The following is a 40,837-nucleotide window of genomic DNA, read 5'->3' as shown; positions in this document are numbered from 1 at the left end:
ACGCCCGGTTACATTCCGAACCCGGAAGCTAAGCCTTTCAGCGCCGATGGTACTGCAGGGGGGACCCTGTGGGAGAGTAGGACGCCGCCGAACAATTATTCCGGGAAAGCCCCGTGCCCTTGTGGCACGGGGCTTTTCTGCGTTCACAGCCACCCCTCGCACCCCTGTGCACCGGCCCTCGGAGACTGAGGGTAGGGTCAGGGGGCATCATTGGCACGTTCCTCACAGGAGGCCCCCGGGTGGAGGTCCAGGAGACTCGAGTTCAGACGGACCGAGTACTCACCATCCCCAACATCCTCAGCATGGCTCGCCTCGTCGGCGTACCGCTCTTCCTGTGGCTGATTCTTCGCCCCGTGTTCGGCGGGCCCAACAGCGACGGCTGGGCCCTGCTGGTCCTGATGCTGAGCGGTGTCAGCGACTACCTCGACGGCAAGCTCGCCCGCCGGTGGAACCAGATCAGCAGGCTCGGCCGGCTCCTGGACCCGGCTGCCGACCGCCTCTACATTCTGTCGACCCTCGTAGGGCTCACCTGGCGGGAGATCCTGCCGCTATGGCTGACCGCCGCGCTCCTCGCCCGTGAGCTGATGCTCCTCGTGATGGTGGGAATCCTTCGCCGGCACGGCTATCCGCCGCCCCAGGTGAACTTCCTAGGCAAAGCTGCAACGTTCAACCTGATGTACGCCTTCCCCTTGTTGCTGCTCAGCGACGGAAGTGGTTGGCTTGCTTCGCTGGGCACCATTTTCGGATGGGCGTTCGCTGGATGGGGTACAACCCTCTATTGGTGGGCAGGGATCCTATACGTGGTCCAGGTCCGCCGTCTGGTCAAGGCGGATCAAGTAGCCGATTAGCTCGTTGACGTGGTGCCGTGCAGAGTCGCCGGCCCGCACCGGACAGTTGTGGTGTTGCCCCGACGGGCGAAGTCGGCCAGACCGTCGTCTCTTTCGAGGAGGACGTTTCCGACATGAAGGCCGTCGTGATGGCAGGCGGTGAAGGCACCCGCCTTCGCCCCATGACCTCAAGCATGCCCAAGCCGCTCCTGCCCGTGGCCAATCGGCCGATCATGGAGCATGTGCTGCGGCTGCTCAAAAGGCATGGGCTCAATGAGACCGTGGTCACCGTCCAGTTTCTCGCTTCCCTCGTCAAGAATTACTTCGGCGACGGCGAGGAACTCGGGATGGAGCTCAGCTATGCCAACGAGGAGAAGCCACTCGGTACCGCGGGAAGCGTGAAGAACGCCGAGGAAGCTCTGAAGGACGACACCTTCCTGGTCATTTCCGGCGACGCCCTCACGGACTTCGACCTGACGGACCTGATCGCGTTCCACAAGGAAAAGGGCGCACTGGTCACGGTGTGCCTGACTCGGGTCCCGAACCCGCTGGAATTCGGGATCACGATCGTGGACGAAGACGGGAAGGTGGAGCGCTTCCTGGAGAAGCCGACCTGGGGCCAGGTCTTCTCGGACACGGTGAACACGGGCATCTACGTCATGGAGCCCGAGGTCTTCGACTACGTCCAGGCCGACACCTCCGTGGACTGGTCGGGTGACGTCTTCCCGCAGCTCATGAAGGAAGGCAAGCTGATCTGCGGCTATATCGCAGAGGGCTACTGGGAGGACGTGGGCACCCACGAAAGCTACGTGAAGGCCCAGGCCGACGTGCTGGAGCGCAAGGTCGACGTGGAGCTGGACGGCTTCGAGATCTCGCCCGGCGTCTGGGTGGCGGAAGGCGCAGAGGTCCATCCCGACGCGGTACTGCGGGGGCCGCTGTACATCGGTGACTACGCCAAGATCGAGGCAGGCGCCGAGATCCGTGAGCACACGGTCATCGGCTCGAATGTCGTCGTGAAATCCGGCGCCTTCCTTCACCGGGCCGTCGTGCACGACAACGTGTACATCGGTCAGCACAGCAATTTGCGCGGCTGCGTCATCGGTAAGAACACCGACATCATGCGTGCCTCGCGCATCGAGGACGGCGCCGTCATCGGCGACGAGTGCCTGGTCGGCGAAGAATCGATCATCCAGGGCAATGTCCGGGTGTATCCGTTCAAGACCATCGAAGCCGGCGCCTTCGTGAACACCTCGGTCATCTGGGAGTCGCGCGGACAGGCGCACCTCTTCGGCGCCCGCGGCGTCTCGGGGATCCTGAACGTGGAGATCACCCCGGAGCTCGCCGTCCGGCTCGCAGGCGCGTACGCGACGACCCTGAAGAAGGGCGCGACGGTCACGACCGCACGCGACCACTCCCGTGGTGCGCGCGCACTGAAGAGAGCGGTCATCTCGGCCCTCCAGGCCAGCGCGATCGATGTCCGGGACCTGGAGAACGTGCCGCTGCCGGTGGCCCGTCAGCAGACCGCACGGGGCAGTGCCGGCGGCATCATGATCCGTACGTCTCCGGGTGTGCCCGACTCGGTCGACATCATGTTCTTCGACGAGCGGGGAGCCGATCTCTCCCAGGCACGTCAGAAGAAGCTGGACCGCGTCTACGCCCGGCAGGAATTCCGCCGGGCCTTCCCCGGCGAGATCGGCGACCTCCACTTCCCGTCGAGCGTCTTCGACTCCTACACCGGCTCCCTGCTGCGCAACGTCGACACGAGCGGCATCGCCGACGCGGGCCTGAAGGTGGTCGTGGACGCGTCCAACGGTAGTGCCGGGCTTGTCCTGCCCAGCCTGCTCGGACGCCTCGGTGTGGACGCGCTGACGATCAACCCCGGGCTCGACGAGTCCCGCCCCACGGAGTCCGCCGAGTCGCGCCGGGCCGGGCTGGTGCGACTCGGCGAGATCGTGTCGTCCGCGCGGGCCGCCTTCGGCGTGCGGTTCGACCCTGTCGGTGAACGGCTTTCCCTCGTGGACGAGCGGGGCCGCATCATCGAGGACGACCGGGCGCTGCTGGTCATGCTCGACCTCGTGGCCGCCGAGCGCAGGAGCGGACGGGTCGCCCTGCCGGTGACCACCACCCGCGTCGCCGAACAGGTCGCCGCCTATCACGGTACGCAGGTGGAGTGGACGACCACGTCCCCTGACGACCTGACGCGCGTGGGCCGTGAGGACACCACGATCTTCGGCGGTGACGGCCGTGGCGGCTTCATCATCCCCGAGTTCAGCAGCGTCTTCGACGGTGCGGCGGCCTTCGTCAGGCTCATCGGCCTCGTGGCCAGGACACAGCTCACCCTCAGCCAGATCGATGCCCGTATCCCGCGTGCCCATGTGCTGCGCCGTGACCTCGCCACACCGTGGGCGGTCAAGGGGCTCGTCATGCGCCGGGTCGTGGAGGCGGCGGGGGAGCGCAGTGTCGACACCACCGACGGAGTCCGCGTGGTCGAGACCGACGGCCGCTGGGTGATGGTGCTGCCCGACCGTGCGGAAGCGGTGACGCACCTGTGGGCCGAGGGCCCGGACGACGCCTCGGCCCAGGCGCTGCTCGACGAATGGGCGGCGGTCGTGGACAGCGCGGGGGACTGAGCAGGCCACCGTGGGTCCGGAAGCCGTGTGCCGCGGCTACCGGACCCACGGTGGGGCCATTCGGCGGCAGCAGGCATGACGTGCGACGATGTGCGGCATGTCGCAGCCGCCCCCCGATCGGAGTAGCGCCCCGCCGCGTCCTCGCCCCGACGCGTCGATGTCGCTGCTGACCACCGTGATGGAACACAGCCTTGACGAGGGATACGCCGAGGCCTCCGCGCGTCGTCGGTCCGAGGGCCGGGACGGGCTGCCGCGCACGCTGAAGGCGAAGCTGGGACTTGCCGCCGGCCTGGTGCTGGCGGCCCTCGTGGTGACGCTCGGTGCCGCTGAGGCCCGGGTCGCGGCTCCAGTCGTGGCCAAGGAACGCGAGGAGCTCATCGACCGGGTGAACGCCGAGACCGCCACGGCGGACACGCTCGAGGCGGATGTCGACAAGCTGCGCAAGGACGTCGGCGAGCGGCAGCGCAAGGCACTTCAGGAGCACGGTGGGGACCAGGGCGGCCTGGTGGCGCTGCTGTCCGGGGCCACCCCCGTCGAAGGCCCCGGCATCAAGCTGGTCGTGGACGACGCCGAGGACACCGACCAGGGTGGTGGCGGTCCCCGTGAGTCCACCGGTTTCGCCGACACCGGGCGGGTACGCGACCGGGACATGCAGCGCGTGGTCAACGGTCTCTGGCAGTCCGGTGCCGAGGCGATCGCCATCAACGGGCAGCGGCTGACGGCCCTCTCGGCGATCCGTGCGGCGGGCGACGCCATACTGGTCGACAACAGGCCGCTCGTGCCGCCGTACACGGTGCAGGCGGTGGGGGACGGCAAGAAGCTCGTCACGGCCTTCCAGGACAGTGCGGACGGCCAGTATCTTCAGGCGCTGCACGAGAGCTTCGACATCCGCACCAGCATCTCCGAGCAGGAGAAGGTGCGCCTTCCGGCCGCGCCCAGCCTGATCGTACGTACAGCAGAGCCTCAGGCCGCAGACACGGGCAGTGGTGCGGCAGACACAGGGAAGGGCACATCGTGATCGCCGTACTGGGCCTCGTCGTGGGAGTCGTGGTCGGACTGTTGGTCCGGCCCGAAGTGCCGGCGGTGGTCGAGCCCTACCTGCCGATCGCCGTGGTCGCCGCGCTCGACGCCGTCTTCGGCGGACTGCGGGCCATGCTCGACGGGATCTTCGTGGACAAGGTCTTCGTGGTGTCGTTCCTGTCGAACGTCGTGGTGGCCGCGCTGATCGTCTTCCTCGGCGACAAACTGGGCGTCGGGGCCCAGCTCTCCACCGGTGTGGTGGTCGTGCTCGGCATCCGGATCTTCTCCAACGCCGCGGCCATCCGCCGGCACGTCTTCCGGGCGTGAGGTCGATGAGCAACGGGATGAGCGACGAACACAGCCAGGACGACGGGCGGCAGCCGGGCCACGCATACGAGCCCGGCAGCGGGGGACGCGCCGGTGCGCTCCCGCCGGAGGCGCCCGAAGCGCCCGAGCCCGGCCCCGCACCCTCTCCGCCGGCCGGGTCGGAGGAGACGTCGGGACGCCAGCGGCTGCGGGCAGGCCTCTGGCCGCCCAGGGTGAGCAGGGCCCAACTGATCGTGGCGCTCCTGCTGTTCGTCCTCGGTCTGGGCCTGGCCATCCAGGTCAGGTCGAACAGCGACAACAGCGCCCTGCGCGGGGCCCGCCAGGAGGACCTGGTCCGCATCCTCGACGAGCTCGACAACCGGACCCAGCGCCTCGAGGACGAGAAGCAGCGCCTCGACGACCAGCGCACGGAACTGGAGAACAGCTCCGACCAGGCGGAGGAGGCCCGAAAGCAGACGCTCGAGAAGGAGCGGCAGCTCGGTATCCTGGCAGGTACCGTCGCCGCGCACGGCCCCGGGATCACGCTGACCATCAGTGACCCGGCCGGCGCGGTGGAGGCCGACATGCTCCTCGACACCATCCAGGAGCTGCGCGCGGCGGGTGCCGAGGCCATCGAGATCAACGGCGTGCGGGTGGTGGCCAACACATACTTCTCCGGTGACGGGGGAGAGTTGAGAGTCGACGGCCGGAAGGTCGAGTCTCCCTACGAGTTCAAGGTCATCGGCAAGCCGCAGGACCTGGAGCCGGCCCTGAACATCCCGGGTGGTGTGGTGCAGACGCTCGAGAAGGAGCAGGCCACAGCGGAGGTGACGCGCGCCGACGACATCGTCGTGGACGCCTTGCGCCCCCCGAAGCAGCCTGATTACGCTCGGTCGTCGCCCCAGTGAGGCGGCGGTGCGCTGTAATCGAAGGACACGGGCGCCAGGTTGCGGGGGGTCGGCGCAACGGATCGGTGACGCGTGGTGGAAACTGTCGGGTGGATACGGACGTTGTGAGGATGTCCGGGTCGGCAGGTGTGTTCATTCAGGGTTCGTCCTGCCCCACGGGCGGGTCTATTTCGGTCAAGGGGAAACGCCCGTGAAGTTGTTTGCGAAGTTGTTCGGAAAGAGCGCCCGCGAGGACAGCAACAGCGCTGCCCGCCACCGCGCTCCGCGTCAGGGTGCCGAGGAGCAGGGTTCGGAGCGCCCGCTCTTCCGCGACGAGGTCCAGGGAGGCGCCGGCGGGTCCGGCGCGTCGTCCGTTGACCCCGGAAGTGCAGGGCGCATAGGTTTCGGGGAACCATCGACCTCCAGTACGGGTGGAGGGTTCGCCCCCGCTCCGGAAAGCTCGTCCATGCCGGTTTGTACGAGGTGCGGGCATCGCAATGCCGAGGCCAGCCGTTTCTGCTCCAACTGCGGTGCGCCGCTGAGGGGCGGAGTGCCCGAGCGTGCCTCGGAGACGACCTCGACCATCTCGATCTCCGGTATCGAGGCGTACGAGGCCGAGGCGACAGGCCAGACGGCCGTCCCGTCGCTCTCCCCGGAGGCCCAGGCCGCCGTGGACGCCCTGCCGACGGGTTCCGCGCTGCTGGTGGTGCGACGCGGCCCGAACTCCGGAAGCCGCTTCCTGCTGGACGGTGACCTGACGACGGCAGGCCGTCACCCGCAGAGCGACATCTTCCTCGACGATGTGACCGTGTCGCGGCGTCATGTGGAGTTCCACAGGAACCCGGACGGTAGTTTCACCGTGGGAGACGTCGGCAGCCTCAACGGCACCTATGTCAACCGCGAGCGCATCGATTCCGTCGCGCTGACCAACGGCGACGAAGTCCAGATCGGGAAGTACCGACTGGTCTTCTACGCGAGCCAGCGGGGCGTGTGACCCTCCCCCGGACAGTGTCCGGGGGGATCCCCAGGAAGGTCCATGCTGCGAACACCGACAGGCGGTGCCGGTCACGGCACCGCCGCCGCGGGCGAGCGCGCGATGAGCATCGGCACGGTGCTTCTGCAGCTGCGCGACGAATTTCCCGAAGTCACCATCTCCAAGATCCGCTTCCTGGAGACGGAGGGGCTCATCGAGCCCCAGCGGACGCCGTCGGGCTACCGGAAGTTCGGCCCCGCCGACGTCGAGCGGTTGGCACAGGTGCTGCGCATGCAGCGGGACCACTACCTGCCGCTCAAGGTCATCCGTGAGCACCTGGAGGCCCTCGCACGCGGTGAGCAGGCGGCACTGCCGCCCGGAGGGGCTTCGGGTGATCCCGCCGACGCCCTTCGGGACCAGGACCCGGGGCAGGCCACCGCCGCCCGTATCGGACGCTCCGAACTCCTGGCGGCCACCGAGGCGACCGAGGAGCAGCTCGACGAGTGGGAGGCGTACGGGCTGATCGTGCCCGCCGCCGGCGGGAGCTACGACGCCGAGGCGGTGAATGTGGCACGGCTGGTGGCGGACCTGGGCAGATTCGGTCTCGAACCTCGGCATCTGCGGGCGGTCAAGGCGGCCGCGGAGCGTGAGGCGGGGCTGGTCGAGCAGGTGGTCGCGCCGCTGCGCCGGCACCGGAATCCGCAGACCAGGGCACATGCGGAGGCCACCGCCAAGGAGCTCGCGGACCTCTCCGTCCGGCTCCACGCCGCGCTCGTGCAGAGCGCCCTGAAGGCCGTCTTCCACTGAGGGCGGAGGAGCCCGACTATCCAAACATGGCGGGCACGTCCTAGGGTTGCTGTGTGAACGAGCTCGACGTTGTGGGTGTCCGGGTGGAAATGCCCTCCAACCAACCGATCGTGCTCCTGCGTGAAGTGGGAGGCGACCGGTACCTCCCTATTTGGATCGGCCCTGGGGAAGCGACCGCGATCGCCTTCGCCCAGCAGGGCATGGCTCCGGCCAGGCCGCTGACCCATGATCTCTTCAAGGATGTGCTCGAGGCCGTCGGCCAGGAGCTCACCGAGGTCCGCATCACGGACCTGCGTGAAGGGGTTTTCTACGCGGAGCTGGTCTTTGCCAGCGGGGTCGAGGTGAGCGCGCGGCCGTCCGACGCCATAGCGCTCGCCCTGCGCACCGGCACGCCGATCTACGGCAGTGACGGGGTGCTGGACGACGCGGGTATCGCCATCCCGGACGAGCAGGAGGACGAGGTGGAGAAGTTCCGCGAGTTCCTCGACCAGATCTCGCCGGAGGACTTCGGCACCAACAGCCAGTGACCTTCCGCGGAGGCGGCGTCAGCGCATCCGACAAGCCGTTCCCGTAAATCAGTCACGGGAAACCACCCTCAGGGTGATTATCACTCGGCGTGCCGAGTGTGGCGATCGTTGACGCACCCCTGGTGACTGCCTACCTTCGAGGTGGCAGGTCAAGGACGGAGGTCGGCGTGAGAAGCAGCGGCGACGGTACGGCTGCGGGTGGGCCGTACCGGCAGCACGGCAGTGCGGCCGACCACTCCATCAGACAGCCGGTTCAGCCGGCTGTGGTGGCAGCGGACGGTGTGGGAGTGGCAGGGGACATCGGCTATCGGGGGCCGACAGCGTGCGCGGCGGCCGGGATCACCTACCGACAGCTTGACTACTGGGCGCGTACGGGGCTCGTGGAACCGAGCGTGCGTCCGGCGTACGGGTCGGGGACGCAGCGTCTCTACAGTTTCCGGGACGTGGTTCTCCTCAAGATCGTCAAACGGTTCCTGGACACGGGGGTCGCTCTGCAGAACATCCGGACCACCGTCCAGCACCTCAGGGCGCGTGGATTCACGGATCTCGAGCGGATGACCCTGATGAGCGACGGTGCGACGGTCTACGAGTGCTCATCGCCCGACGAGGTGGTGAATCTCCTCCAGGGCGGCCAGGGCATCTTCGGTATCGCCGTCGGTGTCGTCTGGCGGGATGTCGACGCGGCGCTGTCCCAGCTCCACGGGGAACGTGTCGACACGGGGGAGACCCTGATCGGCCACAACCCCGCCGATGAACTGGCGCGACGGCGCAATCGCGCGGGCTGAGTCACCGGGGCGGGACGGCGCGACGCGTGCGCCGGGTGGGGCGGTTGTCAGTGGCGTAGGGCAGCATCGGTCCATGTGAGAGCCGCGCCCACCATCCTGCATCTGGACATGGATGCCTTCTACGCCTCGGCCGAGCAGGCGTCGAAGCCCAGCCTGCGCGGCAAGCCGGTGGTGGTGGGCGGCCTGGGGATGCGCGGCGTGGTCGCCACCGCGTCGTACGAGGCGAGGCGTCTCGGCGTGCATTCGGCGATGCCGATGGCACAGGCGAGGCGCCTCGCGCCCAACGCGGCGTATCTGGTTCCGCGCTTCGCGCTCTACCGGACGGTGAGCGACCAGGTGATGGAGCTGCTCGGGCGGCTGTCACCGCTCGTCGAGCCGCTCAGCCTGGACGAGGCCTTCGTCGACCTCGAGGCCGGCGGGGTCGCCCACGACTCGGCGTCCGCGCGGGCGATCGGCGGACAGCTGCGCACGGTCATCAGAGCCGTCACCGGGCTCAGCGGTTCCGTCGGTCTGGCCGGCTCCAAGATGCTGGCCAAGATCGCATCCGAGGAGGCGAAACCGGACGGGCTGCTGCTGATCGAGCCCGGCACCGAGCGTGAGCTCCTGGCGCCCATGTCCGTACGCATCCTCCCGGGCGTGGGCCCCGCCACCGGTGACCATCTCCGGCGCGCCGGAATGACCCTCGTCAGCCACCTGGCGGAGGCGGGAGAGGCGGAGCTCGTGCGGCTGCTGGGCAAGGCGCACGGCGTCGCGCTCCACCGCATGGCGCAGGGTTACGACGACCGGCCCGTCGTCGCCGAGAGGGACGCCAAATCCGTATCGGTCGAGGACACCTTCGACGTGGACCTTCACGACCGGGTGCGCGTGAGGGCGGAGGTCGAGCGGCTCGCGGACCGGTGCGTGCAGCGGCTGCGGGGCGCGGGCCGGTCCGGGCGCACCGTCGTCCTCAAGGTGCGCCGTTACGACTTCTCGACGCTCACCAGGTCCGAGACACTGCGCGGCCCCACCGACGATCCCACGGTGGTCAGGGAGGCCGCTGCGCGGCTTCTGGAGGCCGTCGACACGACCGGCGGCGTCCGGCTGCTCGGAGTCGGTGTCACGGGGCTGGCGGACTTCACGCAGGAGGACCTCTTCGCGCAGGCCGCCGACGCGGAGCACGCCGCAGAGGAATCCGCGGCGGCGGCGGTCGCAGCCGACGCCGCGGCGGACGAGGGGCAGCGCACGGCGGAGGAGGGACCGGGAGGGGAGACCCGGGAGAGTGAGGAGCAACTGGCCGCGCGGCGCTGGCCGGCCGGGCACGATGTACGGCACGAGGTCCACGGGCACGGCTGGGTGCAGGGCAGCGGCGTCGGCCGGGTCACCGTGCGCTTCGAGGAACCGTGGACGCCGCCCGGCCGGGTGCGGACGTTCCGGGTCGATGATCCGCAGCTGCAGCCGGCCGATCCGCTGCGCCTGGTGCGGGACCCGGTGGACTACTCCTCGTGGCCGGCGAGCCTGCCGAAGTCCCTGTCAGGACCCGGGCCGGCAGAGGGGGAGGAGTCCAGTCCGTAATGGCGGTAGAGCTGCAGTTCCTGCTCGGGCGAGAGATGGCGGCCCACACCGAAGTCCGGCGCGTCCTTGATCAGGGCCCGTTCGAAGGGGATCACGAGAGCGCCGTCGACGAATTCGCTCGGCTCCAGCGGGACGAACGCGTCCCTGGTGAAGAGACCGGTGCGTACGGCGGCCCACTCGGGGACCCCGGTGGCGTCGTCGAGATAGACCTCGTCCACCGTTCCGATCTTGGCACCTTGGCGGTCGAAGGCCTTGCGGCCGATCAGGCTGCGCGGATCGATGTCGGTCTGCACGGTGCCTCCCACTGGTCACAACTGCATCAGGTGGTCGCGGCTGCTCCACCATCACTACGAAATGCCAGATCCGGGATGTCGGCCACTCGAGACGGGCCCGCCCCGGCCCCGCTGGTAGGCTGGGCCACGGCTGCTGACCCTGTGCGGGAGAGTCCTCCGGAGCGATTCGGAGGCGCCGAAGGAGCAACTCCTCCCCGGAATCTCTCAGGCCCCCGTACCGCACGGACGAGGTCACTCTGGAAAGCAGGGCGGGATCCGTACGGCACGTGCCGCGACGGTGACCGCCCTCACCGACGGTGAAAGCCGGTATGCCCCAGGGGCGTGCCGGTGAAGCTCTCAGGTCGAGATGACAGATGGGGAGGCCGTTCGGGCAGCCACGCCGTGGCGCCCCTCGCAGGTCGTGACAGACCAGGAGGCCTCCATCATGACCCCCCTTCGCACTCCGCTCTCCCAGCTGGAACAGGGCATTCCGTTCGAGCAGCGCCACATCGGGCCCGACGCCGAGGCCCAGGCGAAGATGCTGGCCCAGGTCGGCTACGGCTCCCTCGACGAGCTCACCGCCGCGGCGGTGCCCGACGTGATCCGGAGTGCCGAGGCGCTGAACCTCCCCGAGGCCCGTACGGAGGCCGAGGTCCTGGCCGAGCTGCGCAGCCTCGCCGACCGTAACCAGGTGCTCGCACCGATGATCGGGCTCGGCTACTACGGCACCTTCACCCCGCCGGTGATCCTGCGCAACGTCATGGAGAACCCTGCCTGGTACACGGCCTACACGCCGTACCAGCCGGAGATCTCCCAGGGGCGGCTCGAGGCCCTCCTGAACTTCCAGACCATGGTCGCCGACCTCACCGGGCTGCCGACCTCCGGCGCCTCGCTCCTCGACGAGGGCACCGCCGCTGCCGAGGCCATGGCCCTGGCACGGCGGGTCGGCAAGGTGAAGGGCGGCGTCTTCCTGGTCGACTCCGACACCCTGCCGCAGACCGTCGCCGTGATCCAGACCCGTGCCGAGCCGACCGGTGTAGAGGTGGTCGTCGCCGACCTCGGTGAGGGCATCCCCGCCGAGGTCGCCGAGCGGGGCGTCTTCGGCGTGCTGCTCCAGTACCCGGGCGCTTCCGGTGCCGTGCGCGACATCAAGCCCGTCATCGAGCAGGCGCACGAGCTGGGCGCGATCGTGTCCGTCGCCGCCGACCTGCTGGCCCTGACCCTGCTCACCTCGCCCGGCGAGCTGGGCGCGGACATCGCCGTGGGCACCACCCAGCGCTTCGGCGTCCCGATGGGCTTCGGCGGACCGCACGCCGGCTTCATGGCCGTACGTGAGAAGTTCGCCCGCAGCCTGCCCGGCCGCCTCGTCGGTGTCTCCGTCGACGCGGACGGCGACAAGGCCTACCGGCTGGCGCTGCAGACCCGCGAGCAGCACATCCGCCGCGAGAAGGCCACCAGCAACATCTGCACCGCCCAGGTGCTGCTCGCCGTCATGGCCGGCATGTACGCCGTCTACCACGGGCCCGAGGGACTGCGGACGATCGCCCGGCGTACCCACCGGTTCGCCGCCATCCTGGCCGAGGGGCTTCGGGCAGCCGGAACCGACGTCGTGCACGACGCGTACTTCGACACCCTCACCGTCCGCGTGCCGGGAGGAGCGGCCGGTGTGGTCGCCGCCGCCCGTGAGCGCGGGGTGAACCTGCGGCTCGTCGACGCCGACCATGTCTCCGTCGCCTGCGACGAGACCACGACCCGCACCCGGATCGCCGCCGTCTGGGCGGCCTTCGGTGCCGGCGGCGACATCGAGGCGCTGGACGCCGCGACGGCCGACGCGCTGCCCGAGGGGCTGCTGCGCAGCGACGACGTCCTCACCCACCCGGTCTTCCACCAGTACCGCTCCGAGACGGCGATGCTGCGCTACCTGCGTAAGCTCGCCGACCGCGACTACGCGCTGGACCGGGGCATGATCCCGCTCGGCTCCTGCACGATGAAGCTCAACGCGACCGCCGAGATGGAGTCGATCACCTGGCCCGAATTCGGTGCGCTGCACCCCTTCGCGCCGGCCGAGCAGGCGCAGGGCTTCCTCACCCTCATCCGGGAGCTGGAGGAGCGCCTCGCCGAGGTCACCGGGTACGACGCGGTCTCCATCCAGCCCAATGCTGGCTCGCAGGGCGAATTCGCCGGTCTGCTGGCCGTGCGCGCGTACCACCGGGCCAACGGGGACCACGGACGCACGGTCTGCCTGATTCCGTCCTCCGCGCACGGCACCAACGCCGCGAGCGCCGTGATGGCCGGGATGAAGGTCGTCGTGGTGAAGACCGCCGACGACGGCGAGGTCGACATAGAGGATCTCCGGGCCAAGATCGCGCAGCACCACGACGAGCTCGCCGTCCTCATGATCACCTACCCCTCCACGCACGGCGTCTTCGAGGAGCACGTCGCCGACATCTGCGGGGAGGTGCACGACGCCGGCGGCCAGGTGTACGTGGACGGTGCCAACCTCAACGCGCTGGTCGGGCTCGCCAAGCCGGGCCACTTCGGCGGTGACGTCTCCCACCTGAACCTGCACAAGACCTTCTGCATCCCGCACGGCGGCGGCGGCCCGGGCGTCGGCCCGGTCGGAGTACGCGCCCACCTGGCGCCGTACCTCCCGAACCACCCCCTCCAGCCCGCGGCGGGCCCCGAGACCGGCGTCGGGCCGATCTCGGCCGCTCCGTGGGGCTCGGCCGGTATCCTGCCGATCTCATGGGCGTACGTACGTCTCATGGGGGGCGAGGGCCTGAAGCGTGCGACGCAGGTCGCCGTACTCGCGGCCAACTACATCGCCAAGCGCCTCGAACCGCACTTCCCGGTCCTCTACAACGGCCCGGCCGGTCTGGTCGCGCACGAGTGCATCGTGGACCTGCGGCCGGTCTCCAAGGCGACCGGTGTCAGCATCGACGACATCGCCAAGCGGCTGATCGACTACGGCTTCCACTCGCCGACCATGTCGTTCCCGGTGGCCGGGACGCTGATGATCGAGCCGACGGAGAGCGAAAACCTCGCCGAGCTCGACCGGTTCTGCGACACGATGATCGCCATCCGTGGCGAGATCGACAAGGTCGCCTCCGGCGAGTGGAGCGGGGACGACAACCCGCTGCGCAACGCCCCGCACACGGCGGCGGCGCTCGGTGGCGAGTGGACGCACGCCTACACCCGCGAAGAGGCGGTCTTCCCGGCCGGCGTCACACCTTCGGACAAGTACTGGCCGCCGGTGCGCCGGATCGACGGTGCGTTCGGTGACCGCAACCTCGTCTGCTCCTGCCCGCCGCTGGACGAGTACGACCAGTAGGGATGCGGACACGCGTCGGGGCCGGTGCGGAGACTTCTCCGGGCCGGCCCCCGTGTTCCGTCGGCCGCGGTCAGGCGGCCTTCATCACCTGACCGCTCTTCAGCGGGCGGTGAGGGGCGATGATCTGCCCGTCGGGGAGCAGCTCGCCGGTGTCCTCGAAGAGCAGGACGCCGTTGCACAGCAGGCTCCAGCCCTGTTCCGGGTGGTGGGCCATCAGACGTGCGGCTTCCCGGTCGTTGGAGTCAGCGGTCGGACAGGGTGGCTGGTGCTGGCACATGGGTGGGTTCTTTCGCTGCGTCGATTCGAGTGTCCTGCGGCTGGACGATGTGTTCATGGCCGCCCCCGTATCAAGTCGGTCCGGTCCCAGTGTTGCCCTACGGACGTCTCTCCGCAGGGATTTCGCGGCAGCTGCTGTTCTCCTCCCACGACGCATCACCCGGCCGGACGGTTCTATCCAACTGGGCTGTCCGTTCGGATGGTTCGGGGTGACCTGACCGGACTAGTCCGGACGGGTGCCGACGCGCCCCCGCCGAGCGGTCTCGGCGGGGGCGCGTCGGTCAGGAGAGTCAGGCCGGTGACCCGAGGAGGCCGGGGAGTTCGGGAAGGTCCGGAAGAGGTGCCGGGGTGACACGCAGTGTCATGACCGGGAGCAGCTCCGCGACGTGGTGCGGACGGTGGGCCGTGATGCCCGGGGGAGCGGGTGCCAGGGGCACCAGCACATCGGTCGGAGCGAGCATGCCGCCGCCGGCGTCGGCCTCGATGTCGTGGTGCAGCCACAGCGTGAACATGTACAGCTCGGGCACCGACAGCAGACGCGGCTGGTAATGCGTCGTCGCCGACTCCGCCTGTCGTACGGCGAGTTCGGTGGAGACGATGTAGGGGCCCTCGAAGAAGTGCGAGAAGGTCCAGCCGTCGGCGGTGAGCATGGTGTCCGCGGCGGCGACGGCGCGCTCACCGCTGCGGATCAGGAAGCGCCAGCCGGCGAGGCGGGTGCGCGGTGCTGCGTCGTTCGGCACGATCCGGTCCAGTACATGGACGGGAAGCGGGAGTTCGGGGCTCAGCGATCCCTGGACGGACCGGAGAGCGGGCGTATGGGCCTCGCGGACTGCGGTGGGAGAACCGAGTGCCGCGAGAACGCTGCGGAGTGCGGGCGCTGGGGCCGGGGAAACATGCAGCGGCATAGTGGGTCGCCTCTCACTTCGGAGACACGGTGATGCGTGGGCGGGTGCAGACGGCGCTGTCGGCGTGCGGGGCCAGAGGAAGGCCGGTGACGGGGCGGACGGGCCGGTGCGTCAACTCTCTGCCTCGTTCGCAGAGTTTATACGACAAATGTTCACACGGTGTTTCGGCTAGCCGACCCGCATATTGCGCGCAAGGCGGAATCCGGACTTTGAATTGCACGGTTTCTATGGATTCGGGCCGCTCCCGACCCGAGTCGCCAGGTACTTTCCCGGTGCGGCGGTAGGCTGAAACACGTCGGCGTTTCAGCCGGGCAACCCGATCGGGCAAACTGCATATGCCCCATGCCTTCGGAATGTGCCTCCGGCTTCAGCCACCAGACTACTGGGTGCCGATCGGTCGTGGGGGCGTTACAGATCATCTCGTCGGGGCATTATCGATCGTGATACGAGCGGCCTGTGCCGCGGGCCGCCCACTCGAGGAGGGACCCTTCGATGGGCGAGAAGGTCGTGGCGGATGCCTTTGCCCTGTCCGATCGGCAGGCGTACCGCGAGAAGCTCACGCAGTGCCTGGCGGGGCTGGAGAGGCTCCTGTCGGAGCGGAGGTTCGATCGTCCCCGGAATCTCATGGGGCTGGAGATCGAGCTGAATCTCGCGGGATCGGACGGCATGCCGAGGATGCGGAATGCGGAGGTGCTCCAGCGCATCGCCAGCCGGGATTTCCAGACGGAACTGGGGATGTTCAACCTGGAAGTAAATATTCTTCCCCACCGGCTGAGCGGCCGGGTATTCGATCAGCTGGCCGAGGAGTTGCGTACGGGGCTCGCCTATGCCCACCGGAAGGCCGCGGAGGTCGACGCGGGGATCGTGATGATCGGCATCCTGCCGACCCTCGGCCGGGACGACGTGGTTTCGGCGAACCTCTCGGACGTCGACCGTTACACGCTCCTCAACGACCAGATGGCGGCCGCGCGCGGCGAGGAATTCGTCCTCGATATCGAAGGTGTCGAGCGATTGGTCTCGAGCTCCGCCTCGATCGCCCCCGAGTCGGCCTGCACCTCGGTGCAGTTGCACCTGCAGGTGACGCCGGACCGTTTCGCCGACGTCTGGAACGCGGCGCAGGCCATCGCGTCCGTGCAGATCGCACTCGGAGCCAACTCCCCTTTTCTGTTCGGCAAGGAGCTGTGGCGCGAGTCGAGGCCGCCGCTGTTCCAGCAGGCCACGGACGTGCGGCCGCCCGAACTGCGGAATCAGGGGGTACGCCCCAGGACCTGGTTCGGGGAGCGCTGGATCAGTTCGGCGTACGAGCTCTTCGAGGAGAACCTGCGCTACTACCCGCCCCTGCTGCCGATCTGCGACGAGGAGGATCCCCTGCGGGTCCTCGACGAGGGCGGTGTACCAGCCCTGGCCGAGCTCGTCCTGCACAACGGCACGGTCTACCGGTGGAACCGTCCGGTGTACGGGCTGGCCGACGGCGTGCCCCACCTGAGGGTGGAGAACCGCGTCCTGCCCGCCGGCCCCACGGTCGACGATGTGATCGCCAATGCCGCCTTCTACTACGGGCTGGTGCGCGCGCTCGCCGACGAATCCCGGCCGGTGTGGACCAAGCTGCCCTTCGAGGCGGCAGCCGAGAACTTCGACGCCGCCTGCCGCCACGGGATCGACGCCGAGCTGCTCTGGCCGCGCCCCGGCCGCTCCGGCGGCGTGGCGAAGGTGCCGGCCGTCAAGCTCGTACGGGACGAACTGCTGCCGCTCGCGGCCGCCGGGCTGGACGCGTGGAACATCGAGCGCTCGGACCGGGACCGCTACCTCGGTGTCATCGAGGAGCGCTGCAGGCTCAGGGTGAACGGCGCCTCCTGGCAGGTCGACACCTACCACCGCGCCCTGGACGCGGGACTCGAGCGGGAGGGCGCGCTGGCAGCCACCACCCGGCGCTACGGCGAGCTGATGCAGGTGGGTGAGCCGGTGCACACCTGGCCCATCGGCTTTCCCGCGCCCTGAGGAGACCGCCGCCCGGTGTCCCACCGCCCCGGCCCCGTCGGGCAAGCTATGACGACGCATGGCTGACGACGCATAGCTGATGGCAGGTGTACAGGTGGAGGCGGGGCGCGTGGCTGAATCCATTCCTCACGAGGAGGTGTCCCGGCGGATCCTCCGGTCGGAGACCCTCCTCGTGCTGGCTCTCTCACTCGGGGCCAGCGGGGTGTCCGCCCTGATCAGCTTCATCGGATCGCTGACGAAACCCGGAGGTCTCAAGGACCAGGCGGCGACGCTGAACGGCTCGTACGCCCCCGGGCGGCCCTGGCTGGACCTGGCATGGCAGCTGTTCGGTATCGCCTCCGCCCTGGTGCCGGTCGCGCTGGTGGCCCATCTGCTGCTCCGGGAGCGGGCGGGACTTCGGACCCTCGGTCTGGACCGCACCAGGCCCTGGCCGGACCTGGGCAGGGGGACCCTCGTCGCGGCGGGCATCGGCAGCGTGGGTCTGGCGTTCTACCTGGTGGCGCGGGCCGCGGGATTCAACCTGACCGTTGTGCCGGAGTCGCTGCCCGACGTGTGGTGGAAGTTCCCCGTACTGATCCTCTCCGCGGTGCAGAACTCCCTCGTGGAGGAAGTCATCGTCGTCGGCTATCTGCTCCGCCGGCTGGGGCAGTTGGGGTGGACGCCCATGGCCGCACTGGTGGCGAGTTCCGTGCTGCGCGGCTCGTACCACCTGTACCAGGGGATCGGCGGCTTCATCGGGAACATGGCCATGGGCGTCGTCTTCGTGCTGCTGTACAGGCGCTGGGGGCGGGTCGGTCCGCTGGTGGTCGCGCACGCCCTGCTCGACATCGGGGCGTTCGTCGGATACGCGCTGCTCGCCGGGAAGGTGGGCTGGCTGCCCACCCCGTGAGCGGGGACCCGCTCCGCCATGGTCAGAGCCCGGCCAGCAGTTCCCCGTCGATCACCGTGACCGCGCTGCCCGTCAGCAGCGTGCGCTCGCCGCGCAGGGAGGTGCGGACCAGGCCCGAGCGGGCGGAGGCCTGGAGGCCGGTGAGGTCGTCACGGCCGAGCCTGGCCGACCAGAAGGGCGCCAGTGCGGTGTGGGCGCTGCCGGTCACCGGATCCTCGTCGATGCCGACCCGGGGGAAGAAACCGCGCGAGACGAAGTCGTACGGCCCGGCGGGGTCCTCGGCCGCCGCCGTGGCGATGACGCCCCGCCCGGAACAGGAGGCGAGCGCGGGGAAGTCGGGCTTCAGGGCGCGTACGGCCGCCTCGTCGGCGAGCTCCACCAGGAGGTCGCCGATGTGCTTCCCCGTGTCGTGGAGGGAGAGAGGTGACGCGCCGAGTGCTTCCGCGAGCCCGGGCGGTTCGGTCGCTGGGGTGAGTGGCGCGGTCGGGAAGTCCAGTGTCAGGGTGCCGTCGTCATGTGCGGTCGTACGCAGGACACCGGAACGGGTGGCGTGGCGCAGCGTGCCGCTCGCCACTCCGGTCGTGTGCAGGACATGGGCGGCGGCGAGTGTCGCGTGCCCGCAGAGATCGACCTCGGTGGTGGGGGTGAACCAGCGCAGCGCCCAGTCGGCCTCGCCGCCCGGCGGCAGGGGGTGGAGGAACGCCGTCTCCGGGAGATTGACCTCGGAGGCGATCTGCTGGAGGCGGTCCGACTCGGGGAAGGTGCCGGAGTCCAGGATCACGACTCCGGCGGGGTTGCCGGCGAAGGGGCGGTCGGTGAACGCGTCGACGATGCGGATCTTCATGAAGCCGACCGTAGGCGGGGCCGTTCCGCGTGGTCCAAGGCCAATTGCGGATGCGCGGCCTCAGGGCGCCAGGGGCCGGGCGCCGCGCCCGTAACACGCTCAGGGCCCCTCGGGTTTCCGGGCGAAGAAGGTGCCTCCCGCCCTCTTCGACTCCTCGCCGGGCTCCTCCAGCAGGCGCGCGGTGACGACGAGTCCGGCCTGTTCCAGCAAGGCGGCGATCCTGTCCGGAGCCACCAGATGGGACTCGTAGGAGACCGGATGGCCTCCGTACGCCTGTGTCGGACGCAGGAGCTCGCCGGCTCCCACGTGGCCGGCCATCATCAGGTGTCCGCCGGGCGCGAGCGTGCGTTGGAATTCGGCGAACACGACGGGCAGCATCTCCGGTGGCGTGTGGTGGGTCGAGTAGTAGGCCAGGATGCCGCCGAGCTCGCCGTCCCCGACCGGCAGCGCGGTCATCGAGCCGACCGCGAAGTGCAGACCCGGAAAGTCCCGCCGGGCCAGCTCGATCATCTTCGGGGACACGTCGACGCCGAAGGCGGACAGCCCGAGGCCGGCCAGGTGCGCCGTGACCTTGCCGGGCCCGCATCCCAGATCCGCGACCGGCCCGTGCCCGGCCGTCCGGACTACCTCGGCGAACGCGGCCAGCATCGCGCGTGACAGCGGATCGAGCTCCGCGGGGGCTTTGACGCGTGTCGCGTACTCGGCGGCGACCGTGTCGTAGGACTCCCGGATCGCGGTGAGGTAGGAGGGCTCAGTCATGCGCGCGACCTTAGACCGTTCGGCACCTGGAGACGTCGCGATCCTCCATACGCTTGCCAGGCGATAGCTTCCGATATATCGTTGAGGCATCGCGACCGTTCAATGAAGAGTCGCGTGACACCGATGAAGAGAGGAGCGCAGTCATGCGTTCACATGGAGACGACCACGGACACAACCACGGTTACGGTCCCGGGCGCCGAGGCGCCGGCAGGGGAGACTTCGAAGGCCGCGCCGCCTTCGGCCCGTTCGGGCCGCCCTTCGGCGGCGGACCTTTCGGCGGCGGACGCGGCCGTGGAGGCGGCCGGGGGAGGGCCAGGCGCGGTGACGTACGCGCGTCCATCCTCGCGCTGCTCAAGGACCGCTCGATGCACGGTTACGAGATGATCCAGGAGATCGGCGAGCGCAGCGGAGGGGCCTGGAAGCCCAGCCCCGGCTCGGTGTACCCGACCCTCCAACTGCTGGAGGACGAGGGGCTGATCATCAGCGCCAGCGAGGGCGGCAAGAAGCTGTTCACCCTCACGGACCTAGGTCGCAGCGAGGCCGAGTCCGGCCCCGAGGCCCCCTGGGAAGAGGCGGGGCGCGGTGTCGACTGGGAAGGCGTCAACGAGATCCGGCAGGCCGGCTTCGGTCTGATGGAGGCGTTCGGTCAGGTCTGGAAGACCGGCTCGGCCGACCAGCGGCAGAAGGCCCTCACGGTCATCAACGACGCCCGTAAGAAGCTGTACCTGATCCTCGCCGACGAGAACTGAGCCGTGCGGTACGCGCAAGCGGAGAAGGGCCCCCGCCGCGGGGCCCTTCTTCCGTCCTCCGTACGGACCGGCATGTCCGCCGTACGCACCGGCGCACCCGCCGCCCTGCTGCCCGTGTGGCGCGATCTCATCCGTAAGTATGAGGAATCCCCCGGTGGTGCCCGCCTTTCGCGGGATGCCGGATGGGCCGCGCCGGGGATGTTTTCGCTCCCCGGGACTGATGGGGTGGAGATGTGCAGAACCGGACATCAGGGATCCCCGAACAAGCCGCACCGAACCACCCGTGGGCCGGCGCCGGGCTGAGCGCCGCGATGGCCGCCGTGGTGACGGGGGCGCGTCGGCGGGCGGTGCGCGACGGCGACCGCCACGTCGATACGGCCCACCTCCTGCACTCCCTCGTCGAGTCCGATCCCGAGGTCCGGCAGACCTTCGACGGCGGGCCGCAGCTGGCCCGGGTGCTCGGATATCTCGTTCAGCGCAGCATCGGATACGGCCTTCGCTGGCAGGGGACGCAGGAGGATTCGGGCATCTTCCCGGCCGTACGGGAACCCGCGGGCGAAGGGTGGTCGCCCTCGGCGGCAGCGGCCATGGACCGGGCCGTCCGGAGCGCGCTGCTGCGCGGAGAGCTCCACGCCGACGGGCTCGACCTGCTGGCGGCGCTGGCAACTGATCCCCGATGCCGTGCGGTCGAGGTGCTGGAGCGGGCCGGGGTCACGGTCGAGCGGCTGCGCGTCCGCGCGGCGGACCGTACGGCCGCGAAGGGCCCGCAGGGGTGATCATGAACACGCGGCGGACAGGTGTGACGGGGATGACGCTGCTGACGCCTGCTGCGATGATGTGCCGATGCACGCGACTCAGGGGAGAAGTGCCGGGCTGGGCTTGGCCCTTGTCTCGGCCTTCGCATTCGGTGGTTCAGGGGTTGCGGCCAAGCCGCTGATCGAGGCGGGCCTCGACCCGCTGCACGTGGTGTGGCTGCGGGTGACCGGCGCCGCAATCGTCATGCTGCCGGTCGCCTGGCGGCACCGGAATCTGGTGCGGGAGCGGCCCGTGCTGCTGGCCGGTTTCGGGCTGTTCGCCGTGGCCGGGGTACAGGCCTTCTACTTCGCCTCGATCTCACGCATCCCGGTCGGCGTCGCGCTCCTCATCGAGTATCTGGCGCCCGCCCTCGTCCTCGGCTGGGTGCGTTTCGTGCAGCGGCGGCCCGTCACCCGCGCCGCCGCGGCCGGTGTGGTGCTCGCGGTCGGCGGGCTCGCCTGTGTCGTCGAGGTGTGGGCCGGGTTGAGCTTCGACGCGGTCGGACTGCTGCTCGCCCTCGGCGCGGCGTGCTGCCAGGTGGGCTACTTCGTCCTGTCGGACCAGGGCGCCGGCCATGGCGGCACGGCGGACGCCGAACCTCCGCACCCCGTAGGCGTGATCGCGTACGGACTGCTGGCGGGCGCGGCCGTACTCACGGTGGTGGCGGGCCCCTGGGCGATGGACTGGGCGGTCCTCGGGGGGACCGCGGACATGGACGGGCACGAGGTGCCCGCCTGGCTGCTCCTCGGATGGATCGTGCTGCTCGCGACCGTGCTGGCCTACGCCACCGGTGTGGTGTCGGTACGACTGCTGTCGCCCCAGGTCGCGGGTGTCGTCGCCTGCCTGGAGGCGGTCATCGCCACCGTGCTCGCCTGGGTGCTGCTGGGTGAGCACCTCTCCGCGCCGCAGCTCGTGGGAGGCGGTGTGGTCCTGCTCGGTGCGTTGATCGCGCAGTCGTCCGCGCCCAAGCCGCCGTCAGGACCGGTGGCATCGGGGCCGGGACCGGGGGCGGCAGGGGCCCACGAGCCGGCCGGTTCCGGAAGTGAGTTGTCCCGGCCTCCGGCCTCCCCGTAGGGTGCCGATCATGCTGCTGACCGTACTTCCGCCTCCTGCCGCCTAGCGCGAGGCGGCCACTCCGGACGAAGACCGGGCTCGGGTACGCCCCGAGCGGTTCGTCGCTGCCCGCCCGCGGAGCCGAGCGACCACCACCCCCTTCTTCTGGAGAGTCACGTGTCCCACCCTGTTTCCGGCCTGCCCGTCGGGCGGAGCCTTGTCTATCTCGTCGTCGCCGGCCTCGCCTGGGGGACGGCGGGCGCGGCCGCCTCCATCCTCTTCCGGATCAGCGATCTCGGGCCGCTCGCCCTGTCGTTCTGGCGCTGCGTCGGCGGCCTCGCCCTGCTGGGCGGGGTGCTCGCACTGCGCCCCCGCCGTCCGCGTACCCCCGCCGAGCCGCGACGTCGGCGGCTGCTCCGCATCCTGGGGACCGGGATCGGCCTGGCCGTGTTCCAGAGCGCGTACTTCGCGGCGGTCGAGGTGACCGGCCTCGCGGTCGGAACCGTCGTCACGCTGGGCGCGGGCCCCGTCCTCATCGCGGTCGGCGCGCGGCTCACCATGGGGGAGCGGCTGGGCGGGGGCGGGCTCGCCGCGGTGGCGGGTGCGCTCACCGGCCTCGCCGTGCTGGTGCTCGGCGGCGAGCCGGCCGAAGTGCGGCCCGTCGGACTGCTGCTGGCCGTGCTGTCCGCCGCGGGGTACGCGGCGATCACGCTGCTCACCCGGTGGCTCGGCAGGGACGGTGCGGCAGGCGACTCCCTCTCCACCAGCGCGTGGGCGTTCGGCATCGGCGCCGTGGGTCTGCTGCCCATGGCGGCGGCCGAAGGCCTCGTGCCGCACGCCGTCGAGACGGGGCAGGTGCTGTGGCTGCTCGTCTACGTGGCGGCGGTGCCGACCGCACTCGCCTATGCGCTCTACTTCGCGGGCGCCGCGGTGGTCCGCTCGGCGACCGTTTCCGTGATCATGCTTCTCGAACCCGTGAGCGCCGCCGTCATCGCGGTGACCGTGCTGCGGGAGCGGCTCACCGCGGCCACGGTCATCGGCACGCTGCTCCTGCTCGCCGCCGTGGCGGGACTGGCCCTCTCCGAGACGCGTGGTGCTGCCGCCGCCCGCCGGCGGGCCGCCGTGGCGGCCTGACCGACGAGGTCATCGGGCGGCAGGCCGCCGCTCCGGAGGTCGGAGAGCGGTGAGGTAGTCCGGCACCCGGACCGACGGGTCCAGGTCGCCGGACGGCACCGGCGCCGCGTATCCGTGGTTCAGCGGAACCACCCCCGCCCAGTACGGCAGCGAGAGGTCCTCGGGGTCGTCGTTCGGCCCGCCGGTACGGGACTTGGCGGAGACCTCGTCGAGGTCCAGGCGGATCACCGCGGTCGCGGCGAGCTCCTTCGCGTCGGCGGGCCGGGAGTCCTTCGACCTGCCCGGCACGACCTGGTCGACGATGGCGTCGAGTGCGATGCGCCGCTCCTCCGGGTCGGTCACCGTACGGGCGATGCCGTGGACCACCACGGAGCGGTAGTTCATCGAGTGGTGGAAGGCCGAACGGGCCAGCACCAGGCCGTCCACATGCGTCACGGTCAGGCAGACGGCGAGACCCGGATCCGCCGCGCCCGTCGCGCGCAGCGGGCGTGATCCGGTCGAGCCGTGCACGTACAGCCGGTCGCCGACCCTGGCGAAGAGGGTCGGGAGGACGACGGGCGCGCCGTCGCGGACGAAGCCCAGGTGGCAGAGGTAGGCCGTGTCGAGTATCGAGTGGACCGTTTCGTGGTCGTACGAGGCGCGTTCCCTGGACCGGCTCGGGACCGTGCGGTCCGTCCGCTCGTAGGCGGCGGTCCCCGGGAGGCCGGTGCTGTCGGGCGTGGCGGTGTCCGGCATTGCGTACTCCATTGCACTAGTGCATACTAAAGTTTGTGCTAGGAGAGTATCGGATCAGTGGGCGGCGTGCATCCGACATTGCCGCGAGTGTGGAGCGAGGCGTTGCGTCGGGTGATCTCGCGCCAGGCCATGTCCTGCCGCCCATGCGGGAGTTGGCGACCCTGCTGGGGGTGAATCCGAATACGGTGGCCGCCGCCTATCGGACCCTTCGTGAGCGTGGAGTGATCGAGACGGCGGGACGCCGGGGCAGCCGGGTGCGACCGCGGCCCGCGAGCACGGCGCGTGGATCACTCCGCGTGGAGGCTCCTCCGGGCGTCCGTGACCTTGGTGACGGCAACCCCGACCCTGCCCTGCTGCCGGGCCTCGGGGAGGCGCTGGCCGCCGCCGCGGAGGCGTACGGCCGGGAGCCCGGTCTCTACGGGGACGCGGCGGTGGTCCCCCGCCTCGGGGACCTCGCGCGGGCGGGTCTGGACGTCGACGGTGTGCCCGCCGGGCAGGTGGCCGTCACCTCGGGATCCCTCGACGCGATCGAGCGTGTGCTCGCCGCGCACCTCAGGCCCGGTGACGCGGTGGCCGTCGAGGACCCGGGGTGGGGTGCGCTGCTGGATCTCGTCCCGGCGCTCGGGATGCGCGTCGTCCCGGTCGCCCTGGATGACGACGGCCCTCTGCCGGGCGAGGTGGAGCGAGCCCTGCGGGCCGGCGCCAGGGCCCTGGTGGTCACCGACCGGGCGCAGAACCCGACCGGTGCGGCGGTGGGCAGCCGGAGGGCCGCCGAGCTGCGGTCGGTTCTCGCGAAGCACCCCGGTGTGCTTCTGATCGAGGACGACCACGGCCACGCGATCGTCGACCTGCCGGTGCACCCACTCGCCGGCGTCACGGAGCGCTGGGCCTTCGTGCGGTCGGTCTCCAAGGCGTACGGCCCCGACCTGCGGCTCGCCGTGCTCACCGGGGACGGGCTCACCGTGGACCGTGTGACGGGGCGTCAGCGGCTGGGGCCCGGCTGGGTCAGCGGACTGCTGCAGCGGACCGTGGCGCACCTGTGGGCGACAGGGGCCGTCGACCCGGCAGTGGTCGCCCGCTCCTACGGGCAGCGCAGGGACGCGCTCGTACGGGCCCTGGGGGAGCGGGGGGTCGCGGCGTACGGGCGGACGGGGATGAATGTGTGGGTGCCCGTGAGCGACGAGACCGGTGCGGTGGCCCGGATGCTGCACTCGGGCTGGGCCGTGGCCCCGGGGGCTCGGTTCCGCATGACCTCGCCGCAAGGGGTGCGCCTGACCGTCTCGTCGTTGTCCGCCGCCGACATCGAGCCGCTGGCCGACGCGGTGGCGGCAGCGGTACCGCCCGCCCGCCCGGTCAGTTACGGCTGAGCGGACCGGCGGCAGGGGGTGCGCCGGCCGGCCCACGGGCCCGGCTCTGGGTGAGGGCCGCGCCCGCGAGGACCACGAGGGCGCCCACCGGGGTGTTCCAACCCAACTGCTCGCCGAGCAGGCTCACTCCGGCGGCCGTGGCGATCACGGGGATGAAGTAGGTGACCATCTGCGCCGTCGTGGGCCCGACTTCCTGGACTAGGCCGTACTGCAGGAGGACGGCGAGTCCGGTTCCGAGCGCTCCCAGGGCGACCACCGCGAGCGTGGGCAGCGGGGGGAAGTGTTCGGGAATCGAGGTGAACAGCGGCAGGACCGCGGCGAGTTGCACGGTACCGAGAAAGAGCTGGCTACCGGTCAGCGCGAGGGTGGAGGAGCCCGTCCCCGCCAGGGTGCGCCGGACGTAGATCCAGCCGACGGGATAGCTGAGCGAGGCCAGCAGGGCCATCGCCGTACCGGTCACGTCCAGGCCCGAGAAGCCCTGCCAGGCGCCGAGCACCGTCAGTACGCCGATGAAGCCCACGCCGAGCCCCGCGACCCGGCGGCGGGTGGGCCGGTCCTCGGAGAGCGCGACGAGGGAGAGTGCCATGCCCCACAGGGGCGAGGTCGCGTTGCAGATCCCGGCGAGGGTGGACGGGATGGTCAGCTCGGCGTACGCGAAGAGCGAGAACGGCAGGGCGTTGAGGAAGAATGCGGCGACGAACAGGTGACCCCAGGTCCGGCCGGAGCGGGGTAGCTTCTCGCGGCGCACCACCATCGCGACGGCGAGGACCGCGGTCCCGGCCAGCAGCCTGCCGAAGGTCACCTGGAACGGGGCGTACCCGTCTGTGCCGACCTTGATCAGCAGAAAGCTGAACCCCCAGATGAGCGACAGCGCCGCGAAGCGGACACGCCAGTCCAGGGCCCGTCGCCGCGTCGGGGGCGCGGGTGCGGAGACGCCGGAAGCGGACATGGTTCTCGGTGCGGTGGGAGCGCTCATGAGCCAACCATGCCGAGCGAAACCGCGTAGAACAAGTGAGACTTTGTTGACTTCTTGGCGTAGTATCGCTTACATGTTGAATCTGGAGCGCCTGCGGACGCTGGATGCCCTGGCACGGCACGGCTCGGTGAGCGGTGCGGCCGACGGTCTCCACGTCACCACCTCGGCCGTCTCCCAGCAGATGGCCAAGCTGGAACGGGAGGTGGGGCAGCAGCTCCTGGCCAAGAACGGACGGGGGATTCGTCTCACCGACGCCGGCCGGCTGCTTGCGGACCACGCCGCGAAGATCCTTTCGCAGGTGGAGGTGGCCCAGTCCGACATCGAGGCGCAGCGGGGCCAGGTGGTGGGCGAGGTGCGGCTCGCGGCCTTCCCGACGGCGGCCCGTGGGCTGTTCCCCTCCGCTCTCACCTCACTCCGCGCGGATCATCCGGAGCTCAGGCTGCGTACGACGGAGCTGGAGCCGGAGAGCGGGATCCGTGCGGTGCTCCGGGGGGATGCCGACCTCGCGGTGGTCCTCGACTGGAGCAACAAGCGTCTGCCGGTGCCCGGAGGTCTCGCCAAGGCGGAACTCCTCGACGACGCGCCGGACATCGCCATGCCCGTCGGTCACCCCCTCGCCGGCCGGACGGAGGTGGACATCGAGGACTTCGCCGAGGACGACTGGGTCTCCTGGCCCGAGGGTGAATTCTGTTACGACTGGCTGGTGTTCACCCTGCGGTCCAAGGGCATCGAGCCCCGCATCGCGCACCTGGCAGGCGAGCATCACACCCAACTCGCTCTGATCGCGGCCGGCTTCGGCGTATGCGTTGCGCCACGGCTGGGGAGGGGGCCGGTTCCGGACGGGGTGAGCCTGGTGCCCGTACGACAGCCGATGCGGCGTCATGTTCACGCGGTGTGGCGCGCGGACGCCGACCGGAGGCCGTCGATCAGGGCCGCCGTGGAGGCTCTGCGTGCGGCCGGCCGGGCTCTTCACGCGCCGATTTCCGGGGGCCCGTGACGGTCACGCTCCGGCGGGCAGCTTCGTGAAGTCCCAGGACCTGACGGTCTGCGGTGTGAGCCGCAGCCAGGCGTGCCGATCGTCGTACGGCATGGAGTCCAGACCGAAATACTTCGTCGCGAACAGCCTTTCAGGTGCGTCCAGTTCGGCGCAGTCCTCGCCGGCGCGCGGAATCTCGCCGACGAACGAGACCTCACCGGACAGCTCCACACCGCGCAGCTCGCCGTACTCCGTCCCGTCGTCCACCACCACGGCGACCTTCGGGTCGCGCCGCAGCTGGGCCCAGCGCAGGCTCCGGGTGAGGGAGTACAGCCAGACAGAGGTCCCGTCCCACACGAACCAGAGGGCGCCGATGTGCGGCATGCCGTCGGGGGAGACGGTGGCGACCCGGCAGGTCCGCTGTTCCGTGAGGTAGGCGTCCCGTTCCGCGTCGGTCATCATGATCCGACGGCCACGGCGCTGGGCAACGGTCACGGGACGCCTTCCTGAGCTTCGGCCGGTTCCGGAAATCATGGGGCGTCGTCCGTGATCGCGCAATGGCCCCGCCGGGTGCGGCCTCTCACGCCAGAGTGATGGAGCCACCCTCCACCCGGATCTGCTTCTCCGGCAGAGGCATCGTCGCCGGGCCGCCCGTCGCCTCGCCGGTCGCCGCGTCGAACGTACTGTTGTGGCACGGGCAGGTGATCACGCCGTCGGCGATCCCCTTCACCGCGCAGCCCTGGTGGGTGCACTTCGAGGAGAAGGCCTTGAACTCACCGGCCTTCGGCTGCGTCACCACCACCCCCTGGTCGGCGAGGACGACGCCTCCGCCCTCCGGGATGTCGGCTGTGCGGGCCAGGGGCGCGCCGCCGTTCGCCCCGTCCTTCTCCCCGGCCGGTTCGACCGTGTCCGAACCGCCGGAGTCCTTGGACCCGCCGCCGCACGCGGTGAGAGCGACGGCCAGTCCCGTCGCCCCGACAGCGACGACGGCGCGACGCCCTACATGGCCCTGACTCTCCTGCGATGCGCTCATGCCCAGCTTTCCCTTCGTCGGAGTGCGAGACGCCGGGTGAGGACGACGTCAGGTGTGGATACGGATCCTCGCAGCCTCGCGTTCAGTCGCGGGGCTGATCCTCCGCAACGGCCCGGCGAGGAGCATGCCGACGTCCACGGCATCCGCCACCGCGCGGGTCCCCGCGTCGTCGGGGTGCAGGCCGTCCCCGCTGTCGTAGGCGGAGGGGCGTAAGCGCATCGGCGTACTCCTTCGTGCGGTGCGTCGACGGTGGCGCCCTGCACCGCCTCCGAGGGTCCTCCGGCAATGTTGTCACCGGCCGGACGGGTCTGCCGTCATGCAGGAGACCGGAGCCGGGGCGGGGGCACAAGGGCTGTTCGAGTCAGGTGGGAGCACCTGGTGTCCGACTGCCACCCCCGCGCCGGTTCCTGCGGCCCGGCGCTCCGCCTCAGCCGCGCAGGCGTACCGGCAGCGCCCTCACGCTGTTGCCCACGAAGGAGTCGTGGCGCGGCAGTTCGGCCTCCGGGACGGCTAGATCCAGGTCGGGGAAGCGTGCGAACAGCTGCGCGAGCGCGGCAGTGCTCTCCATCCGGGCCAGCGGAGCACCCATGCAGTAGTGCGCGCCGTGGCCGAGCGAGAGGTGCCGGGCCCCGCTGTCACGGGTGATGTCGAACCTGTCGGCATCCGGGCCGTGGGCCTTGCTGTCGCGGCCCGCCGCGGAGTAACCGGCCAGCACCGGGGTCCCCTTGGGGATGACGGTGCCGTCGAGCGTCAGATCGCGGGTCGGGTAGCGGAACGGGAAGTAGCTGACCGGGCTGTCCCAGCGCAGCGTCTCCTCCACCACGTCCTCCCAGCTCGCCCCGCCCGACCGGACCAGGTCGAGCTGGTCCCGGTGGGCACACAGGGCACGTACGGCGTTGGTGATCAGATTGAGCGTCGTCTCGTGTCCGGCGATGATCGTGAGCATCAGCGTGCCGATCAGCTCGTGCGGGCCCAGCCGGTCGCCGTCAGCCTCCCGCGCCGCGATCAGCGCGCTGATGAGGTCATCCCCAGGCCTCTCTGTCCGGGCGGCCGCCACCGCGCTGAGCACCTCCACCATCTCCCGGTTGGCCGCCATGGCCTCGGCGGGAGCTATGTCGGTGGCGACGATGCGGTTGGACAGGTGGTGCAGCCGGTCGTGGTGCTCGGCGTCCACGCCGAGGAGTTCGCAGATGACACCCATGGGCAGCGGCAACGCGAAGTGCGCGCGCAGGTCGGCTACACCGTCACCGGCGATCGCGGCCCGGTCGAGACCGTCCAGGAGCGAGGCCGTCAACGCCTCCACGCGTGGCCGGAGTTCCTCCACCCGGCGCGCGGTGAAGGCCTTGCTCATCAGGGACCGCAGCCGTCGGTGGTCGGCGCCGTCGGCGGTGGTCATCCCCTGCACCGTCGCGAACGTCTTCAACGGCCAGCCGTCGGCGATCTCACCCGCCTGGAGCGCTGCGAAGTGCTGTGCGTCCTTGGCGACATCGGGGTGCGCGAGGAACTCCTTGAGGGCGTCATGCCCGAGGACCGCCATGCCCTCGACCTCGCCGGGCAGGATCACCGCGGCGACAGCGCTCTGGGACAGCAGGCGGGCGTTGGCCGCGTGCGGACAGCCGCCGGAGGGGTCCATGCGGTGCGGGCTGCCGGGGGCGGAGTTCACCGGTGACGTGTTCAACTGGGCTCCTTCTCGAAGTGCTTCCAACTGCTCGCGTGACAAGCGGATGATGCCAGTGATGACTCGGTGCCGCTGCCGACGGGTGTTGACATGGCCCGGCCCTGAACGGGATTACACGTCGGGGGACTTCGACTCGTTCAGCGGCGACGCTCCCACCTGGACCACCGGGACCACCTGAACCACCGACGACGCCGGGGAGCCTTGTCAGCGGGCCCTCTCGGGCGCACCGGCCCGGACCAGGGCTCGTGCCAGGCCGATGCTCGCCGAAAGGGTTTCGAGTGCGAGCGGCTGCGTGGCGAGCGCGCCCTCGTGGAGTACGAGGAGCTGGGTGGCGAGAACGGCGGGCTCCGGGCAGCCCGCCGCGGTGGCCAGCTCGCCGAACAGGTTCAGCAGCCAGAGCTTCTGGTCCGCCGCGATGCGGTGCGCGGGATGCGAGGGGTCCGGGAGCTCGGCCAGCGCGTTGATGAACGCGCATCCGCGGGCGTTGGCCCCGCTCCAGCTCCGCAGCGCGTCGAAGGGCGCGGTGACGGCATCGACGGGGCTGTCGCAGGCGTCGACGGCGGCGCGGACGAGCGTTCGCCAGCGCCGGTCACGCTCGGCGAGGTAGGCCGCCACGAGGTGGTCCTTCGAGCCGAACCGGTTGTAAAGGGTCCGCTTGGTCACGCCTGAGTGCTCGGCGATCAGATCCACGCCGACCGCCGTGATTCCGCGGTCGTAGAACAGCTCCTCGGCGGCCGCCACGATGCGGCGGCCGGCCGGCGTCATGGACTGTGCTTCCGGCATCGGGCGCCTCTTCACTGATCGGTGTACCGTGGTCAAGGTATACAGATCAGTATACCGTTGAGGAGGTTCGAGCGATGGACGTATCGGAGACCATGCGAGCGGTGCGGATCGCGGAGCACGGAGGGCCGGAGGTTCTCGAGCCGACAGAGGTGGCCGTGCCTTCCCCGCAGGCGGGAGAGGTGCTGGTCCGGGTGAGCGCCGTAGCGCTGAACAACACCGACCTGTGGACCCGGGAGGGCGCCTACGGCCGCCCGGGAGATCCGAAGGCGCTGTCGGGCTGGCGGGGCCCGATCGCGTTCCCGCGCATCCAGGGCGCCGACGTGGCCGGCCGGGTCGTCGCGGTCGGCGCCGACGTGGACGGAAGCCTGGTCGGTCGCCGCGTGGTCGTCGACCCGGCGATCTACGACACCGAAGGCCCGGACGCGAACCCGGTGGGCCTGATGGGGAGCGAGCGCGACGGCGGTTACGCCGAGTACGTGACCGCACCGGCCGCGCAGGTGTACGACGTGACGGAATCCCCGCTCACCGACGAGCAGCTCGCGACGCTGCCGACCGCCTACGGCACCGCGCTGGGCATGATCGAGCGGGGCCGGCTGCGGGAGGGGGAGACCGTCCTGGTCTCCGGAGCGTCCGGCGGTGTCGGCCTCGCGCTGATCCAGATCGCCCGCGCGCGCGGTGCCCGGGTGCTCGCCATCAGCAGCGGATCCAAGATCGACGCGGTGCGCGAAGCGGGCGCACACGACGTCATCGACCGTGCGCACGACGTCGCGGGGCAGATCCGCGCCGCCGCCCCGGAGGGCATCGACGTCGCACTCGACGTGGTCGCCGGGGACCTGGTGAGCGAGTGCCTGCCGCTGTTGCGCGAGGGTGGCCGCTGGGTCGTCGCCGGTGCGCTCGGCGGGTTCGACGTGGCCTTCGACGTGCGCCGCCTCTACCTGCACAACGCGCAGTTGATCGGCTCCGCGATGCACACGCCCACGCACTTCGGCCTCCTCATGGACCTTGCCCGCCAGGCCGGGATCCAGCCCGTGGTCGCCGCGACGTTCCCGCTGGACCAGGCCGCTCGGGCGCAGGAGCAGCTCGCCCGCAGGGAACACGTGGGAAAGATCGTCATTCGCCCCTGACGGCCGGCAGCCCGCCCCTGTCACGCGGGCCGGCAGACGCTGCGCTGTCGGCCCAGGGCTCGGCTCCTGTGTGTGTATCAGACGCTCGAAGGGCCGATCTCGTGACAGGGGCGCGTACGGATTCGAACGCTCAGCGCAGCCGGGCAAGGGCTTCGGCAGTGACGGCGTGGACCGGCGGACGCCCCGCGAGCAGGCGCAGCACCTCGTTGGCGGCGCTGGTGCCCAGCCGCTGCCTGCACTCGACGCTGCCGGCTCCCTGGTGCGGGGTGAGCAGCACATTCGGCAGGGAGCGGAAGGGGTGGCCGACGGGCAGCGGCTCGACGTCGAAGACGTCGAGCGCCGCGTCCAGCCGGCCGGTGGTCAGTTCGGACAGGAGGGCGTCCTGGTCGACCAGCCATGCGCGGGCGGTGTTCACCAGACCCGCGCCGTCAGGCATCAGCGCCAACTGCTCGGCGCCGAGCATCCGGTGGGTCTCCTCGGTGACCGGGGCGTGCACGGCCACGATCCGGCTGCCCGTGAGCAGCGTCTCCAGCGGAACGGATTCCACGCCGAGCTCCCGGGCGTCCGCTTCGGAGAGGTACGGGTCGGTGACGCGCACCCGCGCTCCCATCGCCCGGACCATCCGGATATAGGCCCGGCCGGTGCGGGAGGCACCGATCACTCCGATGTCGCTGCCGTGGATCTCGTGGCGCGGCGGTGCCTCGCTCGCCGCCGCCCAGTCCAGCCCGCCGCGCAGGGAGTGGTCGAAGCGCTGGACGCGATGGAGCAGCGAGAGCGTGAAGGCGAGCGCGACCTCGGCGACCGGGCGGGCCATTTCGTCTCCGGCCTGGGTGACGAGGATGCCCCGCCGGAACACGTCCTCGGTGACGTAGGGGGCGACCGCCGAACCGGTGTGGGCCACCAGCTCCAGCCGGTCGGCGTGTGACAGGAGCGCGGCGTCCACCTTGGGCGCCCGCCACGAGAGGATCAGCGCACGGGCGCCGGGCAGGGCGGACGCCACCGCCGCCCGGTCGGTGTGCTCGTCGATGACCGTGAGCCGTGCGGAGCGTTCCAGCTCCTGCCACACCTCGGCGGTGAAGAACTGGGCGCGCAGGTGCGGCGGTACGGCGACGACCACCCGGGAGGAGCGGTCGGCGGTTTCAGGAAAGCCAGGCATCGAGGTGCTCCGCAACGAAGGCGTCATCGGTCGGCCAAGGGTAGGCCGCGGCCGCCCGGGCGATCTCCTCGGCGTCCCGGGGGAGAGTGTCTCGGGGCGCCCGAACTCCTGCGCCGCCAGTCGCAATAGTCTGATGAGATCGAGCCAGCGGTTGACCACGTGGACAACGCGTGGTCAGCAGCGGGCAGGAACAGACAGAGATGGTTTGCATGCCCGCCCGTCCTTCTTGCCGATCAGATCTGCGGTCGACCGGGGGCGACGTCCGGTGCAGCGCCGGCGCGGCAGCCGAGGCGGGAATCGGGTGGATGGAGTCACGGTGCCGGAACTGTCCGCGCCGAAGACGAATGAGGGCGGGTGCTCAGGTCGGCCGGTAGCGGGTTCGCGGTGAGCGTGGTCGCGCAGAGAATCGAGGTGTTGCTCCCGCGGTTCGGCTCGCCAACAGGTGTTGAAGCCGGGGCCCCGGCTTTCCGTACCGGGGCCCCGGCATGGTGCGCGTCAGCGGACGGGTATCGCCCGTGGCAGGGTGAGGTCGAGCGAGCCGCCGGCGCTGTCCCGCACGGTCAGCCGCAGACCGAGGAAGCCGCCGGACACCAGCGACGACGCCGGGGCGAACACGTGGTAGCGACCGTCGTGGCCGCCCAGCGCCGCGGTCCGCGTCCAGGTCTTTCCGCCGTCGGCCGTGACCCAGGCGCGCACGCCGTGGAGTCGGCCCTGGGCTCCGGTGACCTGTGCCGTCACGTCGAGGAGACGGCCGGGACGAGCCCGGTTGAGGTCGTCGAGCGAGGCGTCGAGGGTCGCGTTGAGCAGGTGGACAGGGGTGGCCTCGGTGCTCGCACTGCCGTCCGCGGAGAACTTCCAGGTGGCGGTCCCCTCTCCGCCCATCGGGAAGATGCCCTGCGAGGTGAAGGAGCGCGTCAGCTCGTACGAGGCCGGGCCGGCGTCCGCGAACGTCTTGTCGATCGTGCTGCCCTTGTCCGCGACGAGGACACCGTCGCGGTACAGGCGGGTGGTGGAGGACCAGCGCTGGGGGACGTTGAAGTCACCGTACGTACCGGGCCGGCCCGCGGTGTTGATGCTGTCCTGGACCCCCAGCTGGAGCCGCGCACCGGTGATCTGTCCGCCGGCGGTCATCGAGAGAGGGCCCTCGAGGTAGGTGGCCTTGGTGGTACGGCCCGGGGTGTAGGTGAACTGCTGAGGGGTGTAGTCCATCACCACGTTGTTGACACGGCGGTAGCTGAAGCGCAGCCAGGTGACGCCCTGGGCGGTGATGTACTCGACACGGGAGCGGGGCACGGTGAGGCCCGAGGGCGAGGTGACGTTCAGGTCGGTCAGGCCGGTGCCGTACGGAGTGCTGCCTTCCTGGTATCGGCGGGTCTCGTTCATACCGCGGTGGGTGGTGCGCACCTTCGCGAGCCTGCGGAGGTCACGGTCGGTCAGGATGTGCCGGGGGTCGGCGGGCACGTTGTCGGCCGTGAACGCGAGGTCGTACAGCTCGGAGCTGTCGCCCGCGTAGTGGTCGCTTCCGGCGTCGGCGAGTCGCCAGTGCTCGTTGAACAGGACGGTGCCGAGGTGGGCGTCGGTGGTGGGCGTGATCCACAGGGCATCGGTGCCGAAGGCTCCGTAGGCGCCGCCGACCAGGACGGTGCGGGTGAGCGCGTACTTCCCGTCGTCGGTGCCGCGCCGCATGTTGGCCGTCAGGGACTCCGGCCGGGTGTCGCGGCCCTTCACCGAGGCGTTCCAGGGGCGGGTGGTGCGGGCGTCGAAGACGATGGTCTTCTGGTCTGCCGCCAGGTCGGCGCTGACCACGGCCAGCTGGTTGACGCCGTCGATCCTCATCGAGAGGGAGGCGAGGCCGATGTAGGGGCCGTCGGGAACCCGGACGGTCGCGGTCCCGCTGGTGCCGATGGGGAACGTGTACGTGCTGCCGTTGTCCGTGTTCAGCAGGGACACCTGGCCCGCCGTGGGGTTGCCGGCGCGGTCGAGGGTGCTGACGGCGAGGTTCTTGGCCCGGTCCAGGACCAGAGGTATGCGAAGGCCGCCGGCGCCACCGGTGGCCGTGAGCGCCCCCGAGTACGCCCCGCTCCGGGTGCCGTCGGCGTGCACGGTGAGGGTGACCTTCGCGGAACCACCCGCGGGGAGTTCGACGCGGGACGGAGAGACCGCGATGATCCCGGCCGGGGGCTGGGCGCCCGCGGCGGCCAGGGTGGCCCCGAGGTCGAGCGTGGTGGCCGAGCCACCGGTGTTGGTGAGTTCGACGGTGCGGGTGATCGGACCGCTGTTGGCCTCAGCCTTTCCGAAGTCGACCGCGCCGGTGTCTGCCACGACGGTCTGCCTCAGCGCCGCGTCGACGTTCATGACGCCGCTGCCCACCTCGTGGACGTCCTGGTCCGCGGCCGGTGCGGTCGCCGTGGACATCAGGGTGTGCTTGAGCTGGTCGGCCGACCACTCGGGGTGCTCCTGGGCGAGCACCGCGGCGGCACCGGCCACATGCGGGGCAGCCATCGACGTACCCGAAAGGGCGGTGTAGCGGGGGTCGGACTGGATGGTGCCGATGGCGACCCCCGTGGCGCGGGCGGCGACGATGTTGACGCCGGGAGCCGCGATCTCGGGCTTCACCGTGCCGTTGAAGGACGGGCCGCGCGACGAGAACGACGCGGTGCCACCCACGAAGTCGACGGCCGCGACGGACAGGGCGTGTGGGGCGATGGAGGGGGCCGAGACCGTGGAGACGCCGGGGCCGTTGTTGCCCGCGGACACCACGAACAGGGTGTCGGAGGAGGTCGTCAGGTCCTCCAGAGCCGTGGTCACCGCGTCCGTGCCGTTGGTCGGGCCGCTGCCCAGTGACATGTTGACGACCTTCGCGCCCTGCGCGACCGCCCACTCCATGCCCGCGATGACCTGCGAGTCGGAGCCGGAACCGTCATCGCCGAGAACCTTGCCCACGATCAGATCGGCCTCGTAGGCGACACCGGAACGTACACCGGGAGCACCCGCCCCGCTGCCCGCGACGGTGGCGGCGACGTGCGTGCCGTGGCCCACCTTGTCCAGGACGCCGCCGCTGCCGGTGAAGTCGGCGGTGGCGCTGATGCGGCCCTCGAGGTCGGGGTGGGTCCGGTCGGCGCCCGTGTCGAGGACGGCGACCTTCACACCCTTGCCGGTACGTCCGGCCGCCCACGCCTTGTCCGCGCCGACCTGCGCGAGGTTACGGTCCAGGGCGTCGGCCTTCACCTTGCCGTCGAGCCAGATACGGCTGATGCCCTTGAGGTCACCGGCGTCGGAGCCGAGGACGCGCGGCGCTGAGCCGCCCGCGGCGGGGGTCGCGTCCGCGAGTTCCCTGCCGACCCGGTCGGCGTCGTCCTTGTCGAGGACGGCGGTACGGGCTTGCAGGGAGGGAAACTTCCGCTCGGCCGGGAGCAGTCCGCCGGTCTCCAGCGCCTCGGGCTCGGAGGCGGCCGAGTGCTGCACGATCAGCGGCAGTGAGTCGCGATGCGCGTCGTCGAAGCCGTCGCGGATCAGTGCGCTGACGTTGAAGAGCTCGGGGTCGAGGACCGTGCCGACCTGACCGATGACGTCACTGGGATAGAAGTACGCGTCCTTGCCGTCGTCGCTGCGGGTGAGGATCCGGCCGGGTGCCGCGTCCTCCGGCGGGACGGCGGTGTACGACGTCGTCCCGTCGGGCGCGGTGGCCATGGTGATGCGGTCACCGGTGATGAGGGTGACGGAAGCGGTACGGGCCGGGGTGGTGGTCAGGACCGGGGTGGCGGCAGCGGTCTCGGGCGTTGTTGCGGCAACTGCGCCGACCGGTTGCGCGCAGAGCAGGGAAGTGGCGAGCACCAGGGTCAGGTGCGCGCGGTAGCGGTGTCTCACGGCATCTCCGGGAGGTGGGTCGAGGCGACGGGCGGTTCGGTGCGGGCGGGTACGCGCACCAGGAACGAGGTGGCGTCTGCGGTCTCTTCGGTGGCCAGAAGCGTGCTACCGGCGGTGGAGCACCAGCCGGGTAGAGCGGCGCTCACGTGCTGGTCGGCGGTGATCACTTCGAGAAGACTCTCCGGCGGCAGGTCGTACAGGCGCCTTTCGAGCAGTGCCTGCACGCGTTCCCACGGCTCACCACCCGCGTCGACGACGGCGGTTACCGTGCCGTCGGCACCGGTTGTGGCATGCATGGGGCTCCCCGCGTTCGGCCCGGTAGTGGACTACGCGGTCCAGGGCGAGGACCGCGGGGAGAAACTATCCAGTGGCCGTTACCCGGCGATTACCGTGCTCAGGAGGTGGTGACACGGGCCGTGCGCAGCTCGGCCAGCTCCGCTGCCAGCCGTCGCATACCCGCGCTGATCTGAGGATCTCCGCTGTCGCCGAGGGCCCGGGAGCACTCGGTGAGGGAGGACTCCGCCTCGTCGAGACGCCCGGTGCGCAGCCGGACCTCTGCGAGGGTGACGAGGGTGTAGGGCAGGCACCAGGTGGCGCCGAGGGTCCGGGCGAGCTCCACGGCGGACTCGGCGAGCGCGTCGGCCCGATGGTGGGCTCCCACGAGGAGTTCGGCCCCGGCGAGGTTGCTCTGGTCGAATGCGAGGACCGAGGGGTCGCCGGTCCGTCGAGTGAGGGCGACAGCCTGCCGGGCGTGATCGCGGGCCTCTTCAAGACGGCCTTCTTTGCGGGCGAGTTCGCCGACCACGGAAAGGGCGCTGGACTGAAGGGCCACGTCGTCGGTTCGCTTGGCCGCCTCCCATGCCCGGCCTGCGGCCAGCCGGGCGTCGCGGGTGCGGTCGGCGACGAGCAGGGAGGCGGTGCGAACGGTGAGCAGCCGTGCCTGAAGCGGGAGTCGTACCTTCTCGGGGAGGTGTGCCATGGCGTCCTCGGCCCGGTCGGCGGCGTGTGCGACGTCGGCGGGACGGCCCGCGTGAAAGCTGAGGGCCGCGGTGGAGACGTAGCGGGTGGCGCTTTCCTCGGCGGTCTCGGTGGCGACAGTCGCGGCGAGCTCGGTGAGGGCGGAGAGTCCTTCCTCGGGCCGGCCTGACCGGCCGAGTACCTCGGCCAACGACACCGTGGCACGCCGAGCCCCGGGCCGGTCGCCCGCGTCGCGCAGGTCTCGGTGGGCGCGGCGCAGCACGTCCTCCGCCTCGCCGTACCGAGCCGCGCGGCGCAGGACGTCGGCCCAGTCGAGGCGGACAAGGGTCGCGGTGGGGTCGCCGGTGGCGTCCAGCCGGGTGATCAGCTCCTCGTAGTAGCCGCAGGCGGTGTCGTTGGCGTAGAGAGCTGCGGCGCGCTGTGCGGCGCGACGGAGAAACTCGGGGGCGCGGGCGTCGTCGGCGCGGGAGAGGTGGTAGGCGACGGTGTCCACCGCGTCCGGCCGTACGTCCAGGACGGCGTCCGCGTACGCGGAGTGGAGCAACCGTTCGGCACCTCGGCTGAGTTGGTCGGCACAAGCGAGGCGGACCAGGGGGTGGCGGAAGGCGTAGCCAGGGCTGGGGCGGCCGGCGACGACGCTGTCGCGTTCGTCGACGAGGCCGGCTTCGGCGGCGGCGTCCAGTGCGGCGATGACGGCCGGGCCGCCCATCGGCGGATGCAGGCCGCGGGCGGCGACCGGGCCCAGTTCGGCCAGCGCGACCGTGCCGCGCCCGGCGACGGCGAGTGTGGAAAGGGCGCGGCGAGCGTCGGCGGGCAGCCGGGCCAGGCGTTGGGCGACCAGGCCCCGGATACGGTCGGGGATCTCGACACCCTCTCGGGAGGCCCCGGAGCCCACTCCGTGCGAACGACGTTCGGCGGGCTGCCCAGCAGCGAGTTCCAGGGCGAACAGCGGGTTGCCGAGAGAGAGTTCGAAGATGCGGGAGGCATCCGTGTCCTGACCCGCGCGTGACTGGTCGTGGGTGGCGAGGGTGGCGAGCTCGTCGCAGTGTGCGCGGCCGAGCCGCAGCAGGTCGATCTCGACGGCCATCCGGCGGCTGATGAACGCGTCGAGGGTGTAGGCGTCCCCACCGTCCGTCCTGGCTGGTTCGTCGCGGCGGGTGCCGATGAACCGCCAGCGCCTGGGGTGAGCGGTGCGGACGAGGTGGTGCAGCAGGCTGAGCGAGCCGGGGTCGGCGCCGTGCAGGTCGTCGAGGGCGATCAGGACGGGCCGTGCTGCGGCGAGGTCGGTGAGCATGCCCGACACGGCGCGGAAGAGGCGGGCACGTTCTTCCTCGGGGCTGCCGACGGCGGGTGGCGGCGCACCGAGGCTGGGCAGCAGAGCGGAGAGGGCGGGGTGTTCGGCGCCGATCGCGGCGCGCTCCCCGAGGGGGCAGGCGGCGAGGTAGCTGTCGAGTGCCTCGGCGAAGACACCGTAGGGGGTGTGTCCCTCGGCCTCGTGGACCGCGCCCCAGAGAACGGTGACCCCGCTCCCTGCGGCGCTCCGGGCGGCCTCGGCGACCAGCCGGGTCTTGCCGATGCCCGCCTCGCCCCGGACGAGCACCAGCGGGTTGCCGGTGGTCGAGGTGGCGTGCTCGGTGAGGAGGGTGAGGGGCCGCTGTCGGCCGATCAGCGGCAGTGTGGCGGACTGCCGAATCGCTGCGGGAAGCGGCTGCGGGCGCGTACCGGCCGGGGCGGGCCTGCGTGGGGCGATGACGGCGAGCGCCGAACGGTGCAGGTCCTCGAACTCGGTGGAGGGCCGTACACCCAGTTCGTCCGAGAGCGCTTCCCGGCAGGCGTGGTACTGCTGGACGGCGAGGCGCGGCTGCCCGGTGTCGAGGAAAGTACGGGCGAGCAGCAGGTGCCGGGCCTCGTCGGTGGGCACCTCCTCAACTGCGGTATGCAGCACCTGGAGGGCCCGCTCGGGCCGGCCCTGGGCGATCAGCCCTTCGCTGAGACCGGACGTGAGCTGGTCGCGCAGTCGTCCCAGTGCCGCCCGGGGGGCTTGGGCCCAGTCTTCGTAGCGGTCCTCGGGGAGGAGTTCGGGGCCGAGCGCGGCGTGCGCTGCGGACATCGCGTCGAGGTCTCCCGTGCGCAACGCCTCCCGTGCGGCGGCCTCCCGCTCCTCGACGTCCACCAGCACCGTGCCGGGTGCCAGCCTCAGCAGGTCGCCTTCGGTAAGGACGTAGGCCGAGCCGGCGCGGGGGGCCAGTTCGGGTTCGAGGGCGTGGCGGGCGGCGTGGAGGGCGACACGGAGGTTGCGCAGTCCGGTGGCCGGGTCCGCCTCGGGCCACATGACGTCCATGACCTCTTCGCGGTGCCGGACACGTTCCGGTGCCACCGCGAGGAGTTTCACCAGGGTCCGTCCGGTGTTGCGCCGCCAGTGGGCAGCGACCGGCGCTCCGTTCTCCCGGCCGACACGGAACCCGCCGAGCAGTTGGATCCGGAGTGGGGCAGGCCCGGTTCCGGACTGCGCTGCGGCTTTGGGCATGTCAAGGATTCTAGCGATCAACTCCTCTCCCCACGAGGCCCGTTGCGCCCCGGGCGTTACGGCTGAGTTACCTCCTGTGCCGTACGGGTCGACATGGGTGGCGTATTCATGCCGTCTGTCGCCAATGCGCCACCTCAACCGCCGGCCGGGGCTTCTGACCGTGATCCACGCGGTGCACGTCCGCTGACCTGCCCCGCACGCCGATCCCGCACAGCCGTCCGGGCCGGGGGGCCCCCCCCCCCCCCCGGGGGGGGGGCGCCCGCGGGGGGGGGGGGGGGGGGGGTTTTTTTAATGGGGTAGTAATGGGGTATAAATTTTT

36 protein-coding genes, 1 rRNA gene and 1 riboswitch are annotated in these 40,837 nt (G+C 70.7%); of the genes, 21 read left to right on the top strand and 16 right to left on the bottom strand.

The window, feature by feature from the left end; all coding sequences use genetic code 11:
* The 11 genes from rrf to ACIQM3_RS11775 all read left to right on the top strand — a co-directional run.
* Positions 1-93: ribosomal RNA gene (gene rrf / locus ACIQM3_RS11825) — 5S ribosomal RNA — on the top strand; the annotation flags it as partial.
* A 146-nt stretch (positions 94-239) separates the two neighbouring features.
* Positions 240-848: a CDP-alcohol phosphatidyltransferase family protein gene (locus ACIQM3_RS11820; RefSeq protein WP_401622327.1), complete on the top strand. Its 609-nt coding sequence runs from the start codon at positions 240-242 to the stop codon at positions 846-848.
* A gap of 113 nt (positions 849-961) precedes the next feature.
* A complete protein-coding gene (locus ACIQM3_RS11815) occupies positions 962-3,457 on the top strand; it encodes a sugar phosphate nucleotidyltransferase (protein WP_401622325.1) in 2,496 nt (831 codons plus the stop codon).
* A gap of 97 nt (positions 3,458-3,554) precedes the next feature.
* Positions 3,555-4,475, top strand: coding sequence for a DUF881 domain-containing protein (locus ACIQM3_RS11810; RefSeq protein ID WP_401622322.1), 921 nt, complete (start codon positions 3,555-3,557; stop codon positions 4,473-4,475).
* Positions 4,472-4,804 (top strand): small basic family protein, encoded by a 333-nt coding sequence (locus ACIQM3_RS11805; RefSeq protein WP_003970459.1) that lies wholly within the window; start codon positions 4,472-4,474, stop codon positions 4,802-4,804. The genes ACIQM3_RS11810 and ACIQM3_RS11805 overlap by 4 nt, the downstream gene beginning before the upstream one ends.
* 17 nt (positions 4,805-4,821) lie before the next feature.
* Positions 4,822-5,691, top strand: coding sequence for a DUF881 domain-containing protein (locus ACIQM3_RS11800; RefSeq protein WP_401622319.1), 870 nt, complete (start codon positions 4,822-4,824; stop codon positions 5,689-5,691).
* A gap of 190 nt (positions 5,692-5,881) precedes the next feature.
* Positions 5,882-6,664 carry an FHA domain-containing protein gene (locus tag ACIQM3_RS11795; RefSeq protein WP_401622316.1) on the top strand — a complete coding sequence of 261 codons (783 nt, stop codon included), beginning with the start codon at positions 5,882-5,884 and terminating at the stop codon, positions 6,662-6,664.
* A gap of 42 nt (positions 6,665-6,706) precedes the next feature.
* Positions 6,707-7,450: a MerR family transcriptional regulator gene (locus ACIQM3_RS11790; protein WP_401622313.1), complete on the top strand. Its 744-nt coding sequence runs from the start codon at positions 6,707-6,709 to the stop codon at positions 7,448-7,450.
* A gap of 53 nt (positions 7,451-7,503) precedes the next feature.
* Positions 7,504-7,977, top strand: coding sequence for a bifunctional nuclease family protein (locus tag ACIQM3_RS11785; protein ID WP_006123076.1), 474 nt, complete (start codon positions 7,504-7,506; stop codon positions 7,975-7,977).
* A 167-nt stretch (positions 7,978-8,144) separates the two neighbouring features.
* Complete coding sequence (locus ACIQM3_RS11780) at positions 8,145-8,762, top strand: MerR family transcriptional regulator (RefSeq protein WP_401622310.1); 618 nt, start codon at positions 8,145-8,147, stop codon at positions 8,760-8,762.
* Between the two features lie 75 nt (positions 8,763-8,837).
* Positions 8,838-10,313 carry a DNA polymerase IV gene (locus ACIQM3_RS11775; RefSeq protein WP_401622307.1) on the top strand — a complete coding sequence of 492 codons (1,476 nt, stop codon included), beginning with the start codon at positions 8,838-8,840 and terminating at the stop codon, positions 10,311-10,313.
* Here the strand turns inward: ACIQM3_RS11775 and ACIQM3_RS11770 are convergent.
* Complete coding sequence (locus ACIQM3_RS11770) at positions 10,235-10,606, bottom strand: PRC-barrel domain-containing protein (protein WP_401622304.1); 372 nt, start codon at positions 10,604-10,606, stop codon at positions 10,235-10,237. The two genes, ACIQM3_RS11775 and ACIQM3_RS11770, sit on opposite strands and share 79 nt — an antisense overlap.
* A 134-nt stretch (positions 10,607-10,740) precedes the next feature.
* Positions 10,741-10,836, top strand: a riboswitch (glycine riboswitch).
* A 194-nt stretch (positions 10,837-11,030) separates the two neighbouring features.
* On the opposite strand from ACIQM3_RS11770, the gene gcvP reads away from it, so the two are divergent.
* On the top strand, positions 11,031-13,916 hold the full coding sequence (gene gcvP / locus ACIQM3_RS11765) for an aminomethyl-transferring glycine dehydrogenase (RefSeq protein WP_401622301.1): 2,886 nt from the start codon (positions 11,031-11,033) through the stop codon (positions 13,914-13,916).
* 70 nt (positions 13,917-13,986) lie between these two features.
* Here gcvP and ACIQM3_RS11760 read toward each other — a convergent pair whose 3' ends face one another.
* Positions 13,987-14,193 carry a DUF5999 family protein gene (locus ACIQM3_RS11760; RefSeq protein ID WP_103759919.1) on the bottom strand — a complete coding sequence of 69 codons (207 nt, stop codon included), beginning with the start codon at positions 14,191-14,193 and terminating at the stop codon, positions 13,987-13,989.
* A 289-nt stretch (positions 14,194-14,482) separates the two neighbouring features.
* A complete protein-coding gene (locus ACIQM3_RS11755; RefSeq protein WP_401622299.1) occupies positions 14,483-15,097 on the bottom strand; it encodes a hypothetical protein in 615 nt (204 codons plus the stop codon).
* 492 nt (positions 15,098-15,589) lie between these two features.
* Here ACIQM3_RS11755 and ACIQM3_RS11750 point away from each other — a divergent pair, with 492 nt between their 5' ends.
* Together ACIQM3_RS11750 and ACIQM3_RS11745 are read left to right on the top strand one after the other, a co-directional pair.
* Entirely contained in the window at positions 15,590-17,095 is a 1,506-nt protein-coding gene (locus ACIQM3_RS11750; protein ID WP_401622296.1) for a glutamate-cysteine ligase family protein, read from the top strand.
* A gap of 79 nt (positions 17,096-17,174) precedes the next feature.
* Positions 17,175-17,984: a CPBP family intramembrane glutamic endopeptidase gene (locus tag ACIQM3_RS11745; protein ID WP_401622293.1), complete on the top strand. Its 810-nt coding sequence runs from the start codon at positions 17,175-17,177 to the stop codon at positions 17,982-17,984.
* 22 nt (positions 17,985-18,006) lie between these two features.
* On the opposite strand, the gene ACIQM3_RS11740 is transcribed toward ACIQM3_RS11745, so the two are convergent.
* Positions 18,007-18,828, bottom strand: a complete 822-nt coding sequence (locus tag ACIQM3_RS11740) for a PhzF family phenazine biosynthesis protein (protein WP_401622290.1) — start codon at positions 18,826-18,828, stop codon at positions 18,007-18,009.
* Positions 18,829-18,927: 99 nt separating this feature from the next.
* Positions 18,928-19,587: a class I SAM-dependent methyltransferase gene (locus tag ACIQM3_RS11735; protein ID WP_401622287.1), complete on the bottom strand. Its 660-nt coding sequence runs from the start codon at positions 19,585-19,587 to the stop codon at positions 18,928-18,930.
* A 143-nt stretch (positions 19,588-19,730) separates the two neighbouring features.
* Here ACIQM3_RS11735 and ACIQM3_RS11730 point away from each other — a divergent pair, with 143 nt between their 5' ends.
* From ACIQM3_RS11730 to ACIQM3_RS11715, 4 genes are all read left to right on the top strand, one after another.
* Positions 19,731-20,336, top strand: coding sequence for a PadR family transcriptional regulator (locus ACIQM3_RS11730; protein ID WP_401622284.1), 606 nt, complete (start codon positions 19,731-19,733; stop codon positions 20,334-20,336).
* A gap of 233 nt (positions 20,337-20,569) precedes the next feature.
* Positions 20,570-21,112: a Clp protease N-terminal domain-containing protein gene (locus tag ACIQM3_RS11725; protein WP_401622282.1), complete on the top strand. Its 543-nt coding sequence runs from the start codon at positions 20,570-20,572 to the stop codon at positions 21,110-21,112.
* A gap of 67 nt (positions 21,113-21,179) precedes the next feature.
* On the top strand, positions 21,180-22,205 hold the full coding sequence (locus ACIQM3_RS11720; protein WP_401622280.1) for an EamA family transporter: 1,026 nt from the start codon (positions 21,180-21,182) through the stop codon (positions 22,203-22,205).
* Positions 22,206-22,361: 156 nt separating this feature from the next.
* On the top strand, positions 22,362-23,318 hold the full coding sequence (locus tag ACIQM3_RS11715) for a DMT family transporter (RefSeq protein WP_401622278.1): 957 nt from the start codon (positions 22,362-22,364) through the stop codon (positions 23,316-23,318).
* 9 nt (positions 23,319-23,327) lie between these two features.
* On the opposite strand, the gene ACIQM3_RS11710 is transcribed toward ACIQM3_RS11715, so the two are convergent.
* Positions 23,328-24,053, bottom strand: coding sequence for a pyridoxamine 5'-phosphate oxidase family protein (locus ACIQM3_RS11710; protein WP_401622274.1), 726 nt, complete (start codon positions 24,051-24,053; stop codon positions 23,328-23,330).
* A gap of 35 nt (positions 24,054-24,088) precedes the next feature.
* Between ACIQM3_RS11710 and ACIQM3_RS11705 the strand changes: the two genes are divergently transcribed.
* A complete protein-coding gene (locus ACIQM3_RS11705) occupies positions 24,089-25,420 on the top strand; it encodes an aminotransferase class I/II-fold pyridoxal phosphate-dependent enzyme (protein WP_401622271.1) in 1,332 nt (443 codons plus the stop codon).
* Here ACIQM3_RS11705 and ACIQM3_RS11700 read toward each other — a convergent pair.
* Positions 25,407-26,396, bottom strand: a complete 990-nt coding sequence (locus ACIQM3_RS11700; RefSeq protein ID WP_401622269.1) for a DMT family transporter — start codon at positions 26,394-26,396, stop codon at positions 25,407-25,409. The two genes, ACIQM3_RS11705 and ACIQM3_RS11700, sit on opposite strands and share 14 nt — an antisense overlap.
* A gap of 73 nt (positions 26,397-26,469) precedes the next feature.
* Here ACIQM3_RS11700 and ACIQM3_RS11695 point away from each other — a divergent pair, with 73 nt between their 5' ends.
* Entirely contained in the window at positions 26,470-27,393 is a 924-nt protein-coding gene (locus ACIQM3_RS11695; protein WP_401622266.1) for a LysR family transcriptional regulator, read from the top strand.
* A gap of 3 nt (positions 27,394-27,396) precedes the next feature.
* On the opposite strand, the gene ACIQM3_RS11690 is transcribed toward ACIQM3_RS11695, so the two are convergent.
* From ACIQM3_RS11690 to ACIQM3_RS11670, 5 genes are all read right to left on the bottom strand, one after another.
* The gene (locus ACIQM3_RS11690) at positions 27,397-27,867 is read right to left on the bottom strand and encodes a pyridoxamine 5'-phosphate oxidase family protein (RefSeq protein ID WP_401622263.1); all 471 of its coding nucleotides are present in this window, start codon (positions 27,865-27,867) and stop codon (positions 27,397-27,399) included.
* Positions 27,868-27,952: 85 nt separating this feature from the next.
* Positions 27,953-28,405, bottom strand: a complete 453-nt coding sequence (locus ACIQM3_RS11685) for a Rieske (2Fe-2S) protein (RefSeq protein WP_401622261.1) — start codon at positions 28,403-28,405, stop codon at positions 27,953-27,955.
* Between the two features lie 48 nt (positions 28,406-28,453).
* Positions 28,454-28,624, bottom strand: coding sequence for a hypothetical protein (locus ACIQM3_RS11680; RefSeq protein ID WP_401622258.1), 171 nt, complete (start codon positions 28,622-28,624; stop codon positions 28,454-28,456).
* Between the two features lie 208 nt (positions 28,625-28,832).
* A complete protein-coding gene (locus ACIQM3_RS11675; protein WP_401622432.1) occupies positions 28,833-30,038 on the bottom strand; it encodes a cytochrome P450 in 1,206 nt (401 codons plus the stop codon).
* Between the two features lie 249 nt (positions 30,039-30,287).
* On the bottom strand, positions 30,288-30,866 hold the full coding sequence (locus ACIQM3_RS11670; RefSeq protein WP_401622255.1) for a TetR/AcrR family transcriptional regulator: 579 nt from the start codon (positions 30,864-30,866) through the stop codon (positions 30,288-30,290).
* Between the two features lie 74 nt (positions 30,867-30,940).
* Here ACIQM3_RS11670 and ACIQM3_RS11665 point away from each other — a divergent pair, with 74 nt between their 5' ends.
* Positions 30,941-31,990, top strand: coding sequence for a zinc-binding dehydrogenase (locus ACIQM3_RS11665; protein ID WP_401622252.1), 1,050 nt, complete (start codon positions 30,941-30,943; stop codon positions 31,988-31,990).
* Positions 31,991-32,120: 130 nt separating this feature from the next.
* On the opposite strand, the gene ACIQM3_RS11660 is transcribed toward ACIQM3_RS11665, so the two are convergent.
* The 4 genes from ACIQM3_RS11660 to ACIQM3_RS11645 form a co-directional block, all read right to left on the bottom strand.
* Positions 32,121-33,146 (bottom strand): hydroxyacid dehydrogenase, encoded by a 1,026-nt coding sequence (locus ACIQM3_RS11660; RefSeq protein ID WP_401622249.1) that lies wholly within the window; start codon positions 33,144-33,146, stop codon positions 32,121-32,123.
* A 495-nt stretch (positions 33,147-33,641) separates the two neighbouring features.
* Entirely contained in the window at positions 33,642-37,013 is a 3,372-nt protein-coding gene (locus tag ACIQM3_RS11655; RefSeq protein ID WP_401622247.1) for a S8 family peptidase, read from the bottom strand.
* Positions 37,010-37,309, bottom strand: a complete 300-nt coding sequence (locus ACIQM3_RS11650; RefSeq protein WP_401622245.1) for a sulfurtransferase TusA family protein — start codon at positions 37,307-37,309, stop codon at positions 37,010-37,012. Before ACIQM3_RS11650 ends, ACIQM3_RS11655 begins: the two co-directional genes overlap by 4 nt.
* 98 nt (positions 37,310-37,407) lie before the next feature.
* Positions 37,408-40,518, bottom strand: coding sequence for an ATP-binding protein (locus ACIQM3_RS11645; RefSeq protein ID WP_401622242.1), 3,111 nt, complete (start codon positions 40,516-40,518; stop codon positions 37,408-37,410).
* Positions 40,519-40,837 lie beyond the last annotated feature (319 nt).

Origin of the sequence: Streptomyces sp. NPDC091271 (genome assembly GCF_044757505.1) — a bacterium.
In the GTDB taxonomy this organism is placed as follows: Bacteria; Actinomycetota; Actinomycetes; order Streptomycetales; family Streptomycetaceae; genus Streptomyces.
This window is presented reverse-complemented; position numbering and strand designations above follow the sequence as displayed.

What these genes read in the sequence shown, in the direction of transcription:
- ACIQM3_RS11815 (WP_401622325.1), top strand. Translation starts at nt 962, where the DNA reads ATGAAGGCCGTCGTGATGGCAGGCGGTGAAGGCACCCGCCTTCGCCCC.
- ACIQM3_RS11810 (WP_401622322.1), top strand. Translation starts at nt 3,555, where the DNA reads ATGTCGCAGCCGCCCCCCGATCGGAGTAGCGCCCCGCCGCGTCCTCGC.
- ACIQM3_RS11800 (WP_401622319.1), top strand. Translation starts at nt 4,822, where the DNA reads ATGAGCGACGAACACAGCCAGGACGACGGGCGGCAGCCGGGCCACGCA.
- ACIQM3_RS11790 (WP_401622313.1), top strand. Translation starts at nt 6,707, where the DNA reads ATGCTGCGAACACCGACAGGCGGTGCCGGTCACGGCACCGCCGCCGCG.
- gcvP (WP_401622301.1), top strand. Translation starts at nt 11,031, where the DNA reads ATGACCCCCCTTCGCACTCCGCTCTCCCAGCTGGAACAGGGCATTCCG.
- ACIQM3_RS11760 (WP_103759919.1), bottom strand. Translation starts at nt 14,193, where the DNA reads ATGTGCCAGCACCAGCCACCCTGTCCGACCGCTGACTCCAACGACCGG.
- ACIQM3_RS11755 (WP_401622299.1), bottom strand. Translation starts at nt 15,097, where the DNA reads ATGCCGCTGCATGTTTCCCCGGCCCCAGCGCCCGCACTCCGCAGCGTT.
- ACIQM3_RS11750 (WP_401622296.1), top strand. Translation starts at nt 15,590, where the DNA reads ATGGGCGAGAAGGTCGTGGCGGATGCCTTTGCCCTGTCCGATCGGCAG.
- ACIQM3_RS11745 (WP_401622293.1), top strand. Translation starts at nt 17,175, where the DNA reads ATGGCAGGTGTACAGGTGGAGGCGGGGCGCGTGGCTGAATCCATTCCT.
- ACIQM3_RS11740 (WP_401622290.1), bottom strand. Translation starts at nt 18,828, where the DNA reads ATGAAGATCCGCATCGTCGACGCGTTCACCGACCGCCCCTTCGCCGGC.
- ACIQM3_RS11735 (WP_401622287.1), bottom strand. Translation starts at nt 19,587, where the DNA reads ATGACTGAGCCCTCCTACCTCACCGCGATCCGGGAGTCCTACGACACG.
- ACIQM3_RS11730 (WP_401622284.1), top strand. Translation starts at nt 19,731, where the DNA reads ATGCGTTCACATGGAGACGACCACGGACACAACCACGGTTACGGTCCC.
- ACIQM3_RS11720 (WP_401622280.1), top strand. Translation starts at nt 21,180, where the DNA reads ATGCACGCGACTCAGGGGAGAAGTGCCGGGCTGGGCTTGGCCCTTGTC.
- ACIQM3_RS11710 (WP_401622274.1), bottom strand. Translation starts at nt 24,053, where the DNA reads ATGCCGGACACCGCCACGCCCGACAGCACCGGCCTCCCGGGGACCGCC.
- ACIQM3_RS11700 (WP_401622269.1), bottom strand. Translation starts at nt 26,396, where the DNA reads ATGAGCGCTCCCACCGCACCGAGAACCATGTCCGCTTCCGGCGTCTCC.
- ACIQM3_RS11695 (WP_401622266.1), top strand. Translation starts at nt 26,470, where the DNA reads ATGTTGAATCTGGAGCGCCTGCGGACGCTGGATGCCCTGGCACGGCAC.
- ACIQM3_RS11685 (WP_401622261.1), bottom strand. Translation starts at nt 28,405, where the DNA reads ATGAGCGCATCGCAGGAGAGTCAGGGCCATGTAGGGCGTCGCGCCGTC.
- ACIQM3_RS11680 (WP_401622258.1), bottom strand. Translation starts at nt 28,624, where the DNA reads ATGCGCTTACGCCCCTCCGCCTACGACAGCGGGGACGGCCTGCACCCC.
- ACIQM3_RS11675 (WP_401622432.1), bottom strand. Translation starts at nt 30,038, where the DNA reads ATGGACCCCTCCGGCGGCTGTCCGCACGCGGCCAACGCCCGCCTGCTG.
- ACIQM3_RS11670 (WP_401622255.1), bottom strand. Translation starts at nt 30,866, where the DNA reads ATGCCGGAAGCACAGTCCATGACGCCGGCCGGCCGCCGCATCGTGGCG.
- ACIQM3_RS11665 (WP_401622252.1), top strand. Translation starts at nt 30,941, where the DNA reads ATGGACGTATCGGAGACCATGCGAGCGGTGCGGATCGCGGAGCACGGA.
- ACIQM3_RS11660 (WP_401622249.1), bottom strand. Translation starts at nt 33,146, where the DNA reads ATGCCTGGCTTTCCTGAAACCGCCGACCGCTCCTCCCGGGTGGTCGTC.
- ACIQM3_RS11650 (WP_401622245.1), bottom strand. Translation starts at nt 37,309, where the DNA reads ATGCATGCCACAACCGGTGCCGACGGCACGGTAACCGCCGTCGTCGAC.
- ACIQM3_RS11645 (WP_401622242.1), bottom strand. Translation starts at nt 40,518, where the DNA reads ATGCCCAAAGCCGCAGCGCAGTCCGGAACCGGGCCTGCCCCACTCCGG.